The following is a 56073-nucleotide window of genomic DNA, read 5'->3' as shown; positions in this document are numbered from 1 at the left end:
TTAGGAATGGGAAAAGTTTAAGGCTGGTTCAGCTGTCATCTTTTTTCGGTAGTGGAGGCTTTCAAGGCCTGAGAAATCACTGGGAAGCTGGGTGAAGGGCTAATCAAGCGCACGCGGGACAAACCCAGCAGCTCTGATCTAGTTCGCGCCGTGCTGGAGCTGAAGGCCAGCGGCATGTCGAAAACAGAGGTGAGTCGAGCGCTTGATTTACCGGAAGCGACTGTCAGTTGTTATAGGCTCAAGAACTGCCTGGCTAGAAAGGGATTTGTGGTCTTAGGCTCTGTATGAAAAGCCTTGATACTCGGTGATGCTGCGTTGAAAACAACCTCGGAATGCTCATTTACAACCCGTAAAGTCGGGCGCGACTCCGACCGTTCCTCGGCTGTTTTCGCCTTGCCTGACCTTCGTCTCAAGACTTTTCATACAGACCCTAGCGGTTCATTTCCAGCACACTTCACAAGAAGCGATGGTGCGGGCTGACAACATTCGCCAGTGGATCGAAGTGGGAATTCCACCGCGGGAAATCGCAGTATTGATGCCTCGTCAGGTAGACGACTATGGCTCGGCCCTGATGGCGGAGCTTGTCAGGCGGGGCATTACTTCAAGGAATGACAGCGAGCTGCAGGACTTGCCAAAAGAGCCTGCAGGCCGGCTGATGATCGACTACCTCACCTGCCTGTATGGCAAAGGCCAATCGGATGCCTGGGCGCGTCTGATGGACTTGTTCACCCCTATGAGGAGGCCAGCGCATCCGCAGCAGGCGCAAGGCGCCCACCGAGAGACCGAGCTTAACGAAAAACGCCTGGCCGCGACACGCCGCTCAACGGCGGGTGATCAGGCCCTGGCGGGCGATGCGGGTGAGCTGGCCTATGACCTCGTCGGCATCCTGCGCCGCGGGGGCCTGGATCACGGCCAGGTCGAAGCGGTCGTTGCCATACTGATCGAGCTGGTCACAGCTGTCGGAGAACTGGATGAGGAAGGCACAAGCCTGGCCCTTGCGCCGGGAGAAGCCATCGAGATTGCGCAAAAGCGTGGGTTGATGCTGGCCGCCGAGCAGGATGCGCGGGGTACGGGAAGCCTGGTTCTTGGCCAGAGGGGTCAAACAGACACTGGTACGTGGGCAACTCATGGAGTCTCTCTCCGCCTCGCTGATCCCGCTGGGCAGCGGTGGGAGGCGTCACCGAACCAGCGCTTTAGCGGTATTTCGGATGACCCACCGGGGCCTCTCCTGCGCCCCGCAAGTAGCTGTTTAAATCGGCGCAATCGGTATGCTAGAGGGACACGCCGCAAGTTACAAGCTGCAAGTTGATCGCTTTGACCACTTGCAGCTTGAGGCTTGAAGCTTGCAGCTTTATTTCAGCGTGCGATCACATGGTCCAGCGACAGGCGGCCCGCGCCATCGATCAGCACCGCCACGGTGCCGGCCAGCAGCGCCAGGGCGAACTCATAACCGTTGTTGGACATGAACAACCCGTTGCCGATATGCACCGAGAAGATCGCCACTACCAGGGTCACGCTGAGTGCCAGCGCAGCCGGGCGGGCCAAAAGGCCGACCACCAGCGCCAGGCCGCCAAAGAACTCGGCGCTGCCGGACAGCAGGGCCATGAGGTAGCCCGGAGCCAGGCCGATGCTTTCCATCCACTGGCCGGTGCCTTCCAGGCCGTAGCCACCGAACAGGCCGAAGAGTTTCTGCGCGCCGTGGGCCATGAAGATGACACCGACCAGGATGCGCACGACGCTCAGGCCGTAGCCGGCGCGGGTGTTGAAAAGGGCTTTCAGGGAGTTGTTCATGGGGCGCTTCCTTGTTTGAGCGTGTGTGTGTTGGATGGGCGCCATCATAATCAAATCATCGGATAAGAAAATCGCAAAAAACGCGCAATTAATATCGAAAAATTTGATTTTATCAGCGCTTGGCCACCCGCTCAAGGGAGGCGCGCTCGCGGTTGAACGCGAGGTAGTACTTGTTGACACTGTTGACGAAGTTCACCGGCCCCATCCCCACCTGCTCCATGGCGATGCGCTCGGTCTGGAAGAACCACTGGTTGCCATTGAGCCCCCGTCGCCGGGCTTCGGCGCGCATGGCCTGGACCCGCTCCGGTCCGAGGTTGTAGGCGGCCAGGATGAACGCCATGCGCTCGCGCTCGTTGAGCTGCGGGCTGGCGAAGAACTTGCGGCGGATCAGCGCCAGGTAGCGGGCACTGGCCTGGACGTTGCCATCCACCGTGGCGGTGTTGCTCACGCCTACCCGCTGGGCCGCCGACGGCGTGATCTGCATCAGCCCGTGGGCACCGCCGGTGCCCCGCGCCTTGGGATCGAGGGTGGACTCCTTGAACGCCAGGGCAGCCAGGTTGAGCCAGTCGAACTGCTGGTCGCCGCCATGTTTCTGCAACACCGGGCGCAACGCGGCCAGGCGTTGGCGGTCCTGACGGGCCAATGGATTGTGCACCCGGTACTGGCGCCGGTAGATGCGCTCGAACGCCGCGTCCTGGTTGTCGGGGGCGCGGTAGGTGGCCAGGAAGCGGTCCACCGCCGCACGCAACATCGGCGCATCCTTGCGCAGATACCAGCGCATGGCCTGGGGCGGGGCCAATTGCAGCTTGCTCTCGACCCGCAGGCGCGGCATCACCCGCGCCCAGCGCTGGGCGATGGGACGCTCCACCACGGTCAGCGGGTAGATGCCGGCCTGGACCATCTCCAGCACATCCTCCACCGCCAGCGTCGGATCGACCCACTCCACCTTGATCGGTGCCCGCTTGCGCAGCGCCAACTGCTGGTTGAGTGCCTCGATTGCCGGACCCGCGGCACTGGCGGTGGTCAGGGCGATGGTGCGGCCGGACAGCTGTTCGGCACGGTTGTAGCCGCGCTCGCCCTTGCGCCCGACCAGCTGCAAGGGAACCTGGTCGAGCACTGGTGCGCTGGCATCGACGCCGCGCACCACGCCAGGGTCGAGCAACTCTCCCGGCGCGGCAAGATCGCCCTCGCCGCGCTGCAGCGCACCAAGCAACTGTTCCTTGGCGCGGGGGATGATCTTCAGGGTGATATCCTGGCCGTCGGCGATCCGGGCATTGAGGGCGTGCTCCAGGGCACGCAGGCGGTAGTACTCGATCCCGACCGGTTCACCCTTTACCTCGCCGGAGCTGTTGCGGCTCTGGTTGACCAACACCCGCAGCACCTTGCTCGAGCGGATCTGCGTCAGGTCACGGGCCTGGCTGGCAGGCACATGCTGCTGCGGCCCCGCCTCGCCGGCAGCGACCGGCCCGGCGGCCAGCAACCCGGACAGCAACAGGCTGGTGAAAAAGGTTCGCACCATGGCGGTAAGGGTCCGAGGGCGGTTGGCAGGCACCATGCGCTGTGATCGATCCGTGATAAATGACCGCAACAGACCACGGCAAACGTTTGAAGTTCTTGGCTTTTTCGCGATATCTGGGTTTTTGCTATGCTGGCCGCCCCGCGGCAAGAGGTAGCACCATGCAACTGATCGATATCGGCGTCAACCTGACCAACAGCAGTTTCCGCGACCAGCAGGCCGCTATCGTCGAGCGTGCCGTGGAAGCCGGCGTGGCACAGATGGTCCTCACCGGCACCAGCCTGGATGTCAGCGCCGAGGCGCTTGAACTATGCCAGCGCCTGGACGAGCCCGGCCAGCGTCTGTTCGGTACTGCCGGCGTGCACCCCCACGATGCCAGCCACTGGAGCGCCGACAGCGAACGCCAACTGCGCGAACTGCTCGCTCAGCCACGGGTCGTGGCCGTGGGCGAATGCGGCCTGGACTTCAACCGCGACTTCTCCCCACGCCCCGCCCAGGAAAAGGCCCTGGAGGCGCAGCTGGCGCTGGCGGTCGAGCTGCGCCTGCCGGTGTTCCTCCACGAGCGCGAGGCAAGCGAACGCCTGCTGGCGATCCTCAAAGGCTACCGCGACCACCTGAGCGCGGCGGTGGTGCACTGCTTCACCGGTGAACGCCAGGCACTGTTCGCCTACCTCGACATGGACCTGCATATCGGCATCACCGGCTGGATCTGCGACGAGCGTCGTGGCACCCACCTGCACCCACTGGTCGGCAGCATCCCGCAAGGCCGCCTGATGCTGGAAAGCGACGCGCCCTACCTGCTGCCCCGAAGCCTCAGGCCCAAGCCGAAGAACGGTCGCAACGAGCCTGCGTTCCTTCCCGAAGTGCTGCGCGAGGTGGCACAGCACCGCGGCGAAGCGATGGAGCACACCGCCGCCCATACCAGCACCTGCGCCCGCGCGTTCTTCGGCCTGCCTGAGGTTTCTTGACGCATATCAACGAGGCTTCTGGCCTTGGCGGGCACAATGATGGCACCTTGCCAATAATGTTTCCGCCAACTCAGAGAAGACCTACCATGGGTGCCTGGCTTAGCAACGTTTCCCTCAAATACAAGTTCTGGGCCGTCAACGCAGTGGCCTTCGTCACCACGCTGATGCTGGTGCTCTACGCGGTGCACCTGGAGCAACAAGCCCGCGCCAGCGGCGCCCGGGCGCAAGCGCAGGCCCAGGCCGAACTGCTGGCAGCCTGGCCCGCCGGACAGGCACTGCCCACGCAGGCCAACCTGATCACCTGGCGCAACGGCCAGACGCCGCAATTTGCCGGTGAACCACTCGAGGCCCTGCGCGATGCCCAAGGCTGGGTCGATCTGCCCGGGGCCTGGATCCTCGGCGACAACCCGCTGCGCGGCGCCCAGGTATTGCGCCGGGGCGAGCAGCACATCGCCGTGCTTGCCCAGTCCCCCAGCCTGCGTCAGGTCTATTTCGACCGTTTCAGCAACTATGCCGTGTGCGTGCTGATCCTGATGCTGGCGATGCTGTGCGCCTCGCAGTTGCTGATCCGCTTCCTGCTCAGCCAGCTCAACACCCTCAAGGATGTGATGCTGCATGTGGAAAAGACTGGCGACCTCTCGGCCCGGGTGCCGCTGGCCTGCGGCGACGAGGTCGGGCAGATGGCCGGTGCCTTCAACGCCATGCAGACCACTTACCACCGCGTGGTCAGCACCGTCGCGCGCACCGCCGCGCAGCTGGATTCGGGGGCCGCGCGCCTGGCCGGCAGCATGGACGAGGTGCGCCACGGCATGATCGGCCAGCAGAGCGAGACCGACCAGGCGGCCACCGCAATCAACGAGATGACCGCCACGGTACACCATATCGCCCAGCACGCCGGCGCCACCCGCGACCTGTCGCAGACCGCCGACACCCTGGCCGGCAGCGGCCAGGCCGTGGTCAGCCGCGTGCAGGATTCGATTGCCGGGCTGTCCAGTGGTGTGCAGCAGACCGCCGAAATGATCCGCCAGCTGGCCGACGACAGCCAGAAGATCAATGGCGTGGTGGGGGTCATCCACAGCATCGCCGAACAGACCAACCTGCTTGCCCTCAACGCCGCCATCGAGGCCGCCCGGGCCGGCGACCTGGGCCGGGGCTTCGCCGTGGTCGCCGACGAGGTGCGCAACCTGGCCAAGCGCGTGCAGACCTCCACCGACGAGATCACCAGCATGGTCGCCGACCTGCAGGCCGGCACCCGCGACGCGGTGGATTTCATGCAGGAAAGCTCGTATAAGGCCGACGATTGCGTCAAGCAGGCGCGCGAAGCCGGCGAGGCCCTGGCCGAGATCACCAGCGCGGTGGCACAGATGCGCGAAAGCAACACCCAGATCGCCGTGGCCGCCGAGCAGCAGAGCCAAGTGGCCGAGGAAATGAACCGCGCCGTCGTCAGCATCCGCGACGTGACCGAAGAGACCGTGCAGCAGACCGTGGGCTCGGCCACCACCAGCAGCGAACTGGCGACCCTCGCCGGCGAACTGAACAAGGCCATCGGCCAGCTCAAGCTTTGACCCGCACTGGCTATGGTCACCATAGCCAGCCTCGATTGGCCCCCCTGCGGGGGCCGCACTAAGCTTTGGACAGACCCCTGAGGATCCGTCCATGAGCAAACGACTGCCCAACCTGCCCGCCTGGCAATGGCGCGGCTACCACCACAATCACCGCCACCCCACCAACCTGGTGCTGCATCTGATCGCAGTGCCGCTGTTCATCCTGGGCGCGCTGCTGGTGTTGTCGGGGCTGTTCGCGCTGGACCTGTCGCAGATCGCCGTGGGCGTCATCGCGTTGGTGGCCGGGCTCGGCCTGCAACGCCAGGGGCATCGCCTGGAAGCCGAGCAGCCCGAGCCTTTCGTCAATCGCCAGGATGCCCTGCAGCGGCTGCTCACCGAGCAGTTCATCACCTTCCCGCGCTTCGTGCTTAGCGGCGCCTGGTGGCGGGCCTGGCGCGAGCGGCACAAGCACGGTAAATGACAAGATCGAGCACACAGCGCCGCTGACGCGGCGCATCGCCGGCAAGCCGGCTCCCACAGGAATGGTGTATGACCCAGCGTTAACACGATCGGAGTGGGAGCCGGCTTGCCGGCGATGGGGCGCAAAGCGGCCCCTGTCCAGTGTCCTGCCAGACTCAGGCGAACACGGTCACCGTCTGCCGACTCAATGCCAACAGTTCCCCTTCAGCCGTCCACAACGCAGCGGCCGCATGCCCATAACCATCACGGGCATACTCGGTCTCGACCACATAGCGGCACCAGTCGAGGGTCGACAGCCGCGGCGTTGGCTGCACGAACTCGATGGTCCAGGTCAGCGTGCTACCGGCGGCGGGCTGCTTGAGATATGGCAGCAGGCTGGGCGGCCAGGCATCGACCAGCGCCAGCAGGTGCGCCACCCCGACCGGCTCCTCGGCGACATCACGCAGGCGTACCCAACCGCCCATATGCCGTGAGTCATTGCCACTGAACGGCAGGCCGCCCACCGCCCAGCGAAACGCCACGTGCTGCATGAATTCCGGTGTAATGCCCTTGATGAAGGGCAGCTCCGGTGCCGCCTCCTGCAGCGGCTTCATCGGCATCGCGGCTGGCGCGTCGACCGCCACCACGGAAGGACGACCGGCACCGAAACTGCCCTGCACCAGGGTCACCACCTGGCCATCCTGCACGGCGCGTCCCAGCAAGGTGCTGACCGCCTTGCCCTCGCGCAGCACCTCAACCTCCAGGCTGATCGGCACATCCGGCGCCGCCGGGCCGACGAAGGTGATGGCCAGCGAACGCACCGGGCGGTTGTCGCCGAGCTTCTGGCGCATCGCTTCATGCACCATCGCCGCCATCAAGCCGCCGAACACCGCGCGGCCCTGGGCCCAGCCAGCCGGTACGCTGACCGCCTCGGGGTGAGCGCGCGCGGCTGTCAGCAATTCTGTGAAGTTCATGTGCCAGGGCTCCTGCGCGAAAAGAACCGATAGTAACCAGCGATCACGCCAGCCACAGCCCGCATTTCGGTCATTTGCCGGGACTAACGGCGCGCCAGGGCTTTTTGCAATGCCTCGAGAGTCAGATCCGAGCGCCCCTCGGCAGCATGCAGCTCATGCTCCCAGGCCACCTTGCAGCCTGCCAGGTCACTGTGCTCGTGCACTTGCAGCAGCCACTGCACGCGGTCATGCCAGTCGCCAAGATCACCTTGCGCCTTTTTCAACAGCCGCTGCAGCCCCTTGCCGGCATGCTCGAGTTGGGGGTACGCCTCGTCCCCGTAGCGAACGCGCTTGATCAGCAGGCGCAGACGATGCCGATCATGGGCCGGGTCGTCCAGCGCCCTGGCCAGCTTGCGCCATTGCTTCTCCAGGCGCTTGTCGATGCGTCTGCGCATGCCTTGCGTCAAGCCTTCGCGGTCGGCAGCACGCAAAAACAGCGGGAAGGCGTCGAGGATCGCCAGCACCCGAGTAAGCTGGGCACTGGACGCGACGCCGGCAAAGGTCCGTGCCCTCCCCTCCTGACGGCGCTCGCCGGCCTGCACATGACCGCGCCCGACCAGTTGCGCGGCCAGCACTTCACGGTCACGCAACGGTGTGGTGAGCGTGCCCAGTGCCCCCGCCGCTTCCTCCAACTGCTCGACACCCGGCAAGCCACGCAAAGGCCGCAACAAACTGCGCAGCCGCCGTAGGGTGGTGCGCAGGTCGTGCAGCGCCTCGCTGTCGGTATCGGCGGCGAGGCGCTCGCGACAGGCCAGCATTCCCACCTGCAGGGTCAGGACCCTGGAAACCACATGGTCGATCATGCTCGGCATGTGACGCTCCTCACTCAACGCCCGGCGCGGGACTCACGAATGTAGAAACGCGCTTTCTCGGCCTTGTGGGTACAACCTTCAAAGCCTTCGAACTGCTGCTGGGTCTTGGCACCGGTCAGCAGCGACAACGCCTTGGAATAGCTCACGGTGCCGGCAAAGCCTTCGGCCTTGGCCAGGTCAAGTTCCTTCCAGGCGGCATCGAGCTGGGTCGCGCAACTGTCACGGTAGGCCGTCTTGCCCGCGCAGCCGGCCAAGGCCAGGGCAATCAGAGGAAGGGTGATCCAGGCTTTCATCGGTAATACCTCGAGGGTGGAAACTGAAGTGGCCGTTCGACGGTAAAGCAAACAAAAAGTGCCCTGCTCAGCGTAGTCCAGCACGGACTACATTGAAGCACAGGCGGCATGGGTGCATTGTTGGACCATGGTTGCACAGGCACAGGGGGAAAAATCATGGGCAAACGCGTGGCGTTGGTGCTGGGCTCCGGCGGGGCCCGAGGGTACGCGCACATCGGTGTGATCGAGGAGATCGAACGCCGCGGCTACGAGATCGCGTGCATCGCCGGTTGCTCCATGGGCGCGGTGATCGGCGGCATCTACGCCGCCGGCAAACTCGACGAGTACCGCAGCTGGATCGAGAGCCTGGACTACCTCGACGTGCTGCGCCTGGTCGATGTCAGCTTTCGCCTGGGCGCCATTCGTGGCGACAAGGTGTTCGGGCAGATCCGCAAGATCGTCGGCGAGATCAACATCGAACAGTTGCGCATTCCCTACACGGCAGTCGCCACCGACCTGACCAACCAGCAGGAAATATGGTTCCAGGAGGGCTGCCTGCACCAGGCCATGCGCGCCTCGGCGGCCATTCCCAGCCTGTTCACCCCGGTGGTGCAAGGTAATCGCATGCTGGTCGATGGCGGTATTCTCAATCCGTTGCCGATCGTCCCGGTGGTGTCCAGCCACTGCGACCTGATCATCGCCGTCAACCTCAACGCCACCAACCAGAAGCAGTATCAGTTGCCGGTGATCGAGCGCCCGGCGGCGTTCAAGATGCGTTTCGACGCCTTGATCAGCTCGCTGGGGTCGCGCCTGCCGTTCCGGCGCAAGCCGGCCGAACAGCTGATCCGCCTGGAGCAGGAGATCGTCGCCGAAGGGCTGGCCTCATCCAACCCCTGGCTGGGCGAGAGCGCCGAACCGCAGGGCCAGCAGCCGGCGGCGGCGCCACAGAGCGAAGGCGCGCCCAAGTCGGCCACCGGCTCGTTCATCGTCGACAACGTCGGCCCCGCGTCCTTGCTGGACCTGATCAACCAGAGTTTCGAAGTGATGCAGACGTCGTTGGCGCAGTACAAGATCGCCGGGTATCCGCCGGATGTGCTGATCAACGTACCCAAGCGGGTGTGCCGGTTCTTCGAGTTCTACAAGGCGCCGGAGTTGATCGCCCTGGGGCGGGAGATCGCCCGGGACACGCTGGACAACCATGAGGGAATCCGGCGTCCCTGAAACAAGTCCGTGCACACCTGCCGCAGGTCGTCATGCAGGAGCGGGCTTGCCCCGCGATGAACCAAAGCCAGAAACGAAACAGGCCGCATAAGCGGCCTGTTTCGCGATCAGCACACGACTCAGTAGCGGGTGATGTCGGCACTGCCTTCAAGCAGCTTGCGATAAGCCGCGAAGTCTTGCGAACCGGCACGCGATGCGAGATAGCGACGGATCTGCGCCTTCTCTTCATCGGTGGCGGCAGCACCTTCGTTGACGCCCTTCAGCTGCAGGACCACCAGGCTGCCATCGCCCAGCACCACGCTGCCGTAGACTGGCTTGTCCTTGGCCGCTGGCTTGCCGAGGCGGAACACCGCCTGCAGCTCGGCCGGGTCGATGCCATCCTGGCCACGGGTGACCGCTTCATGGAGCTTCCAGCCCTGACCTTCGGCCTTGACCGAGCCATCCCGCAGGCCGGCGATCAGTTTGTCGGCCTTGGCCTTGAGTTCGGCAATCGCCTTCTCCTTGGCCAGGTGCTCGCTGATGTTCTTGGCCACGGCCTCCAACGGCAGCTGCTCGGGCTTGCGGTGCTCCTTGACGCGCACGACCACCACGGTTTCCGGGTCGAGTTCGATGGCGTTGCTGTTGGCGCCCTCTTCGAGCACCTGCTCGCTGAACGCGGCCTGGATCACCGCACGGTTGGCAGTGATGCCTTCACCACCCTCGCGACCGAAGGCGGCAGAGGTGTGTACCTTCAGGCCCAGGTCCTGGGCCGGCTGGGCCAGGTCGGAAGCTTCGAAGGCGGTGTCTTCGAGCTGCTTGGTGGCCTCGACGAAGCGCTGCTCCACCTGCTGGGTCTTCAGCTCGTGGGTCAGTTTGTCCTTCAGGCTGGCGAAGCTCGGTACGTCCGGCGCCTGCACGCCCAGCAGCTTGATCAGGTGGTAACCGAACTCAGTGCGCACGGGTGCCGATACCTGGTCCTTGTTCAGCTTGTACAGCGCGTCCTCGAAGGCCGGGTCGTACACACCAGGGCCGGCGAAGCCGAGGTCACCACCGGTGCTGGCCGAGCCTGGATCCTGGGAGAACTCCTTGGCCAGTTTGGCGAAGTCCTCGCCTTTGCCCAGGCGCTGCTGGATCTCATCGATGCGGGCCTTGGCCTTGGCATCGTCGGTCTTGTCGTTGACCTCGATCAGAATGTGCGCGGCATGGCGCTGCTCGCCCAGATTGGCGATTTCCTTCTCGTACAGGGCCTTGAGCTCGCCGTCGTCGACCTTGACCTGATCGAAGAAGGCCGACTTCTTCAGCTCGAGGTAATCGATGACCACTTGATCCGGGGTCATGAATTCCTTGGCGTGCTGGTCGTAGTGCGCCTTGACCTCGTCATCGCTCACCTTGACCGCGGCCGGATCGGCCTTGAAGGTCTGCGAAGCGAAATCACGGGTCTGCTTCTCGAGGCGGGCGAAGGTTTCAACCTGCTTGTCGGTGACGAAGCTGCTGCCGGCAAGGCCGGTGCGCAGTTGGCCGATGAGCATTTCCTGGGCGAGCATCTCGCGGAACTGCATGCGCCCGTAGCCCATCTGGCGGATGACCGAATCGAAGCGCTCGGCGCTGAACTTGCCATCGACCTGGAATTCAGGCGTCTGCAGGATCAGCTGATCCAGCGCGGCCTCGGAAAAAGCGAACTTGGCATCTTCGGCACCCTGCAACAGCAGCTTGCGATCGATCAGCCCCTTGAGCGCGGCTTCGCGCAGCATCTTCTCGTCCAGCAGCGCAGGGTCGAAATCCTTGCCCAACTGTTGCATCAGCTGGCGGCGCTGCATGTCCACGGCCTGGCTCAGCTCGTTCTGGCTGATGGTCTGGCCGTTCACCTTGGCGGCGTCCTGGCTATGGCTGGCGGCCTGGAAAATGGCCTCGAAACCGGTCAACGCCATCAGTACGACGATGAGGCCGATGATGGTCTTGGCAATCCAACCTTGTGAATTGTCCCTGATATTCTGCAGCATGCGTCCCCCAGAAACGGCTGTACCACTGCGTCGACAACCGCGGAGCGTGGGTAGAATCCTGATAGAAGAAAGGCGCATCCAGTGGATGCGCCTTTTCGAAGCGAGCGTGCCAGCGGGAACGTTTGCGACCCGCCGTCACGCGGTCGGCCCTGGCGACGCCCGGGCCGGCTGAAAGACGACTTAGTTGACGGCGTCTTTCAGGCCCTTGCCAGCTTTGAAGCCAGGAACCTTGGCGGCAGCGATCTTGATCGCCTTGCCGGTTTGCGGGTTACGGCCGGTGCGCTCAGCGCGCTCCTTGACCGAGAAGGTGCCGAAGCCAACCAGGACAACATCGTCACCGGCTTTCAGGGCGCCTTGAACGGATTCGATCACTGCGTCCAGCGCACGGCCGGCTACAGCTTTCGGGATGTCAGCGGATGCGGCGATAGCGTCAATCAGTTCCGACTTGTTCACTCTAAGTCCCCTTATTTCTCTATTGAGTTTGTTTCTAAGTATGTAATGAAAAGCTTATGAAACGAGCGCTGGGTGGCCTGTTGACACTGGCGTGCCGCTTTATAGCAAGGGGCCGAAAATGCTGTCAACCAAAGCCCCCCAGCGAAATACGTACTAGTGCGTGCTGATTCTTTCCTTAGCATCGCCGTCGCGCTTCTCATCTTTCGCGACAATCTCCGGAGCCACATCTGGCAAGGGCTCCGGGGCGTATTGCAGCGCAATTTGGAGGACTTCGTCAATCCATTTGACCGGTTTGATCTGAAGATCCTGTTTGATGTTTTCCGGAATCTCCTTCAAGTCGCGAACATTCTCTTCCGGAATGATCACCGTCTTGATCCCGCCACGGTGTGCCGCCAGGAGTTTTTCCTTGAGCCCGCCAATGGCCAGGACCTGGCCACGCAAGGTGATCTCACCGGTCATCGCCACATCGGCGCGAACCGGGATCTGGGTCAGGGCCGACACCAGTGCGGTGCACATGCCGATACCGGCGCTAGGGCCATCCTTGGGCGTGGCACCTTCGGGCATGTGGATGTGAACGTCGCGCTTCTCGTGGAAGTCTGCAGCGATCCCCAGGCTTTGAGCGCGGCTGCGCACCACCGTCTGCGCGGCGGTGATCGACTCGACCATGACGTCGCCGAGCGAACCGGTCTTGATCAATTGCCCCTTGCCGGGAATAACCACCGCCTCGATGGTCAGCAGCTCACCACCCACCTGAGTCCAGGCCAGGCCCGTGACCTGGCCGATTTGATCCTGCTGCTCGGCCAGGCCGTAGCGGAACTTGCGCACGCCCAGCAACTGCTCGAGCTGCTCGCCGGTTACCTTGACCTTCACCTGCTTGGCACCGGTGTGCTCCTTGACCACTTTGCGGCAGACCTTGGCGATCTGGCGCTCCAGGCCACGCACGCCGGCCTCGCGGGTGTAGTAGCGAATGATGTCGCGAATGGCCGAAACGTCGACCTCCAACTCATCCTTCTTCAACCCATTGGCCTTGACCTGCTTGGGCACCAGGTACTTGACCGCAATGTTGATCTTTTCGTCCTCGGTGTAGCCCGGCAGGCGGATGACTTCCATGCGATCAAGCAGCGCCGGCGGGATGTTCATCGAGTTCGAGGTGCACAGGAACATCACGTCCGAGAGGTCGTAGTCGACCTCCAGGTAGTGATCGTTGAAGTTGTGGTTCTGCTCGGGGTCGAGCACCTCCAGCAACGCCGAGGCCGGGTCACCGCGCATGTCGCTGCCCATCTTGTCGATCTCGTCGAGCAGGAACAGCGGGTTGCGTACACCGACCTTGGTCATTTTCTGAATCAGACGACCGGGCATCGAGCCGATGTAGGTACGACGGTGGCCACGGATCTCGGCCTCGTCACGCACGCCGCCCAACGCCATGCGCACGAACTTGCGATTGGTGGCGGCGGCGATCGACTCGGCCAGCGAGGTCTTGCCCACGCCAGGTGGCCCGACCAGGCACAGCACCGGGCCACGGATCTTCTTCACCCGCTTCTGCACGGCGAGGTACTCGAGGATGCGTTCCTTGACCTCTTCCAGACCGTAGTGGTCCGCGTCGAGGATCTCCTCGGCCTTGGTCAGGTCCAGGCGCACCTTGCTCTGGGCTTTCCATGGCACCTGCACCAGCCAGTCGAGGTACGAGCGCACCACGGTAGCTTCAGCCGACATCGGCGACATCTGCTTGAGCTTGTTCAGCTCGGCCTGGGCCTTGGCCAGGGCGTCCTTGGGCAAGCCTGCGGCGTCGATGCGCTTCTTCAGCTCCTCGACTTCGTTGTGGCCTTCGTCGCCATCGCCAAGCTCCTTCTGAATGGCCTTCATCTGCTCATTCAGGTAGTACTCGCGCTGGCTGCGCTCCATCTGCTTCTTCACGCGACCGCGAATGCGTTTCTCGACCTGCAGCAGGTCGATCTCGGCATCGAGCAGCGCCAGCACGTGTTCGACACGCGCCTGCAGGTCGACGATCTCGAGGATTTCCTGCTTCTGCTCGATCTTCAACGCCATGTGCGCGGCCATGGTATCGACCAGGCGCCCAGGCTCCTCGATGCTGTTGAGCGAGGACAACACTTCGGCCGGGACTTTCTTGCCCAGTTGCACGTATTGCTCGAACTGAGACAGCAGGGTGCGCACGAAGACCTCGGACTCGCGCTCGGCGGTCTCGACTTCGTCGATCAGGCTGACTTCGGCACGGATATGGCCATCGACTTCATTGAAGCGCTCGACAGCACCACGCTGCTCACCCTCGACCAACACCTTGACGGTGCCATCGGGCAGCTTGAGCAGTTGCAGCACGGTGGCGACAGTGCCCACGCGATACAGGGCGTCTTCACCCGGATCGTCGTCGGCAGGATTCTTCTGGGCCAGCAGGAGGATCTGCTTCTCGCCCGTCATCGCGGCCTCGAGGGCCTCGATGGACTTCTCACGCCCCACGAACAGTGGGATGACCATGTGCGGATAGACGACTACGTCGCGCAATGGCAAAAGAGGCAAGTCGAGGGTGGTCTTCATGATTTCGCCTCTACAGCGGCCATGTGGCCGGAAACCGTTGGAAATGGTGCTTGGGGCTAATGTGGGGGCAGCCCTGGGAAATTACAAGCGCCCAGGCCATGAAATGCAAAAAGGGGCCAAAAAGGCCCCTTCCTGTTGCTACCCCGTTCCCGATCAGGCGTCGGGAGCGGCCTTGGCTTGCGGCTCGCTGTTCTCGTAGATCAGCAGCGGCTGCGAAGAGCCTTCGATAACGCTTTCGTCGATCACCACCTTGCTGACATCCTTCTGCGAAGGAATCTCGTACATGGTGTCGAGCAGCACGCCCTCGAGGATCGAACGCAGGCCACGGGCGCCGGTCTTGCGCTCCAGCGCCTTGCGCGCAACGGCCTTGAGCGCATCGCTGCGGAACTCGAGGTCGACGCTTTCCATCTCGAACAGCTTGGCGTATTGCTTGGTCAGCGCGTTCTTCGGCTCGGTGAGGATCTGCATCAGAGCAGCCTCATCCAGCTCGTCCAGCGTCGCGAGAACCGGCAGACGGCCGACGAACTCCGGAATCAGGCCGAACTTGACCAGATCGTCCGGCTCGACCTCACGCAGCGACTCGCCGACCTTCTTGCCCTCTTCCTTGCTGCGCACTTCGGCACTGAAGCCGATGCCGCCCTTGGTGGAGCGGTTCTGGATGACCTTTTCCAGGCCAGAGAACGCGCCACCGCAGATGAACAGGATGTTGCGGGTATCAACCTGCAGGAACTCCTGTTGCGGATGCTTGCGACCGCCTTGCGGCGGCACCGAGGCAACGGTGCCCTCGATCAGCTTCAACAGCGCCTGCTGCACGCCCTCGCCCGAGACGTCACGGGTGATGGACGGGTTGTCCGACTTGCGCGAGATCTTGTCGATCTCGTCGATGTAGACAATGCCCATCTGGGCCTTTTCCACGTCGTAGTCGCACTTCTGCAGCAGTTTCTGAATGATGTTCTCGACGTCCTCACCGACATAACCGGCTTCGGTCAGGGTGGTGGCGTCGGCAATGGTGAACGGTACGTTCAGCAGGCGCGCGAGTGTCTCGGCCAGCAGCGTCTTGCCCGAGCCGGTCGGCCCGATCAGCAGGATGTTGCTCTTGCCCAGTTCGACTTCGTCGCCCTTCTTGTCACGCTGGTTCAGGCGCTTGTAGTGGTTGTACACCGCTACCGCCAGCACCTTTTTCGCGCGTTCCTGACCAATGACGTACTGGTCCAGGATACCGCTGATTTCTTTCGGCGAGGGTAGCTTGTGCGCGTTGCTCTCGGCCTGGGCTTCCTGCACCTCCTCACGGATGATGTCGTTGCACAGGTCGACGCACTCGTCGCAGATAAATACCGAGGGGCCGGCAATCAACTTGCGCACTTCGTGCTGGCTTTTGCCGCAGAAGGAGCAATAGAGCAATTTGCCGTTGTCCTCGCCGTTACGGGTGTCAGTCATTCGATCGATCCAATCCGGTAGGCTTGAAACACAAGATGAAGGCAATCGCTGGCTTTTTCAAGTCCGCGGGTAGGCGCAATCTGCACCCACCCGCTCTGGCGCATTGCTTCAGGATGCCAGTTGCCGCTTGTCGTAGACCGAGTCGATCAGGCCGTACTCGGCCGCGCGCGCAGCGCTCATGAAGTTGTCACGCTCGGTGTCGCGCTTGATGGTTTCCAGCGGCTGGCCGGTGTGATGGGCCAGCAGCTCGTTCAGGCGCGCCTTGATGTTGAGGATTTCCTGGGCGTGGATCTCGATATCGGTCGCCTGGCCCTGGAAGCCGCCCAGCGGCTGGTGAATCATCACCCGCGAGTTGGGCAGGCAGTGGCGCTTGCCGGCGGCACCAGCCGCGAGCAGGAAGGCGCCCATGCTGCAGGCCTGGCCGATACAGATGGTCGAGACGTCCGGCTTGATGAACTGCATGGTGTCGTAGATCGACATGCCAGCTGTCACGGAGCCGCCTGGGGAGTTGATGTAAAGATGGATATCCTTGTCCGGGTTTTCCGCCTCAAGGAACAGCAGTTGCGCCACTACCAGGTTGGCCATGTAGTCCTCTACAGGGCCGACCAGGAAGATCACGCGCTCCTTCAGGAGGCGCGAATAGATGTCGTAGGCGCGTTCGCCACGGGCGGACTGCTCGATAACCATCGGGACCAGGCCGCCCGCGGCCTGGATGTCAGAGCTCTGCTGAATATAAGAATTGCGGGACATGTCCTGCACTCACTCCCAAATAGTCATGGCTTGAATACGCACAAGCCAGCGCGAAGGCTGGCTTGTGGGGGTTTCCTACGAGAGTAGCCTGTTACTCAGCGTCGGCAGATGCCTGGGCTGGTTTCACCGCTTCTTCGTACGAGACCGATTTGTCGGTCACAGTCGCTTTCTGCAGGACAGTATCTACAACTTGTTCTTCCAGTACAACCGAACGCACTTCGTTCAGTTGCTGGTCGTTCTTGTAGTACCAGGCGATGACCTGCTCAGGCTCCTGGTAGGCCGAGGCCATCTCTTCGATGACTTCGCGAACCTTGGCTTCGTCCGGCTTCAGGTCGAACTGCTTGACCACTTCGGCAACGATCAGGCCCAGGACCACGCGGCGCTTGGCCTGCTCTTCGAACATCTCGGCTGGCAGCTGCTCAGGCTTGATGTTGCCACCGAACCGCTGAACGGCCTGCACGCGCAGACGGTTGACTTCGTTTTCCAGCAGGGCTTTCGGCACGTCGACCGGGTTGGCGGCCAGCAGACCGTCCATGACCTGGTTCTTGACCTTGGTCTTGATGGCCTGGCGCAGTTCACGCTCCATGTTCTTGCGAACTTCGGCGCGGAAGCCTTCCAGGGTCGATTCCTTGATACCGAACTGGGCGAAGAAGGCTTCGTTCAGTTCTGGCAGCACAGGAGCCGAAACGCTGTTGACGGTAATGGCGAACTCGGCGGCCTTGCCTGCCAGGTCCAGGTTCTGGTAGTCCTCTGGGAAGGTCACGTTGACCACGCGCTCTTCGCCAGCCTTGGCGCCAACCAGACCTTCTTCGAAGCCCGGGATCATGCGGCCGGAGCCCAGTACCAGCTGGGTGCCCTTGGCCGAACCACCGGCGAAGGCTTCACCGTCGATCTTGCCGACGAAGTCGATGTTGACCTGGTCGTCGTTCTGCGCGGCGCGCTCGACAGCCTCGAAGCGGGTGTTCTGCTTGCGCAGGACTTCCAGCATGTTGTCCAGGTCGGCGTCAGCCACTTCGGCGCTCAGGCGCTCGACAGCGATCGAGTCGAAACCGGCAACGGTGAACTCAGGGAAGACTTCGAAGATGGCGACGAACTCGAGATCCTTGCCTTTTTCGAACGATTTTGGCTCGACGGCAGGAGCGCCGGCCGGGTTCAGCTTCTGCTCGACGATGGCTTCGTAGAAGGAAGCCTGGACCAGGTCACCGAAGGCTTCCTGACGAGCATCGGCCTCGAAACGCTGGCGGATCACGCTCATTGGCACCTTACCCGGGCGGAAGCCCGCGATCTTGGCGCGCTTGGCAGTCTGCTGCAGACGCTTGTTGACTTCGTTCTCGACGCGCTCGGCCGGAACGGCGATGGTCATGCGGCGCTCGAGAGCGGAAGTGTTTTCAACAGAAACTTGCATGGATATTCCTCGTTGCACAGACGTTAGCCGGCGATAACCCGACTCCAGAATCAAGGGCGAACATTCTAGTGACTCGCGCACCAGAAGTCACCCCACCCGGATTGTCGGCGAAACACGCCGGTCGATTTCCCTGGAAGGCCCGCACGACGGGGCGTCGAGCCTATTCATATAACGACCGCGCGCCACCTCGAATGCCGCGCAGTTGTAAAACCTTGTCAAACAAACAACAGCCTGGGCGATCGCCAGTTTTATTGCGGATCGATCTCGTTGAACTGGCAGTATTCTTCCCAAGCCAGGCCCAACGCCTCGGCCACCTCGCGATGCACCTCCAGGCGCATGGCCTGCAACTGCTCCGGCGATTCGGCGATCAACTGCAGCGCGTACTCCCAGGGCTGGACACCCAGCTCCTGGGCTGCATCCTCGAACGCCCATTCGATCTGCTGGGCCTGCTCACGGGCATCCAGCTCACGGATTTCTTCGAGCAACTGCGGATTTGCCTCGGCAAAACGCTGCAGCGCCAGGGCCTGGCGCGCCTCTTTTGCAATCATTTGCGCTACTCCTCTGCCAGTCTGTTCAGCCAGGCATTCAACCGGCTGAAATCTAACAGCTTTTATCGCCTGACCACCAGTAGCCACAGGCACCGGATGGCAGAAACAAAAAAGGCGCCCGATCATTCGATCCGGGCGCCTTCTGAAAATATGGGGTGGACGATGGGAATCGAACCCACGACAACCGGAATCACAATCCGGCGCTCTACCAACTGAGCTACGCCCACCATAATGCAGTGTTGCGGTACAGCCTTACAGAAACATGGTGCGGACGAAGAGACTCGAACTCTTACAGCTTGCGCCGCTGGAACCTAAATCCAGTGTGTCTACCAATTTCACCACGTCCGCATGAAACGCTTAGAACAAGGGCGCCGGATCATTCAATCGAGGCGCCCCTGAAAAATCTGGGGTGGACGATGGGAATCGAACCCACGACAACCGGAATCACAATCCGGCGCTCTACCAACTGAGCTACGCCCACCATAACGCGTTACTGCTTACTTGCCCGAGCCTAAATGGCGCACCCGGCAGGACTCGAACCTGCGACCATCCGCTTAGAAGGCGGATGCTCTATCCAGCTGAGCTACGGGCGCTTAAGCTTCCAGCCAAACCGAACAAGCGAACCACTTGCCCTGCTCGACTTTGCCAACCCGTGCCAGGCAGTGCCCGACAAGTGCGGCGAATCTTATAGGCGACCCTGAGGGGCGTCAACACCTTTCGCAAAAAAATTTAAATTATTGAAGGGGTTAGGGGATTTGCCCGACCACCCGCCTTTGCCCTTGGGCCATGTCGTGCGAGAATGTGCCCTTCTTATATATGTTCCCTTCTCGATGGTTAATCACGCGTCTATGACTGCACACCTTATCGATGGCAAGGCGATCGCCGCCAACCTGCGCCAGCAGATCGCCCAACGTGTCGCCGAGCGCCGCCAGCAGGGCCTGCGCACGCCAGGCCTGGCGGTGATCCTGGTCGGCAGCGACCCGGCCTCCCAAGTCTATGTCTCGCACAAGCGCAAGGACTGTGAAGAGGTCGGCTTCATTTCCCAGGCGTTCGACCTGCCCAGCGATACCACGCAGCAAGCCCTGGCCGATCTGATCGACCGGCTCAACGACGACCCGGCAGTCGACGGCATTCTCCTGCAACTGCCGCTGCCGGAGCATCTGGACGCCTCGCTGCTGCTCGAGCGCATCCGCCCGGACAAGGACGTGGACGGTTTCCACCCCTACAACATCGGCCGCCTGGCCCAGCGCATCCCGCTGCTGCGTCCGTGCACTCCGAAAGGCATCATGACCCTGCTGCACAGCACCGGCCAGGATCTGTACGGCATGAACGCGGTGATCGTCGGCGCATCCAACATCGTCGGCCGACCGATGGCCATGGAGCTGCTGCTGGCCGGCTGCACCGTCACCGTCTGCCACCGTTTCACCAAGGACCTGCCCGGCCATGTCGGCCGGGCCGACCTGGTGGTGGTTGCTGCCGGCAAGCCGGGGCTGGTCAAGGGTGAGTGGGTCAAGGAAGGCGCCATCGTCATCGACGTCGGCATCAACCGCCAGGAAGACGGCAAGCTGGTCGGCGACGTGGTCTACGAGACCGCCCTGCCCCGCGCCGGCTGGATCACCCCAGTGCCGGGCGGCGTGGGTCCGATGACCCGGGCATGCCTGCTGGAGAACACCCTGTATGCGGCTGAAGAGCTGCACAAGTAATACGGTGTTCCGGCAATAAAGAAAACGGCGCCCTTCGAGGCGCCGTTTTCAGTTGTACAGCTCATCCTTGTGGGAGCGGCGACCTTTTTCTGTGACACCAGCCGATTCCGCTGCCAAACAAGCCATTTCAGCTGGACCCGCTGCCCGCCCCGCCCGCTTCAGCCGGGATCTCACCGCAAACCATCACACAATGGTCACACAGCCCACCTGTGGATGCGTGCCCAATGCAAACAACAAATACCGTCCTCATGATTCGCCCGGCGCGGTTCGCCTTCAACCCCGACACCGCCGCCAACAACCGCTTCCAGCAAGCGCCGCTGGACCCTGAAACCGCCAGCGCAAAGGCCCTGGAAGAGTTCGACGGCTACGTCGACAGCCTGCGCCAGCACGGCGTCGACGTACTGGTGGTGCAGGACACCCCGGAGCCCCATACCCCTGACTCGATCTTCCCCAACAACTGCTGGAGCAGCCATGCCGACGGTAGCCTGGTGCTCTACCCGATGGAGGGCAAGAACCGCCGCCTGGAACGCAGCAAGGGCGTACTGGGCGTGCTGAGCGAGCGCTTCGCCATCCAGCGCACCGTCGACCTGAGCCCGCTGGAACAGCAGAATCTGTTCCTCGAAGGCACCGGCAGCATGGTCCTGGACCGCGAGCACCGTATCAGCTACGCCTGTCACTCCGGGCGCACCCACGAACGCGCCCTGCGCCAGTTCGCCGAGCACTTGGACTACCGCCTGTGCCTGTTCCACGCGGTGGACCGCCAGCAGGCGCCGATCTACCACAGCAACGTGATGATGAATGTCGGCCGCCAGCTCGCCGTGGCCTGCCTCGATGCCCTGCCCCACCCAGACGAACGCCGCGCACTGGAACATTCGCTGCGCGACACCGACAAGCAGGTGCTGGCGCTGAACTTCGATCAGCTGGAGAACTTCGCCGGCAACATGCTCGAGGTCCACGACCGCGACGGCCGCTCGCTGCTGGTGATGTCGCGCAGCGCCTGGCGCTCGCTCGATGCGCAGCAGCGCCGCCAGGTCGAACACCACAGCCATCCGCTGGTGGTGAACATCGACCATATCGAACGTATAGGCGGCGGCAGCGCCCGCTGCATGCTCGCCGAAATCCACCTGCCCTCGCGCCACTGACCCGTCAAGGAGAACCATCATGACCCGCTACATCGACGTAAATGACCTCGCCCGTCTGGTCAACCGCAAGGGCCTGCCCACCTGCCTGGCCGAGATGGCCGAGTACATCCGCCAGGACTACCTGCGCTGGCACGACTTCGAGAAATGCGCGCGCCTGGCCAACCACTCGCCGGACGGGGTGATCGAACTGATGCCGGTGTCCGACGCCAGTCTGTACGCCTTCAAGTACGTCAACGGCCACCCGAAGAACACCCACAACGGCCTGCTCACCGTGATGGCCTTCGGCGCCCTGGGCGATGTCGATACCGGCGCGCCAGTGCTGCTCAGCGAGATGACCCTGACCACCGCCATCCGTACCGCCGCCACCTCGGCCCTGGCTGCCCGCTACCTGGCGCGTCCTGGCAGCAAGCGCATGGCGCTGATCGGCAACGGCTCGCAAAGCGAGTTCCAGGCCATCGCCTTCCACACCCAGCTGGGCATCGAGGAGATCCGCCTGTTCGACATTGACCGCAAGGCTTCGGAGAAACTGGCAGCCAACCTGGCCGGCTACCCGCAACTGAAGCTGACCATCGCCGGCAGCGTGGCCGAGGCGGTACGCGGCGCCGATATCGTCACCACGGTCACCGCCGACAAGGCCTACGCCACCATTCTCACCCCGGAGCTGATCGAGCCGGGCATGCACCTCAATGCCGTGGGCGGCGACTGCCCGGGCAAGACCGAACTGCACCGCGACATCGTCGAGCGTGCCCGAGTGATCGTCGAGTACGAACCGCAGAGCCGGATCGAGGGCGAGATCCAGCAGATGCCGGCCGACTCGCCGACCACCGAGTTCTGGCAGGTGGTCGAGGGCAGCGCCGCAGGCCGCGAGAACGCCGGGCAGGTCACGTTGTTCGACTCGGTCGGCTTCGCCCTGGAGGACTACTCGGCGCTGCGCTATGTGCTCGACGTGGCCCGCGCCCTGGACATCGGGCATGACATTGCGCTGGTGCCTGAACTCGAGAACCCGAAGGACCTGTTTGCCTTGCTGCAGCCAAAAGGGCGTGAGCACAAGGCCAGTGCTGCCTGACCGAACACGCGGGGCCGCTTGGCGGCCCCATTGACCGAAACGGCTGTCGCACATCCATAAATCTTTGTCGAAACAGCCGTTTCGGCTGCAAGTAGCCCACTAACAGCCGAATCCGGCCTCCCACGCACTGGCAAACGACACAAAAAACCTGTCTATCTCGCGCATCCTGAGCGCGACCCATGAGTCACTGACGGACCTACGCGCATCAACCGCCCTACTACCAATAACAACACCCAGGGACCCAAGACCATGTTCTCCATGCGAAAACGCCTCGGCGTGCTGCTGTTCTCGTTGTGTGCCACCAGCGTTGCCCAGGCCAAGGAGTGGACCGAGATCCGCTTCGGCGTCTTCCCCGAATACCCACCTTTCGAATCCGTTGCCGCCGATGGCAGCCTGCAAGGCTTCGACATAGACCTGGGCAACGCCATCTGCGCCAAGCTGCAGGTCAAGTGCACCTGGGTGCACAACGAGTTCGACGGCATGATCCCGGCCCTGCGCGCCCGCAAGTTCGACGCCATCATGTCCTCCATGGCCGTCACTCCGGCACGCCTGAAGCAGATCGACTTCACCAGCCGCCTGTTCCTCAGCCCCACCTCGGTGATCGTGCGCAAGTCAGCCGACTTCGGCGACACCACCGAATCGCTCAAGGGCAAGCAGGTCGGCGTGCTCCAGGGTTCGCTGCAGGAAGCCTACGCCCGCACCGTGCTGGCGCCTCAGGGCGCGCAGGTCAAGGCCTACCAGAGCCAGGACCAGAACTACGCCGACCTGATCAATGGCCGCCTCGACGCCACCGTCACCGACAAGCTCGAAGCCCAGCTCAACTTCCTCTCCAAGCCCGAAGGCGCCGACTTCAGGAGCGGCCCGGCGATAAAGGACCCGACCTTGCCGCTGGACATCGCCATGGGCCTGCGCAAGAGCGATCCCGAACTCAAGGCCCTGCTCGACAAGGGCATCGCCATGATCCATGCCGACGGCACCTACGCCGAGATCCAGAAGAAATACGTCGGCGACGTGGACATCTACAACGAGTGACCTACAGCGCCGATCGCGGGGCAAGCCTGCTCCCACGGGCTCACCTCTGCTTGGAAGCAGGCTTGCCCCCGCGACGGCCTCCCCGCGAGATCCCTGCCATGAACGACTTCCTCTCCCACGGCCTGCAAGGCTTCGGCCCGCTGCTGGCCCAGGGCACCTGGATGACCCTCAAGCTGGCCCTGCTGTCACTGGCGCTCAGCCTCGCACTGGGCCTGATCGGCGCCAGCGCCAAGCTGTCGCGATCAAGGCTGCTGCGCCTCCCGGCCACCCTCTACACCACGCTGATCCGCAGCGTTCCCGACCTCGTGCTGATCCTGCTGATCTTCTACAGCATGCAAATCTGGCTCAACGACCTGACCGAGATGCTGGGCTGGGACTATGTCGAAATCGACCCGTTCAGCGCCGGGGTAGTCACCTTGGGCTTCATCTACGGCGCCTACTTCACCGAGAACTTCCGCGGCGCCATCCTCAGCGTACCCGCCGGACAGCTGGAGGCCGCCACCGCCTATGGCCTTAGCAGGACGCAGCGGTTTCGGCTGGTGCTGTTCCCGCAGCTGATGCGCTTCGCCCTGCCAGGGCTGGGCAACAACTGGCTGGTGTTGCTCAAGTCCACCGCACTGGTGTCGATCATCGGCCTGGCCGACCTGGTCAAGGCCGCGCAGAACGCCGGCAAGACCACCAATGACATGCTGTTTTTCCTGTGCCTGGCGGGCCTGGTCTACCTGGTCATCACCACCTTGTCCAACCGCCTGCTCAAGCACCTCGAGCGGCGCTACAACACCGGCATCAAGGAGCTGGCGCGATGATCGAACTCCTTCAGGAATACGGCCTGGCCTATCTCTACAACGATGGCACCGGCCTCTCGGGCCTGGCCATGACTCTCTGGCTGTTCCTGGCCAGCATGGTGCTGGGCTTCGCCTTGTCGCTGCCACTGGCCTTGGCGCGCACCTCGCATCATGCCTGGCTGCGCCTGCCGGTGCAGCTGTACACCTTCGTGTTCCGCGGCACGCCGCTCTATATCCAGCTGCTGATCTGCTACACCGGGCTCTACAGCCTGCAGGTGGTGCGCGACCACGCCCTGCTCGACCAGTTTTTCCGCAACGCGCTCAACTGTACCTTGCTGGCGTTCGTGCTCAACACCTGCGCCTACACCGTGGAAATCTTTGCCGGCGCCATCCGCAATCTGCCCGCTGGCGAGCTGGAGGCGGCCCAGGCCTATGGCCTGCGTGGCTGGAAGCTCAACCTGTTCCTGGTGCTGCCCGCCGCCCTGCGCCGCTCGCTGCCGGCTTACAGCAACGAACTGATCCTGATGTTGCATGCCACCTCGCTGGCCTTCACCGCCACCGTCGCCGACATCCTCAAGGTGGCCCGCGACGCCAACGCCGCGACCTTCCTGACCTTCCAGGCCTTCGGCGTGGCCGCCTTGCTGTACATGCTGCTGTCCTTCGCCCTGGTCGGCCTGTTCCGCGTGGCCGAACGGCGCTGGATGCGCTTCCTTGACCCTGCCCGAGGCTGAAAACATGACTGCTACCGCACTGCCACTTTCCACCTTCGCCCAGGCCCCGAAGGCACACGCCCATGCCGGCGCGATCAAGCTCAGCGTCGAGGGGCTGCACAAGCACTACGGCGAGCACCAGGTGCTCAAGGGCGTCTCGCTGCAGGCGCGCAAGGGCGATGTGATCAGCCTGATCGGCGCCAGCGGCTCGGGCAAGAGCACCTTCCTGCGCTGCATCAACTTTCTCGAGCAGCCCAACGCCGGCAGCATCACCCTCGACGGCCAGACCCTGGAGATCCACCCCGGCACCCGCACCCCGCCGCCGGCCCAACTGCAGAACCTGCGCACACGCCTGGCCATGGTGTTCCAGCACTTCAACCTGTGGAGCCACCTGACCGTGCTTGAGAACATCTGCCTGGCGCCGCGCAAGGTGCTGGGGATCAGCGCCAGCGAAGCCGAGGCACGGGCGCGCAAGTACCTGGACAAGGTCGGCCTGCCGGCCCGCGCCGCCGAGCAGTATCCGGCGTTTCTCTCCGGCGGCCAGCAACAGCGCGTGGCCATCGCCCGGGCGCTGGCCATGGAGCCGGAAATCATCCTGTTCGACGAGCCCACCTCGGCACTCGACCCGGAATTGGTCGGCGAAGTGCTCAAGGTGATACAGACGCTCGCCGAGGAAGGACGTACCATGCTCATGGTCACCCATGAAATGGGGTTTGCCCGCCAGGTGTCGAGCCAGGTGCTGTTCCTGCACCAGGGCCTGGTCGAGGAAAGCGGCAGCGCCGAAATCCTCGACCGGCCACAGAGCGAGCGTCTGCGCCAGTTCCTCTCCAACCGCCTCAAGTGAAGTCAAGCCGTATATGGATAGCAAGGCCATCAGCTCCACCTCGGCACCGCTGGATCGCATCGACGAAGCGATCATCGACGTGCTGCGCCACCACGGAAGGATCACCTACGAAAAGCTCTCCACCCTCGTGCACCTGACCCCCAGGCCCTGCCTGGAGCGTGTGCGCAAGCTGGAGCGGCGCGGAGTGATCCGCGGATATGGAGCAATCATCGACCTGCAGCAGGTCTCCCCGGGGTTGTCGCTGCTGGTGCTGGTGGCCTTGTCCAACCAGAGCGGGCGCTCGGCGCAGCGGGCCTTCGAAGCCACCGTGCGCGCCTGCCCGCAGGTCTACGAGTGCCAGCTGATTAGCGGGCACTTCGACTACAGCCTGCGCATGCGCTGCCGCGACATGGAGCATTACCGGGTGCTGACCGAGACCTGGATGAACGACGACGAGCTGCATATCGACAAACTGGTGGCGCATCCGGAACTGGCGGCGGTCAAGAGCACGGCGCCGCAGGCTTGAGCCAAGGTAGCGCTTGTGGCGCAAGATAGTGGCTTAGTAACATTACTGGATCCAATGACCACGCCTCGCGGATGAATCCGCGGGGCGTTTCCACATTTCCAGGGATGTACAGCCGTGGCCAGCAATCAATCCAACGATTCGCGTATTCGTTTTCCCATCGAGCAGAAGGAGCAGGCGGCGCAGCGGGAGCACAGTACGTTGCTGGCGCGGGATATTTACAAGGACCTGGCGGACCTGCTCGAGGATGGCCTCAGGAGCCAACCTGACCGGGACGATCTGGACCAACACCGTTCGCACAATGCGATTCTGATCGATGGCAAGCGCGGCACAGGCAAAAGCTCGGTACTGGTCAACCTCAACCTGTATCTCGAGAACGAAAGAACTGACCTCGCCAAAGCCATTCATGTGCTCAAGCCTGTGGACCCGACGCTGTTGGAGGACACCGACGATCTGTTCCTGAACGTGATCGTCGCCGCGATCATCCGGGACAAGTCGGTCGCCGAAGCGCTCAGCCGTGCAGACCACAAGGCCGAGGAGTTCCACCACCAGTTGCAGGTACTCGGCAATACCCTGGAGCAGCTGCAGTCCCAGCGCAACAAGTACGGCCTGGACAAGGTCAGGGCCTTCATGGGCAGCCATGATCTGAACAAGCAGGTTCATGAGCTTTTCAAGAAATCGCTTGAGTTGATCGGCAAGAAGCTCCTGGTCCTGCCGATCGACGATGTCGACACTTCCCTCAATCGAGCCTTCGAAAACCTTGAGGTGGTAAGGCGCTACCTGACCTCACCTTACGTCCAGCCCATCATCAGTGGTGACCTGGCGCTCTACCATGAAGTGACCTGGCGCGACTTCTATAGCAAGCTGACGCAGAACAGCAAGATCAAGACCCGAGATGCACTGGAAACCGCCAGGAGCCTGGCGACCGAGTATCAACGCAAGATCATGCCCCTGCAGCTTCGCAGGGACATGCCCACGGCGGCAAACTACCTGGCGAACGAGAAAATCCTGCTCTGCAAGGACACCGAGGAGTATTTCTCCCTGCCCGTGTTCTGGCGCTGGATCGACGCCCTGCTCAATGAACGGCTGAACACTCCCACTGAACGACGCCTTTCGATCAAGCTGGAGACCGTCCGCGAGCTCACGCAGCTGATTTTCGCGTTCAGGCAGAACATTCCCGATCTCAGTGGCCTGCTCAAGCGCTGGGGCCCATCCATTACCAATGAGTGGACGCTGCACCGCGCGATGATCATGCCAATGGGCATGATCCCGGCGCTGAACGAATTTTCCCGGGAATACCATCGCGCACAACGCCTCGAGGAAAAGACGCAGCGCGAAACGGCTAGTAATCATGCCTACCAGAATTTCTTCAATGCCAAGCATGAGGCAGACCCACTCTCGGTGATTGAGTGGCGACACTGCATCACCGAGGCAAAAAAAGTCTTGCTCAACTATCTGCATCATGAGCATGCCTCTTCTGCCGCCAGCCTGGCACTTGAGGCGGATGCTCACATTCTGAACCTCCGGGCGACGCCGACGGCCCGGTTGTCGACTTTGTTCAAGGCCACGTTGTTCCAACCGACCCAGTTGTCGAAGGAGAGCGCCCTGTCATTCCCGGCCCCCCTCGTACGCTCCAACCTGGATGAATGGAAAAAACACGCGCCAAAAGACTTGCAGGGAATCGTCAGCCTGGATGAGCGCCATCCCTACGCATTGGCCGAGGTAGGGCATGCCATAAAGCGCTACGACACATCGGATCTGCCGCTTGAGGCTCAATTCCTTGCTGAACTCATGCTACACCGGAGCTTCTTCAGCGAAAGCCGAAAAACCAACATGATTTTCACCGGCCGACTCTTCGAGCTTGTGATTGCCAGCCTGGTAAGGAACCTGGAGCCGAATGACCTGAGCGAGCTGGTCAACCGAGCACCGTTCTATTCTGTCCCCGCCTTGAACGACGACGACCTTGATCCTCAAGACCTTACCCCCGAGGACAGTGCGCCAGATACATACATCGACCCCCTGATCATCTCTATGGCAAAAAACATCAATGACTGGCGCACAGAGCACAGGATCGATGAACAGACAGTTTCTGGCTGGCTGATCTTCAACGTCATGAACAGTTACTTTGCAAAGTCTTGGGAGTTCAACAAACCGCTGAAACCCAACCAGAACCCCGCCGACCCCAGCTTGCGAATGCTGAGCATGACCGCTCGCCGGGCCTACCGGACGCTGTGGAATGCCTTTGCCAGCCTGGAAAAAGGTGAAGTATTCGGCATGCCCTCAATCGTCACGAGCTTCAGCATGGGCGACAAAGACAGGTTCGAGCAGGGTCTGGCATATCGACAAAACATCCTGCCGTTCCTCCGTCGCCATGGCGAGCAGTCATTTGGAGGTGAGACCCGTGCTTTCACCAGTGCGCTAGCTAACCATCCGCTCTTCAAGATGATCGAAAATCTTCAGAAACATGCAGATCAATTCGAAGACTCCGAATTCGGGGACGAGTGGCTGTATCAACCCACTACCCGCTCTGTCACGGAGATCATAAAGCGTCACTTCGAGGTTGATTCAATCAGTGACGCCTATTCAGTCGAGGTCACCCAAGAGGATATCGAGGCCATTCGTGATTTCTGCATCACCCAAAAGATCCCCAAGGACGTCATCGAAGGCAACCCACATTTCCAGTATCTGATCGGCGAAGCAGGCAAGTAAGCTCACCATGCTCACGCCATCCCTGCTCGAACTCACCACCGGCGCATTCTTCTCATGCCCGGTCTTCTCCGCACGCCTGAAAAGCGACCTCCTGACCAAGGACCTCGGCCTGCGCATCCGTGAATCCAAGGCGGTCATAGAAGAGTACCGAAGCTGTATCCGCAACGCCGTGGATCAGCGTTACCCTGGGCGCTTCAGGCTCAACGACCTTGCCCGGGCAGCGGAAGAGCTCTGCCCGCTTGACCTCTTCCGCACCCCGCAGCAGAAAGCCCTGGACACCTTGTTCCAGACGTTCTTCCTGTGCAACGGCGACCATATCCACTACCGCCCCGAGTGCCTGACGGACTACGCCCACCTGTGCGCCATGGTCGATCCGACCGTCATCGTCGCCTGGCACCTGGCGCAACGTTTCAGGCAGAACCCGCACCTGTCGGCAGCCGACGCCCAGCGTATCGTGCTGGCCCAGCAACCACTGTTCAGTCCGCCTTCGATCGCCAACAAAGCCTTCGCTGAAGGCCATGTGCACCTGGGCGGTGCGCATTTCGAAGGCATCATCCTGATGAACCAGATCACCCACCAGCCGGGCCTGGAAGCCTTCGCACCGCTGCACCGCCTGTGCCACGGCCTGCTCGGTGAATGGCCGGGGCGTCTGGGTAACGGCACGCCGGACAAGATCCTCAAGCTGTACCAGCGCACCCTGGGCAAGGCGCACCTGACCGACGGGCCGCTGATCCTCAGCTGGCCGGGCTTCAGCACCCTGCAGCCGCCCACCGATGACCGCCGCCACCCGAGCTGGATGAAACTGCAGCTGGCCCAGGCCATAAACGCGGGCGACCTGAGCAAAGCCTGGCTGTGGCTGCTGATCTGGCTGTGGACGCAATACCAGGATGCCGAAGCGCCCACCGTGCTGCGCATGGGCATCTTCTACCTGGTTCTGGCGCTGATGGCCGAACGGCGCAAGCTTTTGATGGACGGCCAGGGTTTGACGCGCTTCACGGCGGTTTATGGCGGGTTCAGCAAAGCCTCCAGGCACAATCCGCAAGAACACCTGCTGACCTACGGACGCGCCTGCGCGCGCCAGTTGTTCCAGAACCCCGAGGATTGCGCGGAACTGAAAATTACCGAAAGCGTCTTCACCAGCGACTTCATGGCCGGCTGGGTCAGCGCCCTCGAACAGCACAACGGCCAGCCGCCGATTGCCCCTCTCAAGCCCGTCAGCGCCCATCAGGCCAAGCACTTCCGCTCACGCATGGAGCGCTGGCACCTGTGCGTACACTTCCTGCGCCGTGAAGAGCACCTGCACAAGCGCGGCAAGATCTGGTCCGATGGCGAGAAGCTCTACCGCAAGCTGCGCGAGCACTCTGGCTGGTCGGCGCCAGCGTTTCTGCACGGCAAGGTCAGCGAGCACTTTCGTTTCGACCCGAGCGCCTGGGTACGCGGCCTGGATGTCGCAGGCGACGAGAACAAGACCCGTAAAGAGCTCTATGCGCCGATGCTGCGCTGGCTGCGTGCCGGCCTGCAGCCGGCCGGCCATGGCGATGGCTTCCAGGGCGGCCTGCACCTGAGCATTCACACCGGCGAGGACTATGCCCACCCGCTGTCGGGCATGCGCCATATCGACGAGACCGTGCACTTTTGCGAGATGCGCCACGGTGACCGCATCGGCCATGCGCTGGCGGTCGGCGTGTCGCCGCTGCAGTGGTGCCAGAACCAGGGCGACATGCTGCTGCCGGTGGACGAGCATCTGGACAACCTGGTGTGGCTCTGGCACCACGCCACGCAACTGGCAGCCTGCGTCCCCCTGGCGAATCAGATCCTGCCGCGGCTGGAGCGCCGTATCGCCCAGTTCGTGCCCCATGTCGCCTGGACCAGCCCTCATTACCTCAATGCGTTCTATCCTCGGCAGGAGCTCGGCAAAGGCCAGGCGCAATCCCAGCCCGAGGAGTCGCGGCGCTACATCAACCCGCACACCCTGCATGAAGCCTGGCGTCTGCGCCGTAACTGTTTCCACATGCTGGAGCAGTATCGCCCTAACGAACCCCTCGACGACAAGATGCGCGCCGCCTTGCCCGACCGGGATATTCTGGGCACGGTCAACTTCCTTAGGCTCAACGGTCAACATAACGACCCAGGCGCCGCGCTGTTGTTCTGGCGCCGCGCCACCCTGCAGACCCACGCCGATTACACACCGCGCATGGTGCATGTGCGCATCCAGCGCCACGCCCTGGTCGAAACCCCGCCGATGCCAGGCGAGCAAGGCCTGCTGCTGGACTACGAGACCCCGGAGGAGCTGGAATTCATGGAGGCGCTGCAGGACCACCTGATCGAATCGTGCGACCAGCGCGGAATCATCTTCGAGACCAATCCCAGTTCGAATGTATACATCGCCCGGATCGGCAAGCACGCCGATCACCCGATCTTCCGCTGGAACCCTCCGGACGAGAGCACGCTGGAGCGCGGCGCGATACACAATCGTTTCGGGCTGCGACGCGGCCCGACCCGGGTCACGATCAACACCGATGATCCTGGCGTGATTCCGACGACCTTGCGCACCGAGTATGCGCTGCTCCAGGAAGCGGCCAAGTCGATGGGCATATCCAGGACCCGAACCGAGGAATGGTTGGAGCGACTGCGGATCTATGCCAATGACCAGTTCCAGCGCAACCATCGGCCGGTGTTCAGGGACCGGTGACATCGCGCAGGGAACAAAGACGCAAGCATCACCAGCGTGGGAACGGGCTTGCCCCGCGATGAGGCCCGACACAGGCCTCTCCTGTGATCGCGGTGCAGGCCCGCTCCAACAGGTTTTCCCACCTGCAGGCCCTCAGCGCCACGCCTGTGGCTGCCGATAGTCAAGCACCCACTGCTCCACCGCCTCCACCGACATCGGCCGGGCGATGCCATAGCCCTGGGCCAGCTCGCAGCCCAACGCCATGAGCGCCATGCCGTGCTCGATGCTTTCCACTCCCTCGGCCACCACCTCCCGACCAAACGCCCGCGCAAGCCCGATCACCGCACCGGTCAGGGCCAGGTCGTCATGGTCATGCAGGATGTCGCGCACGAAGGACTTGTCGATCTTGATGGTCTGCGCCGGTAAGCGCTTGAGGTAGCTCAGCGAGGAGTAGCCAGTGCCGAAGTCATCCAGGGAGAAACGCACGCCCAGTGCTCGGCAGGCATCCAGGCAGCGGCCGACTCGCGGCAGGTTGTCGATTGCCACCGACTCGACGATCTCCAGGTCCAGGCGCCCTGGCGACACTCCGGGATGGCGCGCCAGCAACCGCTCCAGCCGTTGGGCGAAGTCGCCGCGCTGCAACTGGCGGGCGGCGATGTTGACGCTCAGTGACCAATCGCGCCCGGACAGCTGCCACTGCTGCAGCTGGGTCAACGCCTGGTCGATGACCCATTCGCCCAGCTCGACGATCAGGTCGGTCTGCTCCACGAAGGGCAGGAACTCCCCCGGCGGCACCGGCCCCTTGGAGGGGTGCATCCAGCGCAGCAACGCCTCGAAACCGATCACCTGACCGCTGCGCATGTTCACCTTCGGCTGGTAGTACAGGCACAGCTCACCCTGGCGCAGGGCCTGGCGCACCCGTGCCACGGTCTGGTGGGTGGCCTTGAGCTCGAGCTCCTGGGACACGTCGAACAGGTGGTAGCGGTTGCGCCCGCGCTGCTTGGCCACGTACATCGCCTGGTCGGCGTGGCGCACCAGGGTGTCGGCATCCTCGTCGTCCTGCGGGAACAGGGTGACGCCGATGCTCGCGCTCAGGCTCAACGGGTGCTCGCGAACCGTGTAAGGCGCAGCCAGCGCCTGGAGGATGCGCCGTAACGCAGCGTCGAGCTGCTGCGGGCCTTCGATATGCCGCAGGATCAGCACGAACTCGTCCCCCGACAGCCGCGCCACCGCATCACCGCCACGCAGGATGTTCTGCAGGCGCTGGGCGACCTCCACCAGCAGCAGGTCGCCAGTGGCATGGCCATAGCCATCGTTGACCGCCTTGAAGCCATCGAGGTCGAGCATGCAGACAGCCAGGGGGATGCTTTCGCGCCGGGAGAACGCCAGGGCCTGGTTGAGCAGGTCGGACAGATAGGCACGGTTGGGCAGGCCGGTCAGCACGTCGTGCCCCACACGCCACTGCAGGGTGTGCAGCAACTGGCGCTTCTCGGTGACGTCGAAGCGGATCGACACGTACTTGCGCACCTTACCGGTGTGCGGGTCAATCAGCGGCACCATGGTGCTGTCCACCCAGTACAGCGAGCCGTCCTTGGCACGGTTGCAGATCTCGCCCTTCCACACCCGACCAGCGGCCAGGGCGCGCCACATCTCGAGGAAGAAGGTCGGTTCGTGCAGCCCGGAATTGAGGATGCGGTGGTTGGCCCCCAGCAGTTCCTCGCGGCTGTAGCCGGAAATGCTACAGAACTGCTGGTTGACGTAGGTGATGCAACCGCGCAGGTCGGTTTCGGAAAAGATCGCGGCCGCATCGACGGCCGCGCGGTAATTGTCGTCCATAAGCATCGCAACCTAGCGGTTGAAGCGCTCCACCAAGGCACGCAACCCAGCGCACACCTGCTCGAGCTCCGCGCCACGCACGGCAGCGGCATTGGCGCGGCGCGCGCTCTGCTGGACCGTGCCAGCCACCCCGTTGATCTGCCGCGAGACATCCTCGGCGACACTGGATTGCTCGTGCGAGGCTGCGGCCATCTGCTGGCTCATATCGCTGATGCGCTGCACGGCGTGGCGGATGCCTTGCAAAGCTTCCTGGGTCAGGGCGACCTGGGTCACACCCTGTTGCGCACCCTCGATACCCTCGCTGGCGATGCTCACCGCCTGCTCGGCGCCACCGCGCAAACTGTCGATGATCGACTGGATATGCAGCGTGGATTGGCGGGTCTTGTCGGCCAGGGCACGTACTTCATCGGCGACCACCGCAAAGCCGCGGCCCTGCTCGCCGGCACGGGCGGCTTCGATGGCGGCGTTGAGCGCCAGCAGGTTGGTCTGCTCGGCGATGGCACGGATCATCCCGGCCGCCTCGGCGATGGCACCGGTCTGACCGGCGAGGTCGTTGACCGCCTGGTTGATCTGCCCGACCGTGCCGGCCAGGCTCTGGATCGCCGCCCCCGTGGCGTCGGCCACCTGGCTGCCCTGCCCGGCCAGCAGGTGCGCGGTCTGCGCCTGCTCGGCGGTGAGTTGCACGTGGCCCGCGACTTCGCCGATCGAGGCGGCCATCTGAGTCATGGCGGTGGCGGTCAGGTCGGTCTCGGCGCGCTGTTCGAGTAACGCCGATTCGGTGCTGCGCGATAGTCGCCCGGCATCCTGGGCGGCGCCGGCCATCTGCGCGGCGAGGTCGCTCAGGCGAGTCAGCGCGGTCTTCAGGCGCGCCTCCTCGCTGATCAGGATCAGCTCCAGCTGCCCGGCAGCGCCCGGCAGATCACTGTAGGTCAAGGCCGCGACCGGGTCGCTGAAGGTGCTGTCCGCCACCTGGACGATACGCCGCAAGTGGCGCCTCATGCGGCTTTGCGCCCACAGGCCGACGCCAGCGAACAGCGCCAGGGTCAAGCCTTGGGCAGGCAGGTCGGGCAGCAGCTGGTTGCCGGCGATGGCCGCGGCTCCGGCCAGCAGTGGCAGCGCCATGGCCCGGCCCAGCAAGGCCAGGCGCCGGGCCGGCGACAGCGCCGCCTTGCTCTCGCGCAACCGGGCATACACAGCTTCGGCACGGGCCACCTGCTCACGGGTCGGGCGCACGCGCACCGACTCGTAGCCGATCACCTGGCCATTCTCGAGCATCGGTGTGACGTAGGCGTTGACCCAATAGAAGTTGCCGTTACGGCAGCGGTTCTTGACGATACCCATCCAGCTGCGGCCGGCCTTGAGGTACTGCCACATCAGCTCGAACACCGCCTCGGGCATGTCTGGATGGCGTACCAGGTTGTGCGGGCTGCCGATCAGCTCGTCCTGGCTGAAGCCGCTGATGGCCGCGAACTCGGCGTTGCAGTAGGTGATCAGGCTGGCCGTATCGGTGGCCGAAATGAGCCGCTGGTGCTCGGGAAAGCTTTGCTCGACCGGATTGACCGGCAGGTTCTGACGCACGATGAGACTCCATTCATACACGGCCCGACACGCGGCCTGACAGGAGGCCAGGGGTGCCGGAACCGTTCATCCTGGATCAGTTCCAATGTCCGACAACGCTTGCACACGGGCCGGTGGATGACCGGATCGCCCTGGACGACTACTTGAATGACTGATCAATCAAAGCAACGAATTCTACGAATTCCATCACATTTTGCAAATAAAGGTGATGGATCATGGCGTTGCGCTATATCGACATATATCGTTAAGTGCTTGATTCTAAATGGGAATTAAGCGATGACGAGAACAGGTCTAGGTCCTGCCCTGCGCCGCTACCGCAAACTGGCAGGCTTCACTCAGGCACAACTGGGCGAGCGAACCGGCTTTGACCCCAAGACCATCAGCCGCTTCGAAACCGGCACCTACACCCCCAGCATCGAGTCGTTGGTGAGCTTTGCCGAGGCGCTGGGGGTCAAGCCAAAAGCGTTTTTCACCGACCCCGATGACGTCGAAGAACAACGCGCCTACCTATTCGGCGTCATCCACAACGCCCCCCCCAAGGACCTCGGCAAGCTGATCGCCGCCGTCGATCAGGTGCTCGCCAAACTGTGAAATCCCCCGCGCACCATGCTAGAGCAGACTGCCCGTCAGTGCACCACAACTGGTCAGACCGGTAAGGCCAAAAAACCTTGCATTGTCGGAACAATCGGCGTTTTATAGCCCTCGCAGTGAACAAACCGGTAAGACCACAATAATTAAGTCCTGCACTCTTTCGCTCCGTGTGGCTTGGGGGGCAAGGACACCGACCAGAGACTCCTCCCATGCTCAAATGGTGTTCGCGTTCGATTTTCCTCCAGGTTGTGCTCGGCCTCGCCCTCGGCGTGATCTGCGGCCTGAGCTTCCCCGACCTGTCCCTGCAACTCAAACCCCTGGGTGACGGCTTCATCAAGCTGATCAAGATGCTCATCGGCCTGATCGTGTTCTGCGTGGTGGTCAGCGGCATTTCCGGCGCCGGCGACCTGAAGAAGGTCGGGCGCATCGGCCTGAAGTCGGTGATCTACTTCGAGGTGCTGACCACTCTGGCCTTGGTCATCGGCCTGGTGTTCGCCTTCTCCACCGGCATCGGCAGCGGCGCCAACATCCACCTCGACCAGCTGTCCAGCGCGGATGCCGGCGCCCTGGCCGACCGTGGCGCGCATATCCACAGCACCACCACCTTCCTCATGGACCTGATCCCCACTTCGGTGGTGGGCGCCTTCGCCGACAACAACATCCTCCAGGTGCTGCTGTTCTCGGTATTGTTCGGCAGCGCGCTGAACCTGGTCGGTGAGTCGGCCTCGGGCATTTCGCGGCTGATCAACGAGCTCAGCCATGTAATCTTCCGCATCATGGGCATGATCGTGCGCCTGGCCCCCATCGGCGTGTTCGGCGCCATCGCCTTCACCACCAGCAAATACGGCCTGAGCTCGCTGCAGCACCTGGGCGGCCTGGTGGCACTGTTCTACCTGACCTGCGCCGGCTTCGTGCTGATCATCCTCGGCACGGTGATGCGTCTGTCCGGGCTCAAGCTGCTGCCGTTCATCAAATACCTGCGCGAAGAACTGTCCATCGTCCTCGGCACTGCCTCCTCTGACGCCGTGCTGCCCCAGGTGATGCGCAAGCTCGAGCACCTCGGTATCGGCAGCTCCACCGTCGGCCTGGTGATCCCCACGGGCTACTCGTTCAACCTCGATGGTTTCTCAATCTACCTGACCCTGGCCATCGTGTTCATCGCCAACGCCACCGGCACGCCGCTGGCCATGACCGACCTGCTGACCATTCTTCTGGTGTCGCTGGTGACTTCCAAGGGCGCCCACGGCATCCCAGGGTCGGCCCTGGTGATCCTCGCCGCCACCCTGACCGCGGTCCCGGCGATCCCGGTGGTCGGCCTGGTGCTGGTGCTGGCAGTCGACTGGTTCATGGGTATCGGCCGGGCGCTGACCAACCTGATCGGCAACTGCGTCGCCACCGTGGCCATCGCCCGCTGGGAGAAGGACATCGACCTGGAACGCGCCAACAATGTGCTGGCCAACAAACCCGGCTTCGCCCCGGTCACCCGCAAGCAGGGCCAACCCCATCAACAGGAATTCTAAGCCCAAGGCCGCCGGCGCCCCGCGCCGGCCCGCCAAGGGCAAAGATGCAGCGTCAACCAAGGAGCGAACCGTGATCAGCTCTTCGACCGTAGTCAATTCAGTGGTGGAGAAACTCCGCCAGGCCCTGGCCCGTGGCCAGTGGCGCAGCGGTGACATGCTGCCCGGCCAGCGCGAGCTGGCCGAACAGCTGGGCATCAGCCGGCCCAGCCTGCGCGAGGCGGTGATCGTGCTGGAAACCCTGGGCCTGGTGCGCTCGATGCCGGGCAAGGGCGTGCTGGTGCTCGATGCCGACGCCAGCCAGGCGCAAGAGCCGGACACCATCGCCGAGGCCAGCCTGGCCGACGTGCTCGAGCTGCGCTACACCCTTGAGCCTTTCATTGCCGGCCTGGTGGCGCAATCGGCCGGCAGCCAGGACATCGGCCAGTTGCGCCTGACCCTGATGGACATGCGCGAAGCCCTCGACGTCGGCGACAGCGAGGCTGGCATCAATGCCTACATCGCCTTCCACGAGGCGCTGTTCGCGCTGACCACCAACCCGATCTTCCAGAGCGTCGTGCAGCAGACCGGCAACGCCCTCAAGCAGAGCGCCGACATGCTGCGCAACTCGCCCGAGCACCTGGCCGCGCGCCTGAGCGAGAACGAGGCGGTGGTGCGCGCCATCCGCGAGCGCAACAGCGCCAAGGCCAGCCAGCAGATGCGCCAGCACATCCTCGCCGAAGGCCGGCGTATGGGCATCGCCCTGAACATCCCGGACGACCAACCAGGCAACTGAACAAAGAAGGAGAGCGACAATGACCGCCTTTGCCCAAGCCGTCCCCCGCCTGCCTGCCCTGCTCGGTGCCGGCGAGACCCGCCTGTCGGCGGAACAAATCTATCCCCGGCTGTTCGATGCCATCCTCGAACAACGCCTGCCACCCGGCAGCGCCCTGCCCGAGCAGGCGCTGGGCAATGCTTTCGGCGTCAGCCGCACAGTGATCCGCCGGGTGCTCGGGCGCCTGTCCGACCAGCAGGTGGTAGTGCAGCGCCCCAGCCACACCGCGCACCTGGCCGCCCCCGACCCTGAACAGGCGCGCCAGGTGCTCAGCGCCCGGCGCCTGGCCGAGACCACGCTGATCGGCCTGGCCACCCAGCGCGCGCGCCCGGCACAGATCCGCCAACTACGCCAACTGGTCGAACGCGAACGCCAGCACCATGAACGCGGCGAACGCTGCACGGCCATTCGCCTGGGCGGCGAGTTCCACATGAAGCTGGCGCAGATGGCCGCCAACGCGCCGCTGGCGCGTTTTCTCAATGGCCTGGTACCCATGACTTCGCTGATCATCGCCCGCTACGAAGCGCCCTGCTGCGAGCACTGCGCCTGGCAGGAACATGCGGCGATCATCGACGCGGTGGAAAACGGCGACGGCCAGGCAGCGCTGGGCCTGATGCATGAACATCTGGACCGCCTCGAGGCCAAACTCGATCTGGATCAGGCCGGCTGAATCAAGCGAACGCCACGGCCTCGACGCCGGGCAGGATCTGCACTTCGTCCCCCAGCGACCACTCCGCCGCCCGGGCTGCCAGGGCGGCGGGCACACCCGGCGAGCCGCCAGGGCCTGGGGGCACGTCGTAGGTGGCGTGGGCATCGTGGGGCAGCAACACATCGAAGCCCCTTTGCAGCGCGGCATGGGCAGTGGCAGCCAGGCACATTTCCGAGAGCACGCCACACAGGGCCAGGCGCCGGGCCCCGAGGTCGTTGAGCAGGGTTTGCAAAGCGGTTTCGAGAAAGCCATCGTCCTCGGTCTTGAACAGCACGTGCTCGCCCCGCGCAGGCGGAAAATACAGCTGCCAGCCGGCACTGTGCGGGGCATCCGGGCTGCCCGGCGCACCGTCGTTCTGCAGGAAGATCACCGGCACCCCGGCCTGGCGGGCGCGGCCAAGCAAACGGGCGATGCTCTGCTGCAAGGCCAGGTGGCCAGGCACCGCATCGGCGCCCTCCATGAAAGCGCACTGCACATCCACCAGCAGCAAGGCGTCGGCCTTGGCAACATTCATCAGCGGCTCTCCCGTTCGCGGACGCAATGCCGAGCATAGCGCAATGCCGTACCCTAAAACCGATTACCAAAATGCCTGGGAGGGCCTATGAACTTCACTATCGCGCCAGTCGGCGCGCAACACTACGATCGGCTGGCCGATCTGTGGGAAGCCTCGGTGCGGGCGACCCACGACTTCCTGCCCGCGGGCTACATCGAGCGCCTGCGCCCGCTGGTGCGCGAGCAGTACCTGGGTTTTGTCCAGCTGCGTGCCTGGGCGGACGGCGCCGGCCATATACAGGGGTTTGCCGGGGTGCATGATGGCAAGCTGGAAATGCTCTTCGTCGACCCGGCCTGCCGTGGCCAAGGCATCGGCAAAGCCTTGCTGGCCCACGTGGTCGATGAGCTGGGCGTACGAGAAGTCGATGTCAACGAACAGAACCCACAGGCCGTGGGGTTCTACCTCAAGCAGGGCTTCGTCCAGGTCGGACGCAGCGAGGTGGATGGACAAGGCGATCCGTTCCTGTTGCTGCACCTGAAACGGGTGGGCTGACGCGCTCGCCGTGGAAGCGGGCTTGCCCCGCGATGAGACCCTCAAGACAAACCTATACTTCGGTTAATCACCCAGCCTCTCGCCAAGGGGGCAATCCGCGTGAAATCGATCCTCGCGATGGTTCCACTCTGCCTCTTGCTGGCCCTCGCCGGCTGCGCCGGCAAACGCCCACCCGCCCCGCCCCCGCCGCAGAACCTGCCACCGGCCGTCTGGCAGCGCATCGACCAGGACATCATCGAGGCCTCGGTCGCCGCTGCGGGCTCGGCCAACGACTACGCCCGGCGTTCCATGCGCGTGTGGAAGGAGCAAGTGCAGCAACGCACCGAGAACGACTTCATCCCCTGGTTCACCGGTTACTGGACCCAGCAGTGGCTCACGCTCAAGGTCGCCTGGTACAAGATGAACAGTGGCAATGGCCAGGAGCCAGCTGAAAAGCGCCTGGGCCTTTATCTGCAGGAACAGTACCGCGAACGGGTCATCGACCCGGTGGCCGAACAGATCAACCCCGAGGGCATTCGCGACCGCGCCAGCGAACTGTACCTGCAACTGCTCGGCCAGCAACTGCCGACCATCATCCAGCGCTACAACGCCCCGCCCGAGCAGTTCAGCCAGCGCCTCAACCGCATCCCGATCATCGCCCTGGGCCCGCCGGATGCACGCAATGCCTCGCTTTACCAACTGCTGCGGGCCAAGTCGCTGGACCAACAGCTGGCCTGGCAGTCCCTGCGCCAGCACCTGCACCAACAGGCCGCCAAGGCCCCCGGGCAGACCGAGGCAGGATTGTCGTCGGTGGCCACCCAGGCCAGCGAGAAACTTGGCGCCACACTGGCGCCACGCGGTGCCGCCAGTGCCATCGCGGCGGCCGTGGGCAAGGCGGCAGGGGCGTTGATCTCGGTGGCGGCAACCGGCTACGGCATCATCACCCACGACCGTGAACAGCCGCAGATGGTCGAGCAACTGCGGGTGATCCTCAATGTGGCGCTGAACCAGGAATGGCAGGAGCTGATGGAGAATCGCCAGAGCGGCGCCATGGCCGGGGTGTATTACCTGTCGGGGCAGGTGGAGGACAGCTTGCTCGGGAGCCGGTCACAGGAACCGTTGCTGATTCGCCTGCCGCCATGACCCCGCGCAGGTGGCACGTTCAGGCAGTCGCCAGGGCCGAAGTCGGCAGCCCGAAGATGCGGTCGAACGCCCAGTTGTAGACGAAGGTGTAGCACGGCACCAGGATGATGAATGCCAGATCCACCATCAACGCCTCCAGAAGGGTCATGTTAAGCCACCAGGCGATCAGCGGGATCAGGTACACCACCAGGGTCAGCTGGAAGCCGATGGCATGCGCCACCCGCCGCCCGAGGCTGCGCCCGCGGGTGGCCTGGTGGCTCTCCCACCACTCGAACAGGCTGTTGTAGATGAGGTTCCAGGCCATGGCGATGGTGGTGATCATCACTGCCAGGGGGCCGGTGTGCGAAGCCTGGGTGTCGGACAGGTAGGCCAGGCCCAGGGTCGACATGCACAGGCCAATCAGTTCATAGAAGGTCACGTAGACCAGTTTGCGTTTGAGTCCTTGCACGGGATTACCTTGTTGCGGATATGACGAAGGCGCGCAGAATGCATCAACAGGCTTGACAGAAAAAGTCGGCAGCTTTCAGATTTGCTGAAAGGAGACTGCCATGAACTTTTCCAGCGATACCATCCTGCTGTTCCTCGCCGTACTCGACCGCGGCTCGTTCTCGGCTGCCGCGCGAGCGCTAGGGCGCGTACCCTCGGCGGTGAGCATGGCCATCGGCAACCTCGAGGCCGAGCTTGGCTACCCGCTGTTCGAGCGAGGGTCGCGGGAGGCACGCCCGACCGCCCAGGCCCAGGCCCTGGAGCCCCATGCCCGGCTGATCGCCGAACAACTGGGGCTGTTGGAAGTGCATGCGCTGGAGCTGTCGCGTGGGCTGGAAAGCAGCCTGGCCATCGCCGTGGTGCCGGATATCGACCAGCGCCCGTTGCTCGGGGCCATCACCCGCCTGGGCGAGCGCTACCCGCTGCTGGATATCGAACTGCTCGCCGCCCCGCAGGAAGAGGCCCTGCAACTGCTCGACAGTGGCCGGGTGCGCCTGTGCCTGGCCTTCGCCGGGCTGCAGGTGGACCCGCGACGCAGCTTCCAGCACATCGCCCTGGAATCGCTGGTGGCCACCCTGTCGCCACGCCACCCCGCGCTGCGCGAGGGGCGCATCCGCAACCTCGAAGACCTGGTCAACCTGCGCCAGATCCTGGTGTGCAGCCGCGACCTGCCATTGAGCGATCCCCGCTCGCTGATCGGCACCTCGCACTGGCGCACCGACAGCCTGGACCTGGCCCTGCAGATGGTCGAGGCCGGCCTGGGCTGGGGCGACCTGCCGCTGGCGCGGGTAGCGCCGCTGCTTGCGGACGGACGCCTGGTCCGCCTGCAATTTCAGAATACCCGCAACGAATTGCAACTGCCGGTGAACGCCTTCTGGCTCAAACACCAACCCCTCGGCCAGGCGGCCAGGACGTTGGTGAGCCTGTTGGCTTCGAAATGATTTGTCACCTTGGCAGGTCGATTCGGCCAACTACTGCGACATTTAGTCTTTCAACATTTTTCAGATTCGGCCGATAGCGTTGCAACAGGCTCCGCCACTCGTGCCACAAGCACGCGGCGCCCTCCTTTCACTGGCTCAAGGTCTCGAAACATGAACCTGAAATTCCGCCACAAGATCCTGCTCAGTGCCTGCGCCGTCGTTGTACTGGCCTTCGCCCTGTTCACCCTCTACAACGACTACCTGCAACGCAACACCATTCGCCAGAACATCGAGTCTTCGGTGCGCCAGGCCGGCGCGCAGACCGCCAGCAGCGTGCAGAACTGGATGAGCGGGCGCATCCTGGTCCTGGAAAACCTGGCCCAGGACATCGCCCAGCAAGGCGCCGGCAGCAACGTGCCGGGCCTGGTCGACCAGCCGTCGTACACCAGCAACTTCCAGTTCACCTATTTTGGCCAGAACACCGGCCTGTTCACCCAGCGCCCCGACGCCAGGATGCCTGACGGCTACGACCCGCGCCAGCGCCCCTGGTACACCCAGGCCGTGGCCGCCAACCAGACAATGCTGACCCCGCCCTACATGGCCGCAGTGGGTGGCCTGGTGGTGACCATCGCCATGCCGGTCAAGGCCAAGTCCAGCGGCGAGCTGATCGGCGTGGTCGGCGGCGACCTGAGCCTGAACACCCTGGTCGACATCATCAACGCCGTGGACTTCGGCGGCCTTGGCCACGCTTTCCTGGTCGACCGCAATGGCCAGGTAATCGTCAGCCCGGACAAGGACCGGGTGATGAAGAACCTCAAAGACATCTACCCAGGCTCGCCGCTGCGTGTCGAATCCGGCATCCAGGAAGTCAGCCTCGATGGCAAGGACCGCATCATCTCCTTCGCTCCGGTGGACGGCCTGCCATCGGCGCAGTGGTACATCGGCCTGTCGATCGATAAAGAAAAAGCCTACGCCCCGCTGAGCCAGTTCCGTACCTCGGCCATCATCGCCATGCTCATCGCCGTGGCCGTCATCGCCGGCCTGCTCGGCCTGCTGATCCCGGTGCTGATGCGCCCGCTGACCACCATGGGCCGCGCCATGCAGGACATCGCCGAAGGCGAAGGCGACCTGACCCGCCGCCTGACCGTCGAGCAGAAGGACGAGTTCGGCGAGCTGGCCACCTCGTTCAACCGTTTCGTCGAGCGTATCCACGCCTCGATCAGCGAAGTGTCCTCGGCCACCCGCCTGGTGCATGACCTGTCGGAAAAGGTCGTGGTCGCCTCCAATGCCTCGCTCACCGGCTCCGAAGAGCAGAGCATGCGCACCAACAGTGTCGCCGCGGCGATCAACGAACTGGGCGCCGCCACCCAGGAAATCGCCCGCAACGCCGCCGACGCCTCGCAGCACGCCAGCGGCGCCAGCGAACAGGCCAACGGTGGCCGCCAGGTGGTCGAAGAGGCGATCAGCGCCATGACCGCCCTGTCCGAGCGCATCAGCGAGTCCTGCGAGCAGATTGAGACCCTCAACGCCAGCACCGACGAAATCGGCAAGATCCTCGACGTGATCAAGGGCATCTCCCAGCAGACCAACCTGCTGGCGCTCAACGCCGCCATCGAGGCCGCCCGTGCCGGTGAAGCCGGGCGTGGTTTCGCCGTGGTTGCCGACGAAGTGCGCAACCTGGCCCACCGCACCCAGGAATCGGCAGAAGAGATCCACCGCATGATCACCAGCCTGCAGGTCGGCTCGCGTGAGGCGGTGCACACCATGAACACCAGCCAGGTCTCCAGCGAAGAGACCGTTCAGGTGGCCAACGAGGCCGGTGAGCGCCTGGCCAGTGTCACCCAGCGTATCGGCGAGATCGACGGCATGAACCAATCGGTGGCCACCGCCACCGAAGAGCAGACCGCCGTGGTCGAGAGCCTGAACCTGGACATCACCCAGATCAACGCGCTGAACCAGCAAGGGGTGGAGAACCTCAACGACACCCTGCGCCACTGCGACGCCCTGAGCCAGCAGGCCGGGCGCCTGAAGCAACTGGTGGGCAGCTTCCGCATCTGACCTGCCGCCCGCTCCTGTGCGTGTGCAGGAGCGGGCTCACCCCACGATCACGATCTTCGATCACATCGGCGAATGCGCAGGCGCGCTTCAGCTACTCGCCAAAGCCCCTCACTCACCAACGAACGCCTGCACCTCGATCTCCACATCGACCCCCAATGCCAGCGCCGATGCCACCGTCGAACGCACCGGCAGCGCCGCGCCAAAGAACTCTTTGTAGACCTCGTTGAAGCCGGCGAAATGGCTCATGTCCGACAGCCAGACCGTGCATTTCACCACCTGTTCGAAACGCGCCCCACTCACTGCCAAACTCTCGGCGATACGTTCGCAGGCTGCCCGGGTCTGTGTCTGGATATCACCGCGTACCACCTCGCCACTGGCGCTCATCGGCACCTGACCGGACAGGAACAGGAAGCCCCCGGCCTTCACTGCACGGGAAAATGGAAACGGCAGGTTGCTGGGAAAACGCTGGATGTCATTGCTCATGGAACGCTCCTTTCATGGTTTGGCTGAACCGTGCCTGGGACAGTCGAGCAGACTAGCACCCGGCATACCCACGCTCATTAACCGTGGATTCTCAGGAGCGTACCGCCACAGCGTGGTTATAACCTAATAACGAACAAGTCTATTTGGCTATAAAAAAATCTATATGCTGGCACTCATCCGATCACGGGCAAGCTGGGCGTCGAGTAGCGTATGGATGTAGGTTCTTTCGGTTTCACCCTTGCGGGCCTGATCGTAGGCTTCATCGTCGGCATGACCGGCGTCGGCGGCGGTTCGCTGATGACCCCGATCCTACTGTGGTTCGGCATCAACCCGGCCACCGCCGTGGGCACCGACCTGCTCTATGCCGCCATCACCAAAGCCAGCGGCGTCTGGGTGCATGGCCGCAACAAGAACATCGACTGGAAGATCACCGGCTGGTTGAGCCTGGGCAGCGTCCCGGCCGCCGCGCTGACCCTGTGGTTCCTCAGCACCCTGCACACCGACACCTCGGCGCTCAACGCCATCATCAAGCAGGGCCTGGCGGTGGTGCTGATCCTCACCGCCCTGGCGATCCTGTTCAAATCGCGCCTGCAGGCCTTCGCCAGCAAGCATGCCGGTGACCACTACCACCTCAGTGACCGTACCCTGAACATCCTCACCGTGATCACCGGCGTGGTACTGGGCGTGATGGTCACCCTCACCTCCATCGGCGCCGGAGCGCTGGGCACCGTGGCGCTGTTCCTGCTCTACCCGTTCCTGGTCACCCGCCGCCTGGTCGGCACCGAGATCGCCCACGCCGTGCCGCTGACTCTGGTGGCCGGCCTGGGTCATGCCGGCATGGGCAACATGGACTGGTCACTGCTGGGCTACCTGCTGCTGGGTTCGTTGCCGGGGATCTACCTGGGCAGCCACCTGACCGGGCGTATTTCCGACCGCGTGCTGCGGCCTTGCCTGGCGACCATGCTGCTATTGATCGGCTACAAGCTGGCGTTCTGAGCCACACCTCACTGATAGAGGGCGCTACGCGCCCATCGCCGGCAAGCCGGCTCCCACAGGTACTGCGCATGATTTGCAGCCAACGCTGAACTGTGGGAGCCGGCTTGCCGGCGATGCGGCGCGTCAGCGGCGCCTATGGGCACTCGGCTCGCCTCGACCTACTCCTGCGCACGCCATAGCACCGGCCAGAACTGCGGTTTCACATACCCGCAGCGATCGAGCCGGGCCACGCGCTCGGGGCGCATGCGCTCACCGTCGTAACGCCACTGCTGGATCAGCCCGCAACCACGTTCTACCTGGCTTTTGTCAGCGGCAAACAATTGACCGCTCTGCGCATCGAACGCTACATAGCCACTCAGACGCGGCGCCAGCAACGGCGTCGGCGCCTCGAAGGCCATTTCGCTGATCTGGTAGGGTGCGGTGCGGGACACCCGATACAGGTAATTGGCGCAGAACTCGCCACTGCACCCCACGTTGAGAATGACCAGGACATTGGCTGCGTCCAGCGGGTGCACCTCGTAATGGCTGTTGCTCATGCCTCGCACATCGCCTTCGACATTCGCCTGGCCTTTTACCACCCTGCCGATTTCATGGGCCTGCTCGTCGCTCATGCGCGGCGCGGCAACGAACTGTGGCAGCACCACGGTATCGGGAGCGCCAGGCACATCGGCAGCGGGCGCATCTCCCACTTTCACCAGGGCATCGGCATGCCCGACCCGGCCCTGCACTGCATCAATGGCCAACAGCGCGCCATTGAGCCCATGCAAGGACGCAACCAGCTCGCCATCCTCGGTCAACGAACTCAGGCGTGTACCGTTGCGCAACCGGCGTATGAGCGCCAGCGCCTCATCGTCCTTCAGCAGCAGGTCGAAGTCGTATTCAAGCTGGATGCGCTGCCAGTTGGCCGACAGTGCCTGCCCATCGAGCAGCACCTGTTCCGCAAACGCCGGGCCCACGCGCAGGGTCAGTTCGAGCGCACCCTGTGGCCCCGCCTCGCGCCTTATGATGGTCTGCAGGCCGGCCATCAGGTCGTCGTCGATGGCCATTACCACGGTGCAGGCACGGGTGTTGTCGCAGCCAACCGCCCAGTCCTCGATCTGCCGGTACATCGGCACCGCTTCGAGCGGTGCCTGGGCGCTCTCGGCCTGCACGACCGATGGCGTCATGAGCGTCAGCAGCAATGCCGCACGCGGGTGTTTCATCCATTGCCATGGCGTTATCCCTGAAGTGCGCTTCACGCGTTCAACCTTCACTGCGCCAGAGTACCGGCCAACTGTCGGTGCCCACTTCCGCACAGCGATCCATCCGTGACAGCCTGAGCAAGCGCATGCGCATGCCATCGTAGCGCCAGCTTTCCTCCACCCCGCAACTGCCGGGGTAGTCGTCCTTGGCATAGCTGTGAAGCTCGCCTTTGCCAGGGTAGAACTCGATGGCGTCGCGCATCCGGCTGATCACCACCGGGCTCGATGGCGCCTCGAACTCCAGCGGCCCAAGGGTGTAAGGCGCTTCACGCGACACCTTGTACAGCGCGTAGAGGCAATGGAAGTCGTTGCAGTTGTAGCTGAGCAATGCCAGCGCATGCTGGTCGTCCAGGGCATGCAGCTCAAGCTTGGGAGCGACATCGTATTCGTTCTTCAACTGGTCCTCGGCGGCCGCCTTGGCCATCACCACTTGGGTGATGCCCGCTTGCTCCTGCGCGCCAAGGGCCGTAGCTGCCACAAAGGCCGGCACCTGGGGTTTGGCCGGAGTTGGCAACTGCACATCGGCAACGCTGTCGCCGGGGCGTATCAGCGCACTGTAGTGGCCGATTCGGCCCTGCACCGCATCCATCAGCAGCAAGGCGGCGCTCAGCCCCTGCAGCGAACTCACCCGCTCCCCTGGCCGGGTGTCGTCCACCAGGCGCTGGCCATTGCGCAATTGCCGCAACACGGCATAGGCATCGGCGCCCTCCAGTTCCAGGGTGGTCTCGACACCGCGGGTCATGCGCCAGGGGGCGACCAGCAGTTGGCCGTCGAGCATGGGCTCGCCCGACCAGTCGGTACTCCCTACCAAGGTCAGGTGCAGGTTGCCCCAGGCGCCCGCCTCACGCTGCACCAGCATGCCCACTCGCATCCGCTCCGGATGATCGGCCAGGACCGCGGTGCAGAAGCGCGTGTTGTCGCAGCCAACAATCCAGTCCTTGATCTCCCGGTATACCGGCACCGGCTCTGGTTCCGCCGCGGCGGCCAGGCCCGGCAGCAACGCCAGCCCCAGGGCCAGCCAGTTCCATGTTGTTGCGCGCATCGTGCTGCATTCCTGTCTTGGCTGTGAAAGCCTCGTTCCAGAGGCGGCACAATGATTCCACAGTTCAAGGGCCAGGTGCGCAAAATCGGCAGTGGTGATTGCGCCACCTGATCTGGCAGTATCGAATGCCCTAACACCAGAGCCGCCGTCATGTCCGCTACCGTCAGCCCGTTGCTGCTTGCCCTGCGCGAAGGTACCCGCGCCTGCCACCAGAGGCTGGAAGCGCGGCTGCCTTTCTTCAGCGAGGGCTTCGACCGCGCGGCCTACGCCGACCTGCTCGGGGCCTACCATGGCTTTCATGCGCCGCTGGATTTACTGCTGGGCGCCTACCAGAGCGCCGAACGCCACAAGACGCCCACCCTGTCACGCGACCTGGGCGCCCTGGCCATCGATATCGAAGCGCTGCCCTGGTGCCGCGCCCTGCCTCGCATCGATGACGAAGCCAGCGCGCTTGGGGTGATGTATGTACTGGAAGGCTCCACGCTCGGTGGCCAGGTGCTCAAGCGGGCCATGGCCGAACGCCTGGGTATCGACGCCGACAACGGTGGCGCGTTCCTCGACGTCTACGGCCCGCTGACCGGCGCACGCTGGCGCAGCTTCCTCGAGCGGCTGGCTGCCGCCACCCCGGAGCCGACCGCCCAGGCCCGGACGGTAGAAGCCGCTGTAGACACCTTCATCTGCTTCGAACAGTGGCTCGAAGAACGACAGGTGCTGGCCTGCTGAACTCCCTCACCGACGGCACTGGTGCAATAGCGACGTTACCAGTGGCGTCATCCCGATGGCCACCACGCACAAGCCACCGCACAACAACGCAAATCCCAGTGCCCGCAACGGGTGCAAGGTATTGAAGAACGCCAGCACCAGCAGCACCAGCAACAGCGCCAACCAGTAGCGAACTGCCGCCCTTGGAATGGCCACCATCAACAGGTTGAAGAGCACGAAGGCGTAGAACACCAGCATCGTCGCCAAGCCGACGCTGACACCTCGCGCCATCGGCGGGCCGACATGCTGCCGGTAGAGATCGAAGCCAAGGCTCAAGATAAAGGGAAAAGCCACACACACCAGTGCGTGCAGCAGGAAGCGGGAAAGCAGCGGCAACATTCGTCCTTGATCCTGGAGTCGGCCAAAGGTTGCGCATGGCCGTGAGTGAGGAAAGCGGATGCTAATGCCCTGAATAGACGCCAGCAAGCCGCAGCCCCATTGGTCGGCAAACACTCGTGACAAAGACCTGCTTTTCCCGCTTTGCGGCACGCAGCAGAATCCCTACGTCTGTGTTTCATGAATCCTGCAGGATCGCCCCCACAGCAAAGGCGCTAGACAACCTGATAGCGAGCCCCGACATGAACGTCATTGCCTGTGACCTGCACCACCTGGACGCCACCGCGGACCTCTTCAACCAGTACCGGATGTTCTACCAGGAGGCGGATGACCTCCCCGCTTCCCGTGCATTCCTCAAGGCCAACCTCGAAACCGACAACTCACGGATCTACCTGCTGCTGGACGACGAGGGTCAGGCCATCGCCTTTGCCCAGCTGTACCCGGCCACTTGCTCGCTGGCGATGAAGCGCTTCTATTGGCTGTATGACCTGTTCGTCGTCCCCCGTGCCCGCAGGGGCGGTCATGCCCGTTACCTGATGCAGCAACTGATCGGGATCTTCCAGGCCGAGGGCGCGCAGCGGTTGAGCCTGGACACCGCCAGGAGCAACCTTGCCGCCCAGGCGCTGTATGAATCGCTGGGGTATGAGGCCGAGCAAGAATTCGTGACCTATCACAAGGTGCTCGATCACTGAAGGTAGCCATGGGAGCTTTCGATATCCGCTTTCGCTCAGCGCGAGGGAGGCAGCTATACGCGGGTGTGCAAGACCGTGGAGTAGGAACCCGGCTGGCCCGAAGGCCTCCCACGTATAGCCGCCATTGAGCGACTTGGACCAAATCCTCGGGCTTGCACACCCGGTCGTTGAATTGGCAACGACAGGGCGAGATTAGGGAATGCGGCTGGCCAGAACAACAGCTGAAAGGCCGTGAAAGCATGGTTGGGAAACGTCCTACATGAAATAGGGAAAGTCTTAGTAATCGTCCTGAATCAACAGCTCAGACCTCTTTGTGGGGCAAACCCGCTCCTACGCATCTTTGCTACTTTCCCGCCAAGTCAGGACAATTTCTGAATTTTCTGTACACGAAACATCTACTAAAGGTTTATATTCCGCCCGCCGAAACAGAAAAGGTAGCAAGTGGCCACCACCCTAGCGAAGCGGCCATGTACACCCTTCACACTCACGGATGGGCGTCACGATGAAAATAAAAAACAAACTGATCCTGGCCTTCGTACTGGTAGCCTTTATCCCGGTCGCCTTGGTTGGCGGGATTTCGGTGCTGAACATCCGCAGCGAGGCGGTCGATCAGTTCCTCGACGGCAGTACCCGGGAAATTCGCCAGATCGACGGCAACATGCGCCAGTTCTTTGATGGCACGCTGCAGAACGTCGATCAGATGGCCAAGGATCCTGTATACACCTCGGTCACCTCGCTCAAGGACTACACCGGCGCCGATGCCGCCAGCCAACCGATGCCCGAGGCTGCGCAACGGGTCATCGACGCCTTCGCCCGCTACGGCACCACTCACCCGGCAGCGGCAATCCTTTCAATCGGCCTGGAAGACGGCAGCTACGCCAAATGGCCGGATGACCCACAGCTGGCCAAGTACGACCCGCGCACCCGCCCCTGGTACAAGGCCGCCATGGCCAGCCCGGACAAGACGGTGCGCACCGCCGCGTACTACTACGACAAGGACGACGTGGCCCTGGTCGGCACCGCCCGCGCGCTGCTCGACGCGGCCGGCAAGGCCAAGGGCGTGTTCGTGGTCAGCGTGTCGCTGAAGAACCTCACCGAGCTGGTCAAGAGCATCAAGCTGGGCGACAGCGGCTACGTGATGCTGATCGAGGACGGCACCGTGCTGGTCGACCCGCGCAACGCCGGGCACAGCTTCAAGCAGCTCAAGGACCTCGGCGCGCCGTACGCGGCGTTGGCCGCCACCGAGCAAGGCGCCACCGAGGTGGTGATCGATGGCGTGCGCTACATGGCAAATGTATGGACATCTCCAGGCCTGGGCTGGCGCTTCGTCGGGCTGATCGAGTACGACGAGGTCATGGCCGCGGCCACACGCATGACCTATGTCACGGCGGTGATCGTGGTGCTGCTGGCGCTGATCTTCGCCGGGGTGGCGGCAGCGTTCTCGCGGGTGATCGTCAAGCCCATCGGCCAGGTGAGCACCGGCCTGCAGTCGATCGCCGAGGGTGAAGGCGACCTGCGCCGCGACCTGCAGGTCCAGGGCAAGGATGAAACCGCCGAGCTGGCCGGCTGGTTCAACAAGTTCCTCGCCGCCATCCGCCAGCTGATCCAGCGCATCGGCGCGGCCTCGACCAACCTGCACGAAGCCTCGCGCAGCAACAGCGAGATGGCCGGTAACATGAACGAGGCCGCCGGGCGTCAGCGCGAGGCGGTGGAGCTGGTGTCCACTGCGTTCAACGAGATGGTCGCCACCGCCAACGAAGTGGCGCGTTCATGCAGCAGCGCCGCAGATGCCGCCGAACATGGGCACCGGCGGGTGGCCGAGGGCAAGCAGCAGATCGAGGCGACCACCGACAACGTCAATCGTCTGGGTCGGCGCCTGAGCGAGTCGTCCCAAGCCATGGTCGAGTTGGAAGAAGGCAGCCGCAGCATCAACCAGATCCTCGGCACCATCCGCGCCATCGCCGAGCAGACCAACCTGCTGGCGCTCAACGCCGCGATCGAGGCCGCCCGGGCCGGCGACCAGGGCCGTGGTTTCGCGGTGGTGGCCGACGAGGTACGGGCACTGGCCAAGCGCACCGCCGATTCCACCGGCGAGATCGACCAATTGCTCAACACCCTCGGCGGCAAGACCCATGAGGTCTCGCAAAAGATGGAAAGCTGCCTGGACCTGTCGCGGGCCAGCGTGACGTCAATCGAAAGCGCGCGTGACAGTTTCGAGGGTATCCAGCTGTCGGTGAACGAGATCCGCGACCAGAACCTGCAGATCTCGGCGGCCGCCGAGGAGCAGCACAGCGTCGCCGAGGAGATCAACCGGCACATCCAGCAGATCTACGACGAGGCACGACTGGTAGAGGGGCTGGCCAGCTCTGCACAGGCCGACTCTGGCAGGCTGGCACAGTTGTCGGATGAGCTGAACGGGTTGGTGGGGCGCTTCAAGTCGTAAGGCATCCAGCAGCTGGGGCCGCCAGGCGGCCCTTTTGCCGCGGTTCGTCGCCACGACAAGCCGACTCCTCACAGGCAATGCTGCCCGCGATGGCGTCAGCCCGCCCTGGGCAAGTCGGCCAACACCCCTTCAATCTCCCCTAGTACCGCCGGATCATCCAGCGTCGATGGCGCCGTGTAGGCCTGGCCATCGGCGATCTTGCGCAGCACCGCACGCAGGATCTTGCCAGAGCGGGTCTTGGGCAGGCGCTTGACCAGGCGCACGCGGTTGAAGCAGGCCAGTGCGCCGATCTGTTCGCGCACATCCGCCACCAACTCGCCCTGCAGTTGCGCCTCGCCAATGCCCTGCCCGTCCTTGAGCACCACCAGCGCCAATGGCACCTGGCCTTTGATCTCGTCGTGCACACCAATCACCGCGCACTCGGCCACCGCCGGATGACGCGCCACCAGGTCCTCCATTTCCCCGGTCGACAAGCGATGCCCCGAGACATTGATCACGTCATCGGTGCGCCCCATGATGTAGACGAAGCCGTCTTCATCCAGGTAGCCGCCGTCGCCGGTGTGGTAGTAACCGGGGTAGCTCTGCAGGTAGGCCTGCAGGTAGCGTTGGTGATCGCCCCAGAGCGTCTGGCTGCAACCCGGTGGCAATGGCAGGGCGATCACGATAGCGCCCTGTTGATTGGGCCCCAACGGCTTGCCTTCGTCATCCAGCACCTGCACGTGGTACCCCGGCACCGCCCGGTTGCTCGAGCCCGGCCGCGCTGCGCTGCCTTCGAGCCCGACACAGGGCGCAGTCACCGGCCAGCCGGTCTCGGTCTGCCACCAATGGTCGTGCACCGGCTTGCCGCTGACCCGCTCGAGCCATTCATGGGTACTGGAGTCGAGTTTCTCCCCGGCCAGGAACAGCTGGCGCAACGAATCGAGATTGTGACGGCGGATCAGCGCGCCTTCCGGATCTTCCTTGCGGATGGCGCGCATGGCGGTGGGCGCGCAGAACAAGCCATTGACCTTATATTGTTCCACCACCCGCCAGTAGGCCGAGGCGTCCGGCGTGCGGATCGGCTTGCCCTCGTAGAACACCGTGGTGCACCCGCTCATCAGTGGCCCGTACACGATCAGCGAATGGCCCACCACCCAGCCGACGTCCGAGATCCCCCACCATACATCCCCAGCCCGCATGCCGTAGACATGACGCATGGCATAACACAACGCCACTGCGTTGCCGCCATTTTCGCGGACGATACCCTTGGGTTTGCCGGTGGTGCCGGAGGTGTACATGATGTACAGCGGATCGCCGGCGTCCAGCTCAACGGGGGCGACCGGCGCGGCCCCGAGCAAGGCCTGCTGCCAGTCCAGATCACGCCCGGGCTGCAGTTCGGCGCTCGCCTGCGGGCGCTGCAACACCAGCACATGCCGCGGTTGGTGGCGAGCCAGCTGCAGGGCGCGATCGACCAGCGGCTTGTACTCGATCACGCGGTCGAACTCCAGGCCGCAGGAAGCCGTCAGCAGCAGGGCCGGCCGGGCATCGTCGATGCGCAGGGCCAGCTCGTTCGCGGCGAAGCCGCCGAATACTACGGAATGCACCGCACCAATGCGGGCGCAGGCGAGCATGGCCATGGCGGCCTGGGGCACCATCGGCATGTAGATGATCACGCCATCGCCCTTGCGCACCCCCAACGAACGCAACAGACCCGCCAAGCAAGCCACTTCATCACGCAGCTGGTGATAGGTGAATGTCTGTTGCACGCCAGTCACTGGCGAGTCGTAGATCAGCGCCAGTTGTTCACCGCGCCCCTGCTCGATCTGATGGTCAAGGGCCAGGTAGCAACTGTTGAGGCGGCCGTCGGCGAACCAACGGTGGGTACCATCGGCGTTCTGCTGCAAGGTTACGGTCGGCTTGCGCTGCCAGGCGAGCTGCTCGGCCTGGGCCTGCCAGAAGCTGGCGGGGTCGGAGATGGAATGGGCGTAACTGTGCTGATAGGTCATTGGTTCGCAACCCGGTACTTGTTGTTATTGAAGGGCGAACCCTGAGTATGGACCGAGGCCGGCGGCCCGCCATCGGACTTAAGTCGCAACCCATATGCAGATTTGCCGCACCCGAGCGCCTACAATGGCCAGCCACGTCTAGCGAACAGTCCCATGCACACCCTCGAAGACCTGCGTGCCGGTCGCCTGCACGGCATCACACGCCTGAATCTCTGCCAGAACCTGACCCATTTTCCCAGGGAGATCTTCGCACTTGGCGACAGCCTCGAAGTGCTCGACCTGAGCGGCAACAGGCTGAGCGAACTGCCCGAGGACCTGCACCGCCTGAACCGGCTCAAGGTGCTGTTCTGCTCCAACAATCAGTTCACCCACCTGCCCCACGCCATTGGCAGCTGCCAGGCCCTGGAAACCGTAGGCTTCAGAAGCAACCGCATCAGCCGGGTCGATGCCCAGGCCCTGCCACCTTCGCTACGCTCACTGGTGCTCACCGACAACGTATTGGAGCAGCTGCCCGAGGCACTGGGGGACTGCGCACACCTGCAAAAGCTCATGCTTGCCGGCAATCGCCTCACCGATCTGCCGGCAAGCCTGGCGCACTGCCACCGCCTGGAACTGCTGCGCATCGCCAGCAACCGCCTGGGCGCCCTACCCGACTGGTTGCTGCTCATGCCACGCCTGGCCTGGCTGGCCTATGCGGACAATCCATTGCCCTATGGCTTTGTTGCACCTGCCACCGATGGCCATTGCCCCGCCCTGCACTGGCACGACATCCAACTGGAAGAAGAGCTCGGCCGTGGTGCCTCAGGGGTGATTCACCGCGCCCACTGGCGCGGCCAGGAAGCACCGGTTGCGGTCAAGCTGTACAAGGGCGCGATCACCAGCGACGGTTCGCCACTGGCGGAGATGAGCGCCTGTATCGCCGCCGGCCACCATCCACAGCTGGTGCGCCTGGCTGGGCGCATTGACGATCACCCAGATCAACTGCCCGCCCTGGTGATGCAACTGATCGACGCGCACTGGTCGAACCTGGGCGGCCCGCCTAGCCTCGACAGCTGCACCCGCGACCGCTATCCAGCCGACCGCCAGTTGACCAAGCCGGCTCTGCGTCGCCTTGTCAGCGGTATTGCCTCGGTCTGTGCCCACCTGCATGGGCATGGCTTGAGCCATGGTGATCTGTATGCCCACAACATCCTGTTCGACGATAATGGCCAGTGCCTGCTGGGCGACTTCGGTGCCGCCTCGTTCCACCCTCAGGGGCAAAGTCTTGCGGCATCGGCACTCGAACGACTGGAAACGAGGGCGTTTGGCATTCTTGTCGAGGAATTGCTGGCGTGTTGCGACGAGCAGGACACATCACTGAAGCAACTTGCTGAGCGCTGCCAGCAGGCCGACGTATTGGCCCGTCCTGCCTTCAATGAGTTGGTGGCGCTGCTTGGCGAGCGCCACTGACGCAGTGATGAAGCCTGGCCTGAACATTCGTGGGAGCGGCGTTCCGATACGCCCGCTCCCACGCCAGATTTCTTTACCACGGAAGA

Annotated in this window: 49 protein-coding genes, 4 tRNA genes and 2 pseudogenes; 28 read left to right on the top strand and 27 right to left on the bottom strand. The window is 63.4% G+C overall.

Annotation, left to right across the window (positions count from 1 at the left end; genetic code table 11):
- Nucleotides 1-820 precede the first annotated feature (820 nt).
- From ACQ4OD_RS02735 to ACQ4OD_RS02725, 3 genes are all read right to left on the bottom strand, one after another.
- Nucleotides 821-1129 carry a hypothetical protein gene (locus ACQ4OD_RS02735; protein ID WP_046854898.1) on the bottom strand — a complete coding sequence of 103 codons (309 nt, stop codon included), beginning with the start codon at nucleotides 1127-1129 and terminating at the stop codon, nucleotides 821-823.
- Nucleotides 1130-1356: 227 nt separating this feature from the next.
- A complete protein-coding gene (locus ACQ4OD_RS02730) occupies nucleotides 1357-1791 on the bottom strand; it encodes a DoxX family protein (RefSeq protein ID WP_430943848.1) in 435 nt (144 codons plus the stop codon).
- A 112-nt stretch (nucleotides 1792-1903) separates the two neighbouring features.
- Nucleotides 1904-3310, bottom strand: a complete 1407-nt coding sequence (locus ACQ4OD_RS02725) for a transglycosylase SLT domain-containing protein (protein WP_430943847.1) — start codon at nucleotides 3308-3310, stop codon at nucleotides 1904-1906.
- A gap of 158 nt (nucleotides 3311-3468) precedes the next feature.
- Between ACQ4OD_RS02725 and ACQ4OD_RS02720 the strand changes: the two genes are divergently transcribed.
- From ACQ4OD_RS02720 to ACQ4OD_RS02710, 3 genes are all read left to right on the top strand, one after another.
- Nucleotides 3469-4275 carry a TatD family hydrolase gene (locus tag ACQ4OD_RS02720; RefSeq protein WP_139669897.1) on the top strand — a complete coding sequence of 269 codons (807 nt, stop codon included), beginning with the start codon at nucleotides 3469-3471 and terminating at the stop codon, nucleotides 4273-4275.
- A gap of 86 nt (nucleotides 4276-4361) precedes the next feature.
- On the top strand, nucleotides 4362-5840 hold the full coding sequence (locus tag ACQ4OD_RS02715; protein WP_139669895.1) for a methyl-accepting chemotaxis protein: 1479 nt from the start codon (nucleotides 4362-4364) through the stop codon (nucleotides 5838-5840).
- A gap of 91 nt (nucleotides 5841-5931) precedes the next feature.
- The gene (locus tag ACQ4OD_RS02710; RefSeq protein WP_430943846.1) at nucleotides 5932-6300 is read left to right on the top strand and encodes an Mpo1-like protein; all 369 of its coding nucleotides are present in this window, start codon (nucleotides 5932-5934) and stop codon (nucleotides 6298-6300) included.
- Between the two features lie 154 nt (nucleotides 6301-6454).
- Here the strand turns inward: ACQ4OD_RS02710 and ACQ4OD_RS02705 are convergent, their stop codons facing one another.
- The 3 genes from ACQ4OD_RS02705 to ACQ4OD_RS02695 all read right to left on the bottom strand — a co-directional run bounded on the left by ACQ4OD_RS02705 (nucleotide 6455) and on the right by ACQ4OD_RS02695 (nucleotide 8396).
- Entirely contained in the window at nucleotides 6455-7252 is a 798-nt protein-coding gene (locus tag ACQ4OD_RS02705) for an acyl-CoA thioesterase (protein WP_430943845.1), read from the bottom strand.
- Nucleotides 7253-7335: 83 nt separating this feature from the next.
- Nucleotides 7336-8103, bottom strand: coding sequence for a CHAD domain-containing protein (locus ACQ4OD_RS02700; protein ID WP_430943844.1), 768 nt, complete (start codon nucleotides 8101-8103; stop codon nucleotides 7336-7338).
- Between the two features lie 14 nt (nucleotides 8104-8117).
- Nucleotides 8118-8396 (bottom strand): hypothetical protein, encoded by a 279-nt coding sequence (locus ACQ4OD_RS02695; RefSeq protein WP_102683240.1) that lies wholly within the window; start codon nucleotides 8394-8396, stop codon nucleotides 8118-8120.
- Between the two features lie 156 nt (nucleotides 8397-8552).
- Between ACQ4OD_RS02695 and ACQ4OD_RS02690 the strand changes: the two genes are divergently transcribed.
- On the top strand, nucleotides 8553-9596 hold the full coding sequence (locus tag ACQ4OD_RS02690) for a patatin-like phospholipase family protein (protein ID WP_102683239.1): 1044 nt from the start codon (nucleotides 8553-8555) through the stop codon (nucleotides 9594-9596).
- Between the two features lie 119 nt (nucleotides 9597-9715).
- On the opposite strand, the gene ACQ4OD_RS02685 is transcribed toward ACQ4OD_RS02690, so the two are convergent.
- The 11 genes from ACQ4OD_RS02685 to ACQ4OD_RS02635 form a co-directional block, all read right to left on the bottom strand.
- Entirely contained in the window at nucleotides 9716-11575 is a 1860-nt protein-coding gene (locus ACQ4OD_RS02685) for a SurA N-terminal domain-containing protein (RefSeq protein ID WP_430943843.1), read from the bottom strand.
- 180 nt (nucleotides 11576-11755) lie between these two features.
- Nucleotides 11756-12028, bottom strand: a complete 273-nt coding sequence (locus tag ACQ4OD_RS02680; RefSeq protein WP_023629739.1) for an HU family DNA-binding protein — start codon at nucleotides 12026-12028, stop codon at nucleotides 11756-11758.
- 153 nt (nucleotides 12029-12181) lie between these two features.
- A complete protein-coding gene (lon, locus tag ACQ4OD_RS02675) occupies nucleotides 12182-14578 on the bottom strand; it encodes an endopeptidase La (RefSeq protein WP_102683237.1) in 2397 nt (798 codons plus the stop codon).
- Nucleotides 14579-14731: 153 nt separating this feature from the next.
- Entirely contained in the window at nucleotides 14732-16015 is a 1284-nt protein-coding gene (clpX, locus tag ACQ4OD_RS02670; protein WP_031314790.1) for an ATP-dependent Clp protease ATP-binding subunit ClpX, read from the bottom strand.
- 108 nt (nucleotides 16016-16123) lie between these two features.
- Nucleotides 16124-16765, bottom strand: coding sequence for an ATP-dependent Clp endopeptidase proteolytic subunit ClpP (clpP, locus tag ACQ4OD_RS02665; RefSeq protein ID WP_023629742.1), 642 nt, complete (start codon nucleotides 16763-16765; stop codon nucleotides 16124-16126).
- Between the two features lie 91 nt (nucleotides 16766-16856).
- Complete coding sequence (gene tig, locus ACQ4OD_RS02660) at nucleotides 16857-18170, bottom strand: trigger factor (protein ID WP_430943842.1); 1314 nt, start codon at nucleotides 18168-18170, stop codon at nucleotides 16857-16859.
- 248 nt (nucleotides 18171-18418) lie between these two features.
- Nucleotides 18419-18718, bottom strand: coding sequence for a DUF6388 family protein (locus ACQ4OD_RS02655; RefSeq protein WP_139669885.1), 300 nt, complete (start codon nucleotides 18716-18718; stop codon nucleotides 18419-18421).
- 151 nt (nucleotides 18719-18869) lie between these two features.
- A tRNA-His gene (locus tag ACQ4OD_RS02650) sits at nucleotides 18870-18945 on the bottom strand.
- A 36-nt stretch (nucleotides 18946-18981) separates the two neighbouring features.
- A tRNA-Leu gene (locus tag ACQ4OD_RS02645) sits at nucleotides 18982-19066 on the bottom strand.
- 57 nt (nucleotides 19067-19123) lie between these two features.
- Nucleotides 19124-19199: transfer RNA gene (locus ACQ4OD_RS02640), tRNA-His, on the bottom strand.
- A 35-nt stretch (nucleotides 19200-19234) separates the two neighbouring features.
- Nucleotides 19235-19311: transfer RNA gene (locus tag ACQ4OD_RS02635), tRNA-Arg, on the bottom strand.
- A 255-nt stretch (nucleotides 19312-19566) separates the two neighbouring features.
- Between ACQ4OD_RS02635 and folD the strand changes: the two genes are divergently transcribed.
- From folD to rdrB, 10 genes are all read left to right on the top strand, one after another.
- Nucleotides 19567-20421 carry a bifunctional methylenetetrahydrofolate dehydrogenase/methenyltetrahydrofolate cyclohydrolase FolD gene (gene folD / locus ACQ4OD_RS02630; RefSeq protein WP_023629744.1) on the top strand — a complete coding sequence of 285 codons (855 nt, stop codon included), beginning with the start codon at nucleotides 19567-19569 and terminating at the stop codon, nucleotides 20419-20421.
- Nucleotides 20422-20645: 224 nt separating this feature from the next.
- Nucleotides 20646-21563 (top strand): citrulline utilization hydrolase CtlX, encoded by a 918-nt coding sequence (gene ctlX / locus ACQ4OD_RS02625; protein WP_198753908.1) that lies wholly within the window; start codon nucleotides 20646-20648, stop codon nucleotides 21561-21563.
- Between the two features lie 19 nt (nucleotides 21564-21582).
- Complete coding sequence (locus ACQ4OD_RS02620; protein ID WP_430943841.1) at nucleotides 21583-22629, top strand: ornithine cyclodeaminase; 1047 nt, start codon at nucleotides 21583-21585, stop codon at nucleotides 22627-22629.
- Between the two features lie 249 nt (nucleotides 22630-22878).
- On the top strand, nucleotides 22879-23661 hold the full coding sequence (locus ACQ4OD_RS02615; protein WP_102683232.1) for an ABC transporter substrate-binding protein: 783 nt from the start codon (nucleotides 22879-22881) through the stop codon (nucleotides 23659-23661).
- A gap of 98 nt (nucleotides 23662-23759) precedes the next feature.
- Entirely contained in the window at nucleotides 23760-24467 is a 708-nt protein-coding gene (locus tag ACQ4OD_RS02610; RefSeq protein ID WP_111533021.1) for an ABC transporter permease, read from the top strand.
- Nucleotides 24464-25177: an ABC transporter permease gene (locus tag ACQ4OD_RS02605; protein WP_102683230.1), complete on the top strand. Its 714-nt coding sequence runs from the start codon at nucleotides 24464-24466 to the stop codon at nucleotides 25175-25177. Before ACQ4OD_RS02610 ends, ACQ4OD_RS02605 begins: the two co-directional genes overlap by 4 nt.
- Nucleotides 25178-25181: 4 nt before the next feature.
- Nucleotides 25182-26000 carry an ABC transporter ATP-binding protein gene (locus ACQ4OD_RS02600; RefSeq protein WP_250888364.1) on the top strand — a complete coding sequence of 273 codons (819 nt, stop codon included), beginning with the start codon at nucleotides 25182-25184 and terminating at the stop codon, nucleotides 25998-26000.
- Nucleotides 26001-26013: 13 nt separating this feature from the next.
- Nucleotides 26014-26505, top strand: a complete 492-nt coding sequence (locus ACQ4OD_RS02595) for an Lrp/AsnC family transcriptional regulator (RefSeq protein WP_139669879.1) — start codon at nucleotides 26014-26016, stop codon at nucleotides 26503-26505.
- 114 nt (nucleotides 26506-26619) lie between these two features.
- On the top strand, nucleotides 26620-29211 hold the full coding sequence (rdrA, locus tag ACQ4OD_RS02590; protein WP_430943840.1) for an antiviral RADAR system adenosine triphosphatase RdrA: 2592 nt from the start codon (nucleotides 26620-26622) through the stop codon (nucleotides 29209-29211).
- A 7-nt stretch (nucleotides 29212-29218) separates the two neighbouring features.
- Nucleotides 29219-31903 carry an antiviral RADAR system adenosine deaminase RdrB gene (rdrB, locus tag ACQ4OD_RS02585; RefSeq protein ID WP_430943839.1) on the top strand — a complete coding sequence of 895 codons (2685 nt, stop codon included), beginning with the start codon at nucleotides 29219-29221 and terminating at the stop codon, nucleotides 31901-31903.
- Between the two features lie 132 nt (nucleotides 31904-32035).
- Here rdrB and ACQ4OD_RS02580 read toward each other — a convergent pair whose 3' ends face one another.
- From ACQ4OD_RS02580 to ACQ4OD_RS02570, 3 genes and pseudogenes are all read right to left on the bottom strand, one after another.
- A complete protein-coding gene (locus ACQ4OD_RS02580) occupies nucleotides 32036-33718 on the bottom strand; it encodes a putative bifunctional diguanylate cyclase/phosphodiesterase (protein WP_430943838.1) in 1683 nt (560 codons plus the stop codon).
- Between the two features lie 12 nt (nucleotides 33719-33730).
- Nucleotides 33731-34840 (bottom strand): methyl-accepting chemotaxis protein, encoded by a 1110-nt coding sequence (locus ACQ4OD_RS02575; RefSeq protein WP_371926904.1) that lies wholly within the window; start codon nucleotides 34838-34840, stop codon nucleotides 33731-33733.
- 174 nt (nucleotides 34841-35014) lie between these two features.
- Nucleotides 35015-35296, bottom strand: a pseudogene (locus ACQ4OD_RS02570) (PAS domain-containing protein); the annotation flags it as partial.
- Between the two features lie 276 nt (nucleotides 35297-35572).
- On the opposite strand from ACQ4OD_RS02570, the gene ACQ4OD_RS02565 reads away from it, so the two are divergent.
- The 4 genes from ACQ4OD_RS02565 (at nucleotide 35573) to ACQ4OD_RS02550 (ending at nucleotide 38888) form a co-directional block, all read left to right on the top strand.
- Nucleotides 35573-35887, top strand: a complete 315-nt coding sequence (locus ACQ4OD_RS02565) for a helix-turn-helix domain-containing protein (protein ID WP_102683225.1) — start codon at nucleotides 35573-35575, stop codon at nucleotides 35885-35887.
- A gap of 209 nt (nucleotides 35888-36096) precedes the next feature.
- Nucleotides 36097-37407 carry a C4-dicarboxylate transporter DctA gene (locus tag ACQ4OD_RS02560; RefSeq protein WP_139669867.1) on the top strand — a complete coding sequence of 437 codons (1311 nt, stop codon included), beginning with the start codon at nucleotides 36097-36099 and terminating at the stop codon, nucleotides 37405-37407.
- Nucleotides 37408-37477: 70 nt separating this feature from the next.
- Nucleotides 37478-38179 carry a FadR/GntR family transcriptional regulator gene (locus ACQ4OD_RS02555; RefSeq protein WP_139669865.1) on the top strand — a complete coding sequence of 234 codons (702 nt, stop codon included), beginning with the start codon at nucleotides 37478-37480 and terminating at the stop codon, nucleotides 38177-38179.
- Nucleotides 38180-38198: 19 nt separating this feature from the next.
- Complete coding sequence (locus ACQ4OD_RS02550) at nucleotides 38199-38888, top strand: GntR family transcriptional regulator (protein ID WP_430943837.1); 690 nt, start codon at nucleotides 38199-38201, stop codon at nucleotides 38886-38888.
- A gap of 1 nt (nucleotide 38889) precedes the next feature.
- On the opposite strand, the gene ACQ4OD_RS02545 is transcribed toward ACQ4OD_RS02550, so the two are convergent.
- Nucleotides 38890-39441, bottom strand: a complete 552-nt coding sequence (locus ACQ4OD_RS02545) for an isochorismatase family protein (protein WP_430943836.1) — start codon at nucleotides 39439-39441, stop codon at nucleotides 38890-38892.
- Nucleotides 39442-39528: 87 nt separating this feature from the next.
- Here ACQ4OD_RS02545 and ACQ4OD_RS02540 point away from each other — a divergent pair, with 87 nt between their 5' ends.
- Both ACQ4OD_RS02540 and ACQ4OD_RS02535 read left to right on the top strand, forming a co-directional pair.
- The gene (locus ACQ4OD_RS02540) at nucleotides 39529-39972 is read left to right on the top strand and encodes a GNAT family N-acetyltransferase (RefSeq protein WP_430943835.1); all 444 of its coding nucleotides are present in this window, start codon (nucleotides 39529-39531) and stop codon (nucleotides 39970-39972) included.
- 117 nt (nucleotides 39973-40089) lie between these two features.
- Nucleotides 40090-41094, top strand: a complete 1005-nt coding sequence (locus tag ACQ4OD_RS02535) for a hypothetical protein (RefSeq protein ID WP_046854870.1) — start codon at nucleotides 40090-40092, stop codon at nucleotides 41092-41094.
- 19 nt (nucleotides 41095-41113) lie between these two features.
- Here the strand turns inward: ACQ4OD_RS02535 and ACQ4OD_RS02530 are convergent, their stop codons facing one another.
- Nucleotides 41114-41542 (bottom strand): PACE efflux transporter, encoded by a 429-nt coding sequence (locus ACQ4OD_RS02530; protein ID WP_102685364.1) that lies wholly within the window; start codon nucleotides 41540-41542, stop codon nucleotides 41114-41116.
- Nucleotides 41543-41642: 100 nt separating this feature from the next.
- Between ACQ4OD_RS02530 and ACQ4OD_RS02525 the strand changes: the two genes are divergently transcribed.
- Entirely contained in the window at nucleotides 41643-42521 is an 879-nt protein-coding gene (locus ACQ4OD_RS02525) for a LysR family transcriptional regulator (protein WP_198753901.1), read from the top strand.
- Nucleotides 42522-42671: 150 nt separating this feature from the next.
- Nucleotides 42672-44558, top strand: coding sequence for a methyl-accepting chemotaxis protein McpA (gene mcpA, locus ACQ4OD_RS02520; protein ID WP_102685362.1), 1887 nt, complete (start codon nucleotides 42672-42674; stop codon nucleotides 44556-44558).
- Nucleotides 44559-44666: 108 nt separating this feature from the next.
- Here mcpA and ACQ4OD_RS02515 read toward each other — a convergent pair whose 3' ends face one another.
- Nucleotides 44667-45041 carry a RidA family protein gene (locus ACQ4OD_RS02515; RefSeq protein WP_430943834.1) on the bottom strand — a complete coding sequence of 125 codons (375 nt, stop codon included), beginning with the start codon at nucleotides 45039-45041 and terminating at the stop codon, nucleotides 44667-44669.
- A gap of 210 nt (nucleotides 45042-45251) precedes the next feature.
- On the opposite strand from ACQ4OD_RS02515, the gene ACQ4OD_RS02510 reads away from it, so the two are divergent.
- Nucleotides 45252-46037 (top strand): sulfite exporter TauE/SafE family protein, encoded by a 786-nt coding sequence (locus ACQ4OD_RS02510; protein ID WP_110704593.1) that lies wholly within the window; start codon nucleotides 45252-45254, stop codon nucleotides 46035-46037.
- A gap of 158 nt (nucleotides 46038-46195) precedes the next feature.
- Here the strand turns inward: ACQ4OD_RS02510 and ACQ4OD_RS02505 are convergent, their stop codons facing one another.
- Together ACQ4OD_RS02505 and ACQ4OD_RS02500 are read right to left on the bottom strand one after the other, a co-directional pair.
- Nucleotides 46196-47239 carry a DUF1176 domain-containing protein gene (locus ACQ4OD_RS02505; RefSeq protein ID WP_430943833.1) on the bottom strand — a complete coding sequence of 348 codons (1044 nt, stop codon included), beginning with the start codon at nucleotides 47237-47239 and terminating at the stop codon, nucleotides 46196-46198.
- Between the two features lie 40 nt (nucleotides 47240-47279).
- Nucleotides 47280-48320 (bottom strand): DUF1176 domain-containing protein, encoded by a 1041-nt coding sequence (locus ACQ4OD_RS02500; protein WP_139669853.1) that lies wholly within the window; start codon nucleotides 48318-48320, stop codon nucleotides 47280-47282.
- A gap of 150 nt (nucleotides 48321-48470) precedes the next feature.
- Here ACQ4OD_RS02500 and ACQ4OD_RS02495 point away from each other — a divergent pair, with 150 nt between their 5' ends.
- Nucleotides 48471-49043 (top strand): biliverdin-producing heme oxygenase, encoded by a 573-nt coding sequence (locus ACQ4OD_RS02495; RefSeq protein ID WP_430943832.1) that lies wholly within the window; start codon nucleotides 48471-48473, stop codon nucleotides 49041-49043.
- Between the two features lie 6 nt (nucleotides 49044-49049).
- Here ACQ4OD_RS02495 and ACQ4OD_RS02490 read toward each other — a convergent pair whose 3' ends face one another.
- On the bottom strand, nucleotides 49050-49421 hold the full coding sequence (locus ACQ4OD_RS02490; protein ID WP_198753898.1) for a hypothetical protein: 372 nt from the start codon (nucleotides 49419-49421) through the stop codon (nucleotides 49050-49052).
- 239 nt (nucleotides 49422-49660) lie between these two features.
- Here ACQ4OD_RS02490 and ACQ4OD_RS02485 point away from each other — a divergent pair, with 239 nt between their 5' ends.
- From ACQ4OD_RS02485 to ACQ4OD_RS02475, 3 genes and pseudogenes are all read left to right on the top strand, one after another.
- A complete protein-coding gene (locus ACQ4OD_RS02485) occupies nucleotides 49661-50110 on the top strand; it encodes a GNAT family N-acetyltransferase (RefSeq protein ID WP_139669849.1) in 450 nt (149 codons plus the stop codon).
- 490 nt (nucleotides 50111-50600) lie between these two features.
- Nucleotides 50601-51650, top strand: a pseudogene (locus tag ACQ4OD_RS02480) (cache domain-containing protein); the annotation flags it as partial.
- Nucleotides 51651-51773: 123 nt separating this feature from the next.
- Complete coding sequence (locus tag ACQ4OD_RS02475) at nucleotides 51774-52553, top strand: methyl-accepting chemotaxis protein (RefSeq protein ID WP_371918347.1); 780 nt, start codon at nucleotides 51774-51776, stop codon at nucleotides 52551-52553.
- A gap of 95 nt (nucleotides 52554-52648) precedes the next feature.
- Here ACQ4OD_RS02475 and ACQ4OD_RS02470 read toward each other — a convergent pair whose 3' ends face one another.
- Entirely contained in the window at nucleotides 52649-54538 is a 1890-nt protein-coding gene (locus ACQ4OD_RS02470; RefSeq protein WP_430943831.1) for a propionyl-CoA synthetase, read from the bottom strand.
- 153 nt (nucleotides 54539-54691) lie between these two features.
- Here ACQ4OD_RS02470 and ACQ4OD_RS02465 point away from each other — a divergent pair, with 153 nt between their 5' ends.
- Nucleotides 54692-55987, top strand: coding sequence for a leucine-rich repeat-containing protein kinase family protein (locus tag ACQ4OD_RS02465; protein ID WP_430943830.1), 1296 nt, complete (start codon nucleotides 54692-54694; stop codon nucleotides 55985-55987).
- Nucleotides 55988-56073 lie beyond the last annotated feature (86 nt).

The sequence above is a fragment of the Pseudomonas sp. WC1 genome (assembly GCF_050586565.1).
GTDB lineage: Bacteria > Pseudomonadota > Gammaproteobacteria > Pseudomonadales > Pseudomonadaceae > Aquipseudomonas.
The sequence above is the reverse complement of the archived record's forward strand: the minus strand, read 5'-3'. Positions and strand labels throughout refer to the sequence as shown.

Bases quoted from the DNA above. Each gene is read 5' to 3' on its own strand.
- ACQ4OD_RS02735 (WP_046854898.1), bottom strand. From the start codon at position 1,129: ATGAGTTGCCCACGTACCAGTGTCTGTTTGACCCCTCTGGCCAAGAAC.
- ACQ4OD_RS02730 (WP_430943848.1), bottom strand. From the start codon at position 1,791: ATGAACAACTCCCTGAAAGCCCTTTTCAACACCCGCGCCGGCTACGGC.
- ACQ4OD_RS02725 (WP_430943847.1), bottom strand. From the start codon at position 3,310: ATGGTGCGAACCTTTTTCACCAGCCTGTTGCTGTCCGGGTTGCTGGCC.
- ACQ4OD_RS02720 (WP_139669897.1), top strand. From the start codon at position 3,469: ATGCAACTGATCGATATCGGCGTCAACCTGACCAACAGCAGTTTCCGC.
- ACQ4OD_RS02715 (WP_139669895.1), top strand. From the start codon at position 4,362: ATGGGTGCCTGGCTTAGCAACGTTTCCCTCAAATACAAGTTCTGGGCC.
- ACQ4OD_RS02710 (WP_430943846.1), top strand. From the start codon at position 5,932: ATGAGCAAACGACTGCCCAACCTGCCCGCCTGGCAATGGCGCGGCTAC.
- ACQ4OD_RS02705 (WP_430943845.1), bottom strand. From the start codon at position 7,252: ATGAACTTCACAGAATTGCTGACAGCCGCGCGCGCTCACCCCGAGGCG.
- ACQ4OD_RS02700 (WP_430943844.1), bottom strand. From the start codon at position 8,103: ATGCCGAGCATGATCGACCATGTGGTTTCCAGGGTCCTGACCCTGCAG.
- ACQ4OD_RS02695 (WP_102683240.1), bottom strand. From the start codon at position 8,396: ATGAAAGCCTGGATCACCCTTCCTCTGATTGCCCTGGCCTTGGCCGGC.
- ACQ4OD_RS02690 (WP_102683239.1), top strand. From the start codon at position 8,553: ATGGGCAAACGCGTGGCGTTGGTGCTGGGCTCCGGCGGGGCCCGAGGG.
- ACQ4OD_RS02685 (WP_430943843.1), bottom strand. From the start codon at position 11,575: ATGCTGCAGAATATCAGGGACAATTCACAAGGTTGGATTGCCAAGACC.
- lon (WP_102683237.1), bottom strand. From the start codon at position 14,578: ATGAAGACCACCCTCGACTTGCCTCTTTTGCCATTGCGCGACGTAGTC.
- clpX (WP_031314790.1), bottom strand. From the start codon at position 16,015: ATGACTGACACCCGTAACGGCGAGGACAACGGCAAATTGCTCTATTGC.
- clpP (WP_023629742.1), bottom strand. From the start codon at position 16,765: ATGTCCCGCAATTCTTATATTCAGCAGAGCTCTGACATCCAGGCCGCG.
- tig (WP_430943842.1), bottom strand. From the start codon at position 18,170: ATGCAAGTTTCTGTTGAAAACACTTCCGCTCTCGAGCGCCGCATGACC.
- ACQ4OD_RS02655 (WP_139669885.1), bottom strand. From the start codon at position 18,718: ATGATTGCAAAAGAGGCGCGCCAGGCCCTGGCGCTGCAGCGTTTTGCC.
- folD (WP_023629744.1), top strand. From the start codon at position 19,567: ATGACTGCACACCTTATCGATGGCAAGGCGATCGCCGCCAACCTGCGC.
- ctlX (WP_198753908.1), top strand. From the start codon at position 20,646: ATGCAAACAACAAATACCGTCCTCATGATTCGCCCGGCGCGGTTCGCC.
- ACQ4OD_RS02620 (WP_430943841.1), top strand. From the start codon at position 21,583: ATGACCCGCTACATCGACGTAAATGACCTCGCCCGTCTGGTCAACCGC.
- ACQ4OD_RS02615 (WP_102683232.1), top strand. From the start codon at position 22,879: ATGTTCTCCATGCGAAAACGCCTCGGCGTGCTGCTGTTCTCGTTGTGT.
- ACQ4OD_RS02610 (WP_111533021.1), top strand. From the start codon at position 23,760: ATGAACGACTTCCTCTCCCACGGCCTGCAAGGCTTCGGCCCGCTGCTG.
- ACQ4OD_RS02605 (WP_102683230.1), top strand. From the start codon at position 24,464: ATGATCGAACTCCTTCAGGAATACGGCCTGGCCTATCTCTACAACGAT.
- ACQ4OD_RS02600 (WP_250888364.1), top strand. From the start codon at position 25,182: ATGACTGCTACCGCACTGCCACTTTCCACCTTCGCCCAGGCCCCGAAG.
- ACQ4OD_RS02595 (WP_139669879.1), top strand. From the start codon at position 26,014: ATGGATAGCAAGGCCATCAGCTCCACCTCGGCACCGCTGGATCGCATC.
- rdrB (WP_430943839.1), top strand. From the start codon at position 29,219: ATGCTCACGCCATCCCTGCTCGAACTCACCACCGGCGCATTCTTCTCA.
- ACQ4OD_RS02580 (WP_430943838.1), bottom strand. From the start codon at position 33,718: ATGGACGACAATTACCGCGCGGCCGTCGATGCGGCCGCGATCTTTTCC.
- ACQ4OD_RS02575 (WP_371926904.1), bottom strand. From the start codon at position 34,840: ATGGCGCTGCCACTGCTGGCCGGAGCCGCGGCCATCGCCGGCAACCAG.
- ACQ4OD_RS02565 (WP_102683225.1), top strand. From the start codon at position 35,573: ATGACGAGAACAGGTCTAGGTCCTGCCCTGCGCCGCTACCGCAAACTG.
- ACQ4OD_RS02560 (WP_139669867.1), top strand. From the start codon at position 36,097: ATGCTCAAATGGTGTTCGCGTTCGATTTTCCTCCAGGTTGTGCTCGGC.
- ACQ4OD_RS02550 (WP_430943837.1), top strand. From the start codon at position 38,199: ATGACCGCCTTTGCCCAAGCCGTCCCCCGCCTGCCTGCCCTGCTCGGT.
- ACQ4OD_RS02545 (WP_430943836.1), bottom strand. From the start codon at position 39,441: ATGAATGTTGCCAAGGCCGACGCCTTGCTGCTGGTGGATGTGCAGTGC.
- ACQ4OD_RS02540 (WP_430943835.1), top strand. From the start codon at position 39,529: ATGAACTTCACTATCGCGCCAGTCGGCGCGCAACACTACGATCGGCTG.
- ACQ4OD_RS02535 (WP_046854870.1), top strand. From the start codon at position 40,090: ATGGTTCCACTCTGCCTCTTGCTGGCCCTCGCCGGCTGCGCCGGCAAA.
- ACQ4OD_RS02525 (WP_198753901.1), top strand. From the start codon at position 41,643: ATGAACTTTTCCAGCGATACCATCCTGCTGTTCCTCGCCGTACTCGAC.
- mcpA (WP_102685362.1), top strand. From the start codon at position 42,672: ATGAACCTGAAATTCCGCCACAAGATCCTGCTCAGTGCCTGCGCCGTC.
- ACQ4OD_RS02515 (WP_430943834.1), bottom strand. From the start codon at position 45,041: ATGAGCAATGACATCCAGCGTTTTCCCAGCAACCTGCCGTTTCCATTT.
- ACQ4OD_RS02510 (WP_110704593.1), top strand. From the start codon at position 45,252: ATGGATGTAGGTTCTTTCGGTTTCACCCTTGCGGGCCTGATCGTAGGC.
- ACQ4OD_RS02505 (WP_430943833.1), bottom strand. From the start codon at position 47,239: ATGAAACACCCGCGTGCGGCATTGCTGCTGACGCTCATGACGCCATCG.
- ACQ4OD_RS02500 (WP_139669853.1), bottom strand. From the start codon at position 48,320: ATGCGCGCAACAACATGGAACTGGCTGGCCCTGGGGCTGGCGTTGCTG.
- ACQ4OD_RS02495 (WP_430943832.1), top strand. From the start codon at position 48,471: ATGTCCGCTACCGTCAGCCCGTTGCTGCTTGCCCTGCGCGAAGGTACC.
- ACQ4OD_RS02490 (WP_198753898.1), bottom strand. From the start codon at position 49,421: ATGTTGCCGCTGCTTTCCCGCTTCCTGCTGCACGCACTGGTGTGTGTG.
- ACQ4OD_RS02485 (WP_139669849.1), top strand. From the start codon at position 49,661: ATGAACGTCATTGCCTGTGACCTGCACCACCTGGACGCCACCGCGGAC.
- ACQ4OD_RS02475 (WP_371918347.1), top strand. From the start codon at position 51,774: ATGGCCGGTAACATGAACGAGGCCGCCGGGCGTCAGCGCGAGGCGGTG.
- ACQ4OD_RS02470 (WP_430943831.1), bottom strand. From the start codon at position 54,538: ATGACCTATCAGCACAGTTACGCCCATTCCATCTCCGACCCCGCCAGC.
- ACQ4OD_RS02465 (WP_430943830.1), top strand. From the start codon at position 54,692: ATGCACACCCTCGAAGACCTGCGTGCCGGTCGCCTGCACGGCATCACA.